The sequence below is a fragment of the Pseudomonas sp. AL03 genome (assembly GCF_029960815.1).
In the GTDB taxonomy this organism is placed as follows: domain Bacteria; phylum Pseudomonadota; class Gammaproteobacteria; order Pseudomonadales; family Pseudomonadaceae; genus Aquipseudomonas.
The window spans coordinates 114,587-171,944 of the sequence record NZ_JASBRE010000010.1 but is presented as its reverse complement, the minus strand read 5'-3'; the positions used below and the strand labels follow the sequence as shown (position 1 = coordinate 171,944).

The 57,358-nt window shown below is 60.4% G+C and carries 53 protein-coding genes and 1 riboswitch (2 of these 54 cut by a window edge); of the genes, 17 read left to right on the top strand and 36 right to left on the bottom strand.

The window, feature by feature from the left end:
• The 6 genes from QK293_RS12615 to mtnA all read right to left on the bottom strand — a co-directional run.
• Positions 1-858, bottom strand: partial view of a bifunctional prephenate dehydrogenase/3-phosphoshikimate 1-carboxyvinyltransferase gene (locus tag QK293_RS12615; RefSeq protein ID WP_282377611.1) — the start only. Its footprint begins 1,350 nt before the window's first position; 858 of the gene's 2,208 nt are visible here — the first part of the coding sequence; the start codon lies at positions 856-858; the stop codon falls past the left edge of the window.
• 28 nt (positions 859-886) lie between these two features.
• Entirely contained in the window at positions 887-1,999 is a 1,113-nt protein-coding gene (hisC, locus tag QK293_RS12610; RefSeq protein ID WP_282377607.1) for a histidinol-phosphate transaminase, read from the bottom strand.
• A 12-nt stretch (positions 2,000-2,011) separates the two neighbouring features.
• Positions 2,012-3,106 (bottom strand): prephenate dehydratase, encoded by a 1,095-nt coding sequence (gene pheA / locus QK293_RS12605; RefSeq protein WP_282377606.1) that lies wholly within the window; start codon positions 3,104-3,106, stop codon positions 2,012-2,014.
• Positions 3,106-4,191, bottom strand: a complete 1,086-nt coding sequence (serC, locus tag QK293_RS12600; protein WP_282377605.1) for a 3-phosphoserine/phosphohydroxythreonine transaminase — start codon at positions 4,189-4,191, stop codon at positions 3,106-3,108. Before serC ends, pheA begins: the two co-directional genes overlap by 1 nt.
• 155 nt (positions 4,192-4,346) lie before the next feature.
• Complete coding sequence (gene gyrA, locus QK293_RS12595; RefSeq protein WP_282377604.1) at positions 4,347-7,007, bottom strand: DNA gyrase subunit A; 2,661 nt, start codon at positions 7,005-7,007, stop codon at positions 4,347-4,349.
• A 424-nt stretch (positions 7,008-7,431) separates the two neighbouring features.
• Positions 7,432-8,508 carry an S-methyl-5-thioribose-1-phosphate isomerase gene (gene mtnA / locus QK293_RS12590; protein WP_282377603.1) on the bottom strand — a complete coding sequence of 359 codons (1,077 nt, stop codon included), beginning with the start codon at positions 8,506-8,508 and terminating at the stop codon, positions 7,432-7,434.
• A 108-nt stretch (positions 8,509-8,616) separates the two neighbouring features.
• On the opposite strand from mtnA, the gene QK293_RS12585 reads away from it, so the two are divergent.
• The 5 genes from QK293_RS12585 to QK293_RS12565 all read left to right on the top strand — a co-directional run bounded on the left by QK293_RS12585 (position 8,617) and on the right by QK293_RS12565 (position 13,556).
• Entirely contained in the window at positions 8,617-9,951 is a 1,335-nt protein-coding gene (locus QK293_RS12585; protein WP_282377602.1) for a TRZ/ATZ family hydrolase, read from the top strand.
• Positions 9,952-10,008: 57 nt separating this feature from the next.
• Positions 10,009-10,707, top strand: coding sequence for a bifunctional 2-polyprenyl-6-hydroxyphenol methylase/3-demethylubiquinol 3-O-methyltransferase UbiG (ubiG, locus tag QK293_RS12580; protein WP_282377601.1), 699 nt, complete (start codon positions 10,009-10,011; stop codon positions 10,705-10,707).
• 4 nt (positions 10,708-10,711) lie between these two features.
• Positions 10,712-11,383: an N-acetylmuramic acid 6-phosphate phosphatase MupP gene (gene mupP, locus QK293_RS12575; protein WP_282377600.1), complete on the top strand. Its 672-nt coding sequence runs from the start codon at positions 10,712-10,714 to the stop codon at positions 11,381-11,383.
• A gap of 274 nt (positions 11,384-11,657) precedes the next feature.
• Entirely contained in the window at positions 11,658-12,398 is a 741-nt protein-coding gene (locus QK293_RS12570) for a YciK family oxidoreductase (RefSeq protein ID WP_282377599.1), read from the top strand.
• Positions 12,399-12,629: 231 nt separating this feature from the next.
• Positions 12,630-13,556: a GGDEF domain-containing protein gene (locus tag QK293_RS12565; protein WP_282377598.1), complete on the top strand. Its 927-nt coding sequence runs from the start codon at positions 12,630-12,632 to the stop codon at positions 13,554-13,556.
• A gap of 49 nt (positions 13,557-13,605) precedes the next feature.
• Here the strand turns inward: QK293_RS12565 and QK293_RS12560 are convergent, their stop codons facing one another.
• The 4 genes from QK293_RS12560 to QK293_RS12545 form a co-directional block, all read right to left on the bottom strand.
• Positions 13,606-15,480 (bottom strand): MFS transporter, encoded by a 1,875-nt coding sequence (locus tag QK293_RS12560; RefSeq protein ID WP_282377597.1) that lies wholly within the window; start codon positions 15,478-15,480, stop codon positions 13,606-13,608.
• A 97-nt stretch (positions 15,481-15,577) separates the two neighbouring features.
• Positions 15,578-16,729 (bottom strand): TDT family transporter, encoded by a 1,152-nt coding sequence (locus QK293_RS12555; RefSeq protein ID WP_282377596.1) that lies wholly within the window; start codon positions 16,727-16,729, stop codon positions 15,578-15,580.
• A 105-nt stretch (positions 16,730-16,834) separates the two neighbouring features.
• On the bottom strand, positions 16,835-17,146 hold the full coding sequence (locus tag QK293_RS12550) for a cupin domain-containing protein (protein WP_282377595.1): 312 nt from the start codon (positions 17,144-17,146) through the stop codon (positions 16,835-16,837).
• A 42-nt stretch (positions 17,147-17,188) separates the two neighbouring features.
• Positions 17,189-18,382 (bottom strand): MFS transporter, encoded by a 1,194-nt coding sequence (locus QK293_RS12545; RefSeq protein WP_282377594.1) that lies wholly within the window; start codon positions 18,380-18,382, stop codon positions 17,189-17,191.
• 91 nt (positions 18,383-18,473) lie between these two features.
• Between QK293_RS12545 and QK293_RS12540 the strand changes: the two genes are divergently transcribed.
• The gene (locus QK293_RS12540; protein ID WP_282377593.1) at positions 18,474-19,013 is read left to right on the top strand and encodes a TetR/AcrR family transcriptional regulator; all 540 of its coding nucleotides are present in this window, start codon (positions 18,474-18,476) and stop codon (positions 19,011-19,013) included.
• 210 nt (positions 19,014-19,223) lie between these two features.
• On the top strand, positions 19,224-22,694 hold the full coding sequence (locus QK293_RS12535; RefSeq protein ID WP_282377592.1) for a PAS domain-containing hybrid sensor histidine kinase/response regulator: 3,471 nt from the start codon (positions 19,224-19,226) through the stop codon (positions 22,692-22,694).
• Between the two features lie 70 nt (positions 22,695-22,764).
• On the opposite strand, the gene rmuC is transcribed toward QK293_RS12535, so the two are convergent.
• Both rmuC and QK293_RS12525 read right to left on the bottom strand, forming a co-directional pair.
• The gene (rmuC, locus tag QK293_RS12530) at positions 22,765-24,129 is read right to left on the bottom strand and encodes a DNA recombination protein RmuC (RefSeq protein ID WP_282377610.1); all 1,365 of its coding nucleotides are present in this window, start codon (positions 24,127-24,129) and stop codon (positions 22,765-22,767) included.
• A gap of 175 nt (positions 24,130-24,304) precedes the next feature.
• Positions 24,305-24,628, bottom strand: coding sequence for a sel1 repeat family protein (locus QK293_RS12525; protein ID WP_282377591.1), 324 nt, complete (start codon positions 24,626-24,628; stop codon positions 24,305-24,307).
• 998 nt (positions 24,629-25,626) lie between these two features.
• On the opposite strand from QK293_RS12525, the gene QK293_RS12520 reads away from it, so the two are divergent.
• The 3 genes from QK293_RS12520 (at position 25,627) to QK293_RS12510 (ending at position 28,025) form a co-directional block, all read left to right on the top strand.
• Entirely contained in the window at positions 25,627-25,851 is a 225-nt protein-coding gene (locus tag QK293_RS12520; protein ID WP_003214941.1) for a hypothetical protein, read from the top strand.
• 277 nt (positions 25,852-26,128) lie between these two features.
• Positions 26,129-26,611 carry a hypothetical protein gene (locus tag QK293_RS12515; RefSeq protein ID WP_282377590.1) on the top strand — a complete coding sequence of 161 codons (483 nt, stop codon included), beginning with the start codon at positions 26,129-26,131 and terminating at the stop codon, positions 26,609-26,611.
• Positions 26,612-26,756: 145 nt separating this feature from the next.
• Positions 26,757-28,025 carry an outer membrane protein transport protein gene (locus tag QK293_RS12510; protein WP_282377589.1) on the top strand — a complete coding sequence of 423 codons (1,269 nt, stop codon included), beginning with the start codon at positions 26,757-26,759 and terminating at the stop codon, positions 28,023-28,025.
• Between the two features lie 89 nt (positions 28,026-28,114).
• Here the strand turns inward: QK293_RS12510 and QK293_RS12505 are convergent, their stop codons facing one another.
• The 14 genes from QK293_RS12505 to cobO form a co-directional block, all read right to left on the bottom strand.
• Complete coding sequence (locus QK293_RS12505) at positions 28,115-28,666, bottom strand: glutathione peroxidase (RefSeq protein ID WP_282377588.1); 552 nt, start codon at positions 28,664-28,666, stop codon at positions 28,115-28,117.
• 55 nt (positions 28,667-28,721) lie between these two features.
• Positions 28,722-28,844: a hypothetical protein gene (locus QK293_RS12500; protein WP_282377587.1), complete on the bottom strand. Its 123-nt coding sequence runs from the start codon at positions 28,842-28,844 to the stop codon at positions 28,722-28,724.
• Entirely contained in the window at positions 28,841-30,049 is a 1,209-nt protein-coding gene (locus QK293_RS12495) for an MFS transporter (protein ID WP_282377586.1), read from the bottom strand. The genes QK293_RS12500 and QK293_RS12495 overlap by 4 nt, the downstream gene beginning before the upstream one ends.
• A 52-nt stretch (positions 30,050-30,101) precedes the next feature.
• Positions 30,102-30,506, bottom strand: a complete 405-nt coding sequence (locus QK293_RS12490; RefSeq protein ID WP_282377585.1) for a MarR family winged helix-turn-helix transcriptional regulator — start codon at positions 30,504-30,506, stop codon at positions 30,102-30,104.
• A gap of 54 nt (positions 30,507-30,560) precedes the next feature.
• A complete protein-coding gene (locus tag QK293_RS12485) occupies positions 30,561-31,292 on the bottom strand; it encodes an adenosylcobinamide-GDP ribazoletransferase (RefSeq protein WP_282377584.1) in 732 nt (243 codons plus the stop codon).
• Between the two features lie 2 nt (positions 31,293-31,294).
• Entirely contained in the window at positions 31,295-31,870 is a 576-nt protein-coding gene (gene cobC / locus QK293_RS12480; protein ID WP_282377583.1) for an alpha-ribazole phosphatase family protein, read from the bottom strand.
• Positions 31,867-32,922, bottom strand: coding sequence for a nicotinate-nucleotide--dimethylbenzimidazole phosphoribosyltransferase (gene cobT, locus QK293_RS12475; RefSeq protein ID WP_282377582.1), 1,056 nt, complete (start codon positions 32,920-32,922; stop codon positions 31,867-31,869). Before cobT ends, cobC begins: the two co-directional genes overlap by 4 nt.
• Positions 32,919-33,440, bottom strand: coding sequence for a bifunctional adenosylcobinamide kinase/adenosylcobinamide-phosphate guanylyltransferase (cobU, locus tag QK293_RS12470; protein WP_282377581.1), 522 nt, complete (start codon positions 33,438-33,440; stop codon positions 32,919-32,921). The genes cobT and cobU overlap by 4 nt, the downstream gene beginning before the upstream one ends.
• A 122-nt stretch (positions 33,441-33,562) precedes the next feature.
• Positions 33,563-35,056: a cobyric acid synthase gene (locus QK293_RS12465; protein ID WP_282377580.1), complete on the bottom strand. Its 1,494-nt coding sequence runs from the start codon at positions 35,054-35,056 to the stop codon at positions 33,563-33,565.
• Entirely contained in the window at positions 35,053-36,045 is a 993-nt protein-coding gene (gene cobD, locus QK293_RS12460; RefSeq protein ID WP_282377579.1) for a threonine-phosphate decarboxylase CobD, read from the bottom strand. The genes QK293_RS12465 and cobD overlap by 4 nt, the downstream gene beginning before the upstream one ends.
• Positions 36,038-36,946, bottom strand: a complete 909-nt coding sequence (gene cbiB, locus QK293_RS12455; protein WP_282377578.1) for an adenosylcobinamide-phosphate synthase CbiB — start codon at positions 36,944-36,946, stop codon at positions 36,038-36,040. Before cbiB ends, cobD begins: the two co-directional genes overlap by 8 nt.
• Positions 36,943-37,593, bottom strand: coding sequence for a 5,6-dimethylbenzimidazole synthase (gene bluB / locus QK293_RS12450; protein WP_282377577.1), 651 nt, complete (start codon positions 37,591-37,593; stop codon positions 36,943-36,945). Before bluB ends, cbiB begins: the two co-directional genes overlap by 4 nt.
• Complete coding sequence (locus QK293_RS12445; protein ID WP_282377576.1) at positions 37,590-38,927, bottom strand: cobyrinate a,c-diamide synthase; 1,338 nt, start codon at positions 38,925-38,927, stop codon at positions 37,590-37,592. Before QK293_RS12445 ends, bluB begins: the two co-directional genes overlap by 4 nt.
• Positions 38,928-38,937: 10 nt before the next feature.
• The gene (cobO, locus tag QK293_RS12440) at positions 38,938-39,549 is read right to left on the bottom strand and encodes a cob(I)yrinic acid a,c-diamide adenosyltransferase (RefSeq protein WP_074874701.1); all 612 of its coding nucleotides are present in this window, start codon (positions 39,547-39,549) and stop codon (positions 38,938-38,940) included.
• Positions 39,550-39,629: 80 nt separating this feature from the next.
• A riboswitch (cobalamin riboswitch) is annotated at positions 39,630-39,865 on the bottom strand.
• A gap of 154 nt (positions 39,866-40,019) precedes the next feature.
• Here cobO and QK293_RS12435 point away from each other — a divergent pair.
• Together QK293_RS12435 and QK293_RS12430 are read left to right on the top strand one after the other, a co-directional pair.
• The gene (locus QK293_RS12435; RefSeq protein ID WP_282377575.1) at positions 40,020-40,604 is read left to right on the top strand and encodes a hypothetical protein; all 585 of its coding nucleotides are present in this window, start codon (positions 40,020-40,022) and stop codon (positions 40,602-40,604) included.
• Between the two features lie 68 nt (positions 40,605-40,672).
• On the top strand, positions 40,673-41,986 hold the full coding sequence (locus QK293_RS12430; protein ID WP_282377574.1) for a sorbosone dehydrogenase family protein: 1,314 nt from the start codon (positions 40,673-40,675) through the stop codon (positions 41,984-41,986).
• A 4-nt stretch (positions 41,987-41,990) separates the two neighbouring features.
• On the opposite strand, the gene QK293_RS12425 is transcribed toward QK293_RS12430, so the two are convergent.
• The 6 genes from QK293_RS12425 to QK293_RS12400 form a co-directional block, all read right to left on the bottom strand.
• Positions 41,991-42,644: a class I SAM-dependent methyltransferase gene (locus QK293_RS12425; RefSeq protein ID WP_282377573.1), complete on the bottom strand. Its 654-nt coding sequence runs from the start codon at positions 42,642-42,644 to the stop codon at positions 41,991-41,993.
• 15 nt (positions 42,645-42,659) lie between these two features.
• Positions 42,660-43,196, bottom strand: a complete 537-nt coding sequence (locus QK293_RS12420; protein ID WP_282377572.1) for a C40 family peptidase — start codon at positions 43,194-43,196, stop codon at positions 42,660-42,662.
• Positions 43,197-43,361: 165 nt separating this feature from the next.
• Positions 43,362-44,012, bottom strand: a complete 651-nt coding sequence (locus QK293_RS12415; RefSeq protein WP_282377571.1) for an NlpC/P60 family protein — start codon at positions 44,010-44,012, stop codon at positions 43,362-43,364.
• A gap of 211 nt (positions 44,013-44,223) precedes the next feature.
• On the bottom strand, positions 44,224-44,928 hold the full coding sequence (hda, locus tag QK293_RS12410; RefSeq protein ID WP_008148645.1) for a DnaA regulatory inactivator Hda: 705 nt from the start codon (positions 44,926-44,928) through the stop codon (positions 44,224-44,226).
• Between the two features lie 477 nt (positions 44,929-45,405).
• On the bottom strand, positions 45,406-46,479 hold the full coding sequence (locus tag QK293_RS12405) for an AI-2E family transporter (RefSeq protein WP_282377570.1): 1,074 nt from the start codon (positions 46,477-46,479) through the stop codon (positions 45,406-45,408).
• 39 nt (positions 46,480-46,518) lie between these two features.
• Entirely contained in the window at positions 46,519-47,577 is a 1,059-nt protein-coding gene (locus tag QK293_RS12400; protein ID WP_282377569.1) for a DUF2066 domain-containing protein, read from the bottom strand.
• Positions 47,578-47,959: 382 nt separating this feature from the next.
• Between QK293_RS12400 and purM the strand changes: the two genes are divergently transcribed.
• Genes purM through QK293_RS12385 form a run of 3 tightly spaced genes read left to right on the top strand, consistent with a single transcriptional unit; the run spans position 47,960 to position 50,402 of the window.
• Positions 47,960-49,018 carry a phosphoribosylformylglycinamidine cyclo-ligase gene (gene purM, locus QK293_RS12395; RefSeq protein WP_282377568.1) on the top strand — a complete coding sequence of 353 codons (1,059 nt, stop codon included), beginning with the start codon at positions 47,960-47,962 and terminating at the stop codon, positions 49,016-49,018.
• A gap of 11 nt (positions 49,019-49,029) precedes the next feature.
• Entirely contained in the window at positions 49,030-49,680 is a 651-nt protein-coding gene (purN, locus tag QK293_RS12390) for a phosphoribosylglycinamide formyltransferase (RefSeq protein ID WP_282377567.1), read from the top strand.
• An 8-nt stretch (positions 49,681-49,688) separates the two neighbouring features.
• Entirely contained in the window at positions 49,689-50,402 is a 714-nt protein-coding gene (locus tag QK293_RS12385) for a DUF3108 domain-containing protein (RefSeq protein WP_282377566.1), read from the top strand.
• A 64-nt stretch (positions 50,403-50,466) separates the two neighbouring features.
• Here QK293_RS12385 and QK293_RS12380 read toward each other — a convergent pair whose 3' ends face one another.
• Positions 50,467-51,645: a cystathionine gamma-synthase gene (locus tag QK293_RS12380; RefSeq protein ID WP_282377565.1), complete on the bottom strand. Its 1,179-nt coding sequence runs from the start codon at positions 51,643-51,645 to the stop codon at positions 50,467-50,469.
• The gene (locus QK293_RS12375; RefSeq protein WP_282377564.1) at positions 51,642-53,018 is read right to left on the bottom strand and encodes a cystathionine beta-synthase; all 1,377 of its coding nucleotides are present in this window, start codon (positions 53,016-53,018) and stop codon (positions 51,642-51,644) included. Before QK293_RS12375 ends, QK293_RS12380 begins: the two co-directional genes overlap by 4 nt.
• Positions 53,019-53,294: 276 nt before the next feature.
• On the opposite strand from QK293_RS12375, the gene QK293_RS12370 reads away from it, so the two are divergent.
• The gene (locus tag QK293_RS12370) at positions 53,295-53,711 is read left to right on the top strand and encodes an OsmC family protein (RefSeq protein WP_282377563.1); all 417 of its coding nucleotides are present in this window, start codon (positions 53,295-53,297) and stop codon (positions 53,709-53,711) included.
• A gap of 61 nt (positions 53,712-53,772) precedes the next feature.
• Positions 53,773-54,660 carry a pirin family protein gene (locus QK293_RS12365; protein ID WP_282377562.1) on the top strand — a complete coding sequence of 296 codons (888 nt, stop codon included), beginning with the start codon at positions 53,773-53,775 and terminating at the stop codon, positions 54,658-54,660.
• 128 nt (positions 54,661-54,788) lie between these two features.
• Here QK293_RS12365 and QK293_RS12360 read toward each other — a convergent pair whose 3' ends face one another.
• Together QK293_RS12360 and htpG are read right to left on the bottom strand one after the other, a co-directional pair.
• Positions 54,789-55,517: a dienelactone hydrolase family protein gene (locus QK293_RS12360; protein ID WP_282377561.1), complete on the bottom strand. Its 729-nt coding sequence runs from the start codon at positions 55,515-55,517 to the stop codon at positions 54,789-54,791.
• Between the two features lie 67 nt (positions 55,518-55,584).
• Positions 55,585-57,358, bottom strand: the 3' portion of a protein-coding gene (gene htpG / locus QK293_RS12355; RefSeq protein WP_282377560.1) for a molecular chaperone HtpG. 131 nt of this gene lie beyond the right edge of the window; only the last 1,774 of its 1,905 coding nucleotides appear in the window; the start codon falls outside the window, past its right edge — the gene reads right to left on this strand; its stop codon occupies positions 55,585-55,587.

Genomic DNA, 57,358 nt, shown 5'->3' with positions numbered 1-57,358 from the left:
GATTTTACTGAAATGTTCGCGGGCAACCCGGGCGCGAGTGAACACGCCCAACAATTGGTGCCCATCCCCTGCATCGACCGCGTCGCGCAAGGCGTCGAGGTCGCTGCGAAATGTATCGAGTGTGCGCAGGACAGCTTCGCGATTGGCGAGGAAGATGTCGTGCCACATGACCGGGTCGCTACCCGCAATTCTTGTGAAATCGCGGAAACCGCCCGCAGCGTAGCGGAAGATCTCAAGGTTTTCATTGCGCTTGGCCAATGAATCGACCAAACCGAACGCTAACAAGTGCGGCAAATGGCTGGTCGCCGCCAACACTTCGTCGTGACGCTCAACCTGCATGTGCTCGACATCGGCGCCCAATTCGCGCCACAAACGGTCGACCACTGCCAGGGCTGCCGGGTCAGTTTGATCCAGCGGCGTCAGAATCACTTTATGGCGACGGAACAGCTCGGCGTTGGAGGCTTCCACCCCGCTCTGCTCGGAGCCGGCAATCGGATGCCCCGGCACGAAAAGCGACGGCATGCCGCCAAACGCCTCGGTTGCCGCACGCACCACGTTGCCCTTGGCGCTGCCGACGTCGGTCAGAATCGCTTGCCCCAGGTCCATGGCGGCCAATCGGCCGAGCATTTTTTCCATGGCAAGGATCGGCACGGCCAGCTGAATCACGTCAGCGCCCTGGCATGCAGCGGCCAGGTCTTCTTCGCAGCGATCTACCACACCCAACTCGACCGCCAGTTTGCGCGACTGCGGATCGAGATCGACCCCGATCACCTCGCGGCACAGACCGCTTTCACGCAAACCCTTGGCAAACGAACCACCGATCAGCCCCAGACCGACCACCACCAGACGACCGATCATAGGTTCAGCAGATGGCAGTGCAGTGACATCAACCACGAGCCAGAACCTTGGTCAGCGCTTCGAGGAAGCGGCTGTTTTCTGCTGGCAGACCGATGGTGATGCGCAAGTGGTTCGGCATGCCATAGTTGGCCACCGGACGCACGATCACGCCTTCGCGCAGCAAGCCTTGGAAGACCGGAGCCGCCACTTGCCCCAGATCGACGCAGATGAAGTTGCCCTTGGACGGAATCCAGCTCAGCCCCAGCTCACGAAAACCCGCTTGCAGTTGCTGCATGCCGGATTCGTTCAGGCGGCGGCTTTCAGCCAGGTACTCGGTGTCTTGCAGCGCAGCGCACGCAGCGGCCAGGGCCAGGCTGTTAACGTTGAACGGCTGACGCACACGGTTCAGCACATCCGCAACCACCGCAGTGGACAAGCCATAACCGACCCGCAACGCCGCCAGACCGTAGGCCTTGGAGAACGTGCGCGAAACCAGCAGGTTCGGATAGGCCGCGAGGTAGTCCAGACCATTAGGCAAGTCGCTGCCTTCGGCGTATTCGATGTAGGCCTCGTCCAGCACCACCAGCACGTGTTCCGGTACGTCCTGCAGGAATTCGTCCAGCGCCTCGGCGTCGAACCAGGTCCCGGTCGGGTTGTTCGGGTTAGCGATGAACACCACACGGGTATTGGCATCGATCGCGGCCAGCATGGCCGACAGATCATGGCCCCAGTCTTTGGCCGGGATCACTTTTGCCTGGGCGCCAACGGCTTGGGTCACGATCGGATAGACCGCAAACGCGTGCTCGCTGAACACGGCATTCAAACCCGGCGCCAGATAGGCACGCGCGACCAGTTCCAGAAGGTCGTTGGAACCGTTGCCCAACGTCACCTGGTTGAGCTCGACGCGGCACTGATCGGCCAGCAGGGTCTTGAGCGCAAAACCGTTGCCGTCCGGATAACGGGTCAGCTCGGCCAATTCTTCGCGAATGGCTGCCAGCGCCTTGGGACTGGCGCCCAACGGGTTTTCGTTGCTGGCCAGTTTGACGATGCTGGCCGGATCAATGTTCAGCTCGCGCGCCAGTTCGTCCACGGGCTTGCCGGGAACGTAAGGCGAAAGTTGTTGCACGCCCGGCTGTGCCAGAGCGAGGAAGTCACCACTCATTTGCTACCGCCCTTAGAGAACTGCTTTCGGGTAGGAACCCAGCACTTTAAGTGCCACTGCTTCCTGACTGATCTTTTCCAGCACACCTTTTATCAGCGGATCGCGGTGGTGGCCGACAAAGTCGATGAAGAACACGTAGGTCCATTTACCGCTGCGCGACGGACGCGTCTCGATGCGTGTCAGGTCGATGCCGTTGTCGTGGAACGGCACTAGCAACTCGTGAAGTGCGCCGGGCTTGTTGCTCATGGAGACGATGATCGAGGTCTTGTCGTCGCCGGTCGGTGGCACTTCCTGGCTGCCGATCATCAGGAATCGCGTGGAGTTGTCCGGGCGATCCTCGATTTTCTCGGCCAGACGGGTCAGCCCGTACAAGCCTGCGGCCATGTCGCCGGCAATCGCCGCCGAGTTCCACTCACCCTTGACCCGCTTGGCCGCTTCGGCGTTGCTGGACACCGCCACGCGCTCGACATTCGGGTAATGGGCGTCCAGCCATTTGCGGCACTGGGCCAGCGACTGGGCGTGGGAATAGATGCGGCTGATGCTGTCGGTCTTGGTGTTTTCACCGACCAACAGGTGGTGGTGAATCCGCAGCTCGACCTCGCCACAGATCACCATGTCGTGCTCGAGGAAGCTGTCGAGGGTGTGGTTGACCGCGCCTTCGGTGGAGTTCTCCACCGGGACCACGCCAAAGTTCACCGCCCCGGCCGCCACTTCGCGGAACACTTCGTCGATGGCCGCCATCGGCTTGCTGATCACCGCGTGGCCGAAGTGCTTCATGGCCGCCGCTTGGGTGAAGGTGCCTTCAGGGCCGAGGTACGCCACTTTCAGCGGCTGCTCGAGGGCCAGGCACGAGGACATGATTTCGCGGAACAAACGCGCCATCTCTTCGTTGCCCAGCGGCCCCTGGTTACGCTCCATCACGCGTTTGAGCACCTGAGCTTCGCGCTCAGGACGATAGAACACCGGCACTTCGCCTTCGGCCAGCGAGGCCATCTTTACTCGCGCAACTTCCTGGGCGCAGCGAGCGCGCTCACTGATCAGCTCCATGACCTTGGTGTCCAGAGCATCAATGCGAATGCGCAGTGCCTTGAGTTCTTGCTCAGACATTAACCGTGTTCCTTCTCGAACTCTGCCATGTACGAAATCAGTGCGTTGACCGCAACGATGTCGACGGCGTTATAGATGGAGGCACGCATGCCGCCCACGGAACGGTGACCCTTGAGGTTCAACAGGCCACGTTCTTCGGCACCGGCCAGGAATGGCTTGTCGAGACGGTCGTCCGCCAGGCGGAACGGCACGTTCATCCACGAGCGATCCGACTTGTTGATCGGGTTGCTGTACAAACCGCTGGCGTCGATGAAGGCGTACAGCGTGCGCTGTTTAACGTCGTTGAGCTTGCCGATGGCTTCAACACCACCCTGCTCCTTCATCCACTCGAATACCAGACCCGAGAGGTACCAGGCCAGGGTTGGCGGGGTGTTGTACATCGAGCCGTTATCGGCCGCGACCTTGTAGTTGAGCATGGTCGGGCACAGGGAACGGGCGTGACCCAGCAGGTCTTCGCGAATGATGTTCACGACGATGCCGCTCGGGCCGATATTTTTCTGGGCACCGGCGTAGATCATGCCGAAGCGCGAGACATCCATCGGACGCGAAAGAATGTCCGAGGACATGTCGGCGACCAGAGGGACATCACCGGTTTCCGGGATCCACTGGAACTCCAGGCCGCCAATGGTTTCGTTCGGCGCGTAGTGAACGTAGGCCGCGTCTTTGGACAGGTTCCATTCGTTCTGGCCGGGAATAGCGAAATAGTCGTAAGGCTTGGCAGTCGCGGCAACGTTGACGTGGCCGTAACGCGAGGCTTCTTCGATGGCTTTCTGCGACCAGATACCGGTGTCGATATAGTCGGCGGTGCCGCTTTCCGGCAACAGGTTCAGAGGGATCTGAGCAAATTGCTGGCTGGCGCCACCTTGCAGAAACAGCACTTTATAGTTCGAGGGGATATTCAGCAGATCACGCAGATCCTGCTCGGCCTTGGTGGCGATGGACACGAACTCATCACTGCGATGGCTCATTTCCATGACCGACAGGCCCTTGCCGTGCCAATCAAGGAGTTCACCCTGAGCGCGCTTCAGGACAGCTTCAGGAAGCGCCGCAGGACCGGCACAGAAGTTATAGGCTCTCTTGCTCACATCCAATCTCGCTCTGATTTGGTGGTATCACGCAATAAATCTATTTGATCTGTTGATCGTTCCCACGCAGAGCGTGGGAACGATCAAACAATTCCACAGTTTCTGGAGGACAAACAACAAGGGGGCGAATTTTCATCCGCCCCCTGCTTGTCCGCTTATTCCTGCGGTTCTTCGTCGGCGGCGGCGTCGAGTTGCTGGTCTTCGGCAACGTCGTCGATCACGACTTCACCGTCGAACACTGCACCCTCTTCCTCTTCACCTTCCAGCTCTTCACCTTCGACTTCCGACGGTTCCTGAACCCGCTCCAGACCTACCAACTTTTCATCGCTGGCCAGTTTGATCAGGGTCACGCCCTGGGTGTTACGACCCAGGCTGGAGACTTCGTCAACACGCGTACGCACCAAGGTACCCTGGTCGGAAATCAGCATGATTTCCTCACCGTCGAGCACCTGGACTGCACCGACCAGTCGGCCGTTACGGTCGTTGCTGACCATGGCGATAACGCCCTGACCGCCACGTTTGTACTCAGGGAACTCGGTGATCGCCGTGCGCTTGCCGTAACCACGCGCCGAAGCGGTGAGGATCTGGCTGCCTTCTTCCGGGATCAGCATGGAAATCAGCTTCTGGCCTTCCGGCAGACGCATGCCGCGGACACCGCGAGCGGTACGGCCCATGGCGCGAACGTCGGTTTCCTTGAAGCGAGTGACCTTGCCGCCATCGGAGAACAGCATGACTTCGCGCTCGCCATCGGTAATGGCGGCAGAAATCAGTACGTCACCTTCATCCAGCTCCAGCGCGATCAGACCGACGCTGCGTTGACGGCTGAAGGATTCCAGCGGGGTCTTCTTCACGGTGCCGTTGGCGGTGGCCATGAAGATGAAGTGACCTTCGGTGTACTCATCGACCGGCAGCATGGTGGTGATGTATTCACCCTCGCCCAGCGGCAGCAGGTTGACCAACGGACGACCACGGGCAGCGCGGGACGCTTCCGGAATTTCGTAGGTTTTCAGCCAGTACACTTTGCCCTTGCTGGAGAACAGCAGCAGCGTGGTGTGGCTGTTGGCGACCAGCAGGTGAGCGATGTAGTCCTCATCCTTGACGCCGGTCGCCGATTTGCCTTTACCGCCACGACGCTGAGCCTGGTACGCAGCCAATGGCTGGGTCTTGGCGTAGCCACCGTGGGAAATGGTCACGACGCGCTCTTCTTCCGGGATCATGTCACCCAGGGTCAGGTCGAGACGGGCATCGAGGATCTCGGTGCGACGCACATCGCCGTATTCGGCGCGGATCACTTCCAGCTCTTCGCGGATCACTTCCATCAGGCGCGTGGCGCTGCTGAGGATGCGGATCAGTTCGCCGATCTGGTTGAGGATCTCTTGATACTCGGCCAGCAGCTTCTCGTGTTCCAGACCGGTCAGACGGTGCAGACGCAGTTCCAGAATGGCTTGCGCCTGTTCCGGCGACAGGAAGTACTTGCCTTCGCGCAGACCGTATTGCGGGTCCAGGGTCTCTGGACGGCACGAATCGGCGCCGGCACGCTCAACCATCGCGACCACGGCGGAAGATTCCCACGCCGTCTTGATCAGCGCTTCCTTGGCTTCCGACGGGGTCGGCGATGCCTTGATCAGGGCGATGACCGGGTCGATGTTCGACAGGGCAACCGCTTGACCTTCCAGAATGTGACCCCGTTCGCGGGCTTTACGCAGTTCGAACACGGTACGACGGGTAACGACTTCGCGACGGTGACGAACGAAGGCTTCCAGCAGGTCCTTGAGGTTCAGGATGCGTGGACGGCCGTCGATCAGCGCGACGATGTTGATACCGAACACCGCTTGCAGCTGGGTCTGGGCGTAGAGGTTATTGAGGATCACCTCAGGCACTTCGCCGCGACGCAGCTCGATCACAACGCGCATACCGTCCTTGTCGGACTCGTCGCGCAGTTCGGTGATGCCTTCGAGCTTCTTCTCTTTTACCAGCTCGGCGATCTTCTCGATCAGACGGGCTTTGTTCAGCTGGTAAGGGAGTTCGGTGATGACGATCTGCTGACGGCCACCGACCTTGTCGATGTCTTCGATCATCGAGCGGGCGCGCATGTAAATGCGGCCACGCCCGGTGCGGTAGGCTTCGATGATGCCGGCGCGACCGTTGATGATCGCGGCGGTCGGGAAGTCCGGACCAGGGATGTATTGCATCAGCTCATCGATGGTCAACTCGGGGTTGTCGATGAGTGCCAGGCAACCGTCGATGACTTCACCGAGGTTGTGCGGCGGAATGTTGGTCGCCATGCCCACGGCGATACCGCTGGAGCCGTTGACCAACAGGTTGGGAATACGGGTCGGCATGACCGCCGGGATCATTTCGGTGCCGTCGTAGTTCGGCACCCAGTCCACGGTTTCTTTGTGCAGGTCAGCCAGCAGTTCGTGCGCCAGCTTGGTCATGCGCACTTCGGTGTATCGCATGGCGGCGGCGTTGTCGCCGTCCACGGAACCGAAGTTGCCTTGACCGTCTACCAGCAGGTAGCGTAGCGAGAATGGCTGCGCCATCCGAACGATGGTGTCGTACACCGCGGTATCACCGTGAGGGTGATACTTACCGATCACGTCACCGACAACACGGGCAGATTTCTTGTACGGCTTGTTGAAGTCGTTGCCCAGCTCGCTCATCGCGAACAGCACACGCCGGTGCACGGGCTTCAAGCCATCGCGCGCATCCGGCAGTGCCCGCCCGACAATTACGCTCATCGCGTAGTCGAGGTAGGACTGCTTCAGCTCGTCTTCGATATTGACCGGGAGGATTTCTTTGGCCAGTTCGCCCATGAGAAGCCTGATTCCTTTTTCTGGTGAAACCTCGTCACATCCATATGGGACGAACGAAGCTCGCCGCTGCAGGCTGAGTGCCATGCACCGACTTACGACAAATCAACGAGTTTTGCCATGGATCTGCGCAGTAAAGGCAGCCACATCGGGCTACCTTGGAAACCGCCGAATGTTATCACAAGAGCCGCCACGCACCTATCCCCCTGATGCGCATGGAGTGTAGTTAGTTGACTGGTGGCAGGCTGATAGGGGACGAGAGAGGCTTAGAGCCTTCACAACACCAGATTCGCAAGCAAAATATGGGGTATCAGGAGCGGTAGACCGAGTCATCGTTCTTCGCGGGCAAGCCTCGCTCCTACAGATCGCGCAATCCTGTAGAAGCGAGGCTTGCCCGCGAAGGCGATTTATCAGGCAAAACAGATCATCAATGCAGGCGCTTGCGGCACATCAACTGCGCCATTTTCGCGGTGTCCGGGCGCTCGACGATGCCTTTTTCGGTGACGATCACATCGATCAAGTCAGCCGGCGTCACGTCGAACACCGGGTTGAACGCATCGACGTCGGCGCCGACCCGCGTGCCGCCGACTTCCAGCAACTCGCGACCGTCGCGCTCTTCAATCGGGATGTCATCACCGCTGGCCAGGTTCATGTCGATGGTCGAACTCGGCGCCACCACCATGAAGCGCACGCCGTGGTGCATGGCGTTCACCGCCAGCTGATAGGTGCCGATCTTGTTGGCCACGTCGCCATTGGCGGTGATCCGGTCAGCGCCGACGATCACCCAGGTAATGCCTTTGGTCTTCATGATGTGCGCAGCGGCGGAGTCGGCATTGACGGTCACGGGAATGCCTTCGTTGGCCAATTCCCATGCGGTCAACCGCGAACCTTGCAGCCAGGGACGGGTTTCGTCGGCGTAAACGCGCTCGACCATGCCCTCGATGAACGCCCCACGAATGACGCCAAGTGCCGTGCCAAAGCCGCCGGTGGCCAGTGCGCCGGTGTTGCAATGCGTCAGGATCGCCTGGGCGTTGCCCTGATGCTTGCGGATCAGGTCCACACCCAGTTGCGCCATGGTCAGGTTGGCTTCGCGATCACTCTCATGAATGGCAATAGCCTCCGCCTCCAGCACCGCCAGCGGCTCGGCGTGATGCTTCAGACGCTCAAGTCGGTCGCGCATACGGCCCAACGCCCAGAACAAATTGACCGCGGTCGGACGGGAGTCGGCGAGCAGCGCGAAATCCTCTTCCAGCGCCGCCTGCCAGTCGCCGCCCTGGGTAAACCGCGCCCGAGCCGCCAGCACAACACCATAGGCGGCACTGATGCCAATCGCCGGCGCGCCGCGCACCACCATCGAACGAATGGCCTCGGCCACGCCAGCGGCGCTGGTGTAGGCGATCCACGCTTCCTCAAACGGCAAAATACGCTGATCCAGCAGGTACAGGGCGCCATCACGCCAATCGATGGCCTTCACCTTCTCCGCAGCCAACAGTCGATCGCGCATCCCTCACCCCGCACTCATGAACAAAAGCCGTCGATTATAGCGATCCCCCTGCGAAGACGCTCGGGTATACTTCGCCATCCTTTACAAAAGCTCTGGAACCGACTCTCGATGCCGAACTCTGCCGCTGCGCTCGACCTGTTATTACTGCCGACCTGGCTGGTACCGGTCGAACCCGCTGGCGTTGTCCTCAAAGAGCACGCCCTCGGCATCCGTGACGGGCGCATTGTCTTTATCGGCCCGCGCGCCGCAGCACTGAAGCTTAACGCAACCGAAGTCCGCGAATTGCCGGACATGTTGCTTTGCCCTGGCTTGATCAATGCCCACGGGCATGCGGCGATGACGCTGTTCCGTGGCCTGGCCGATGATTTGCCGCTGATGACCTGGCTGGAGAACCACATCTGGCCGGCCGAAGCCAAGTGGGTCGATGAAGCGTTTGTACGTGACGGCACTGACCTGGCGATCGCCGAGCAGATCAAAGGTGGCATCACCTGCTTCTCTGACCTGTATTTCTTCCCGAAGGTTGCCAGCGAGCGCGTCCATAACAGCGGCATTCGCGCACAAATCGCGATACCGATCCTCGACTTCCCGATCCCGGGTGCCAGTACAGCGGACGAAGCCATTCGTCAGGGCGTCGAATTGTTCGGCGATCTCAAGCACCACGAGCGCATCAAAGTGACCTTCGGCCCTCACGCCCCCTACACCGTGGGCGACGAGACCCTGGAGAAAATCCGCGTGATCGCCGAAGAACTGGACGCCTCGATCCATATGCACGTGCATGAAACGGCTTATGAAGTGCAGCAGTCCGTCGAGCAGCGCGGCGAACGCCCATTGGCCCGCCTCGGGCGCCTGGGTTTGCTGGGGCCGCGCTTTCAGGCGGTTCACATGACTCAGATCAGCGATGAAGACCTGGTGTTGCTGGTAGAAAGTAATACCAATGTGATTCATTGCCCGGAGTCGAACCTGAAGCTGGCCAGCGGGTTCTGTCCGGTGGAGCGCTTGTGGCAGGCTGGCGTCAATGTGGCGGTCGGCACCGATGGCGCGGCCAGCAACAATGACCTGGACCTGCTCGGCGAAACCCGCACCGCCGCGTTGCTGGCCAAAGCCGTCGCCGGCTCGGCCACCGCGCTGGACGCTCATCGCGCCCTGCGCATGGCCACGCTCAACGGCGCGCGTGCGCTTGGGATCGAGGCTGACGTCGGTTCGCTGGAAGTCGGCAAAGCGGCAGACATCGTCGCGTTCGACCTCTCCGGCCTGGCGCAGCAACCGGTCTACGACCCGGTTTCGCAGCTTATATATGCCACCGGCCGCGACTGCGTGAAACACCTTTGGGTCGCCGGCAAGCAACTGCTCGACGACCGTCGCCTGACTCGCCTGGATGAAAAACAGCTGTGCGCCACCGCCAAGGCCTGGGGCCAGCGCATCAGCGGCCATACCGAATCGTAAGCACCCCGGACCTACCACCGGGGCAACAGGATTTTTCAAGTTTTAGAGGACTTAACCATGAGCAACGTCGACTACGCCGAAATCGCCAAATTCGAAGCCCTGGCCCATCGCTGGTGGGACCGCGAGAGCGAGTTCAAACCGCTGCACGACATCAACCCGCTGCGGGTCAACTGGATTGACGAACGCGTCAGTCTGGCCGGCAAGAAAGTCCTCGACATCGGCTGTGGCGGTGGCATCCTCAGCGAAGCCATGGCCCAGCGCGGCGCTACCGTCATGGGCATCGACATGGGCGAAGCGCCGCTGGCGGTCGCGCAACTGCATCAACTGGAGTCCGGCGTGAGTGTCGAATACCGGCAGATCACCGCCGAAGCGCTGGCCGAAGAAATGCCCGAGCAGTTCGACGTGGTCACCTGCCTCGAAATGCTCGAGCATGTGCCGGACCCCTCCTCGGTGATCCGCGCCTGTTTCCGCATGGTGAAACCCGGCGGCCAGGTGTTCTTCTCCACCATCAACCGCAACCCGAAGGCGTACCTGTTCGCCATCGTCGGCGCGGAATACATCATGAAGCTGCTGCCGCGCGGCACCCACGACTTCAAGAAATTCATCCGCCCTTCCGAGCTCGGTGCCTGGAGCCGCATGGCCGGCCTGACCGTCAAGGACATCATCGGCCTGACCTACAACCCGCTGACCAAGCACTACAAACTGGCCTGCGACGTGGACGTCAACTACATGATCCAGACCCTGCGCGAGGAGTAAGCCGATGCGTATCAGAGCAGTTCTTTTCGACATGGACGGCACCCTGCTCGACACCGCGCCGGACTTCATTGCGATCTGTCAGGCGATGCGTGCCGACCGCGGCCTGCCGCCGATGAACGACCAGCACATTCGCGACGAGATCTCCGGCGGCGCCAAGGCGATGGTCGCCGTGACCTTCTCCATGGACCCGGAATCACCGGGTTTCGAGGCGTTGCGCCTGGAGTTCCTGGAGCGCTACCTCGCCGGTTGCGCGGTTCACAGCAAACTCTTCGACGGCATGGGCGAACTGCTGGCCGACATCGAGAAGGCCAACCTGATCTGGGGCGTGGTCACCAACAAGCCACTGCGGTTTGCCGAGCCGATCATGCAGCAGCTTGGATTGGCCGAGCGCTCGGCGCTGTTGATCTGCCCGGACCATGTGAAGAACAGCAAACCGGACCCCGAGCCGTTGATCCTGGCGTGCAAGATGCTCGACCTGGACCCGGCCTGCGTGCTGTTTGTGGGTGATGACTTGCGCGATATCGAGTCCGGTCGCGATGCCGGCACCAAAACGGCCGCCGTGACCTATGGCTACATTCATCCGGACGATAACCCGCGGCATTGGGGCGCGGATGTGGTGGTCGATCATCCGCTGGAGTTGCGCAAGGTGCTGGATAGCGCTTTGTGTGGTTGCTGAAAATCGATTCTGCCAGCCAGTCAGTAATATTGGCAGCTATGCATTCCTTGTAGCAGCTGCCGAAGGCTGCGTTCGGTTCGGGCCGCGTTCGGACGAAGCAGTCGCAAACACTGAACATACGGATAAAACTGAAACACCGCGTCGCCTGGTTTCACGACTGCTTCGCAGCCGAACGCAGGCTTCGCCAGCTGCTACGGACCGCATTTCGGCCTAAACGGACTTGCTCGCGAACGATCGTGTTGCGGTCTGTTTTCTGTTTTTGTAGAGGTTTTTTATGTTTGATTATTCCGCCCGCCCAAATTTGCTCAAGGACCGGGTCATCCTGGTCACCGGCGCTGGCCGTGGCATCGGCGCTGCCGCCGCGAAAACCTTCGCCGCGCACGGCGCCACCGTGCTGTTGCTGGGCAAGACCGAAGCCAACCTGACTCAGGTCTACGACGAAATCGAAGCCGCTGGCCATCCACAACCGGCCGTGATCCCGTTCAACCTGGAAACCGCCCTGCCCCATCAATACGATGAGCTGGCAGCGATGATCGAAACCGAATTCGGCCACCTCGACGGTTTGCTGCACAACGCGTCGATCATTGGCCCGCGTACGCCGATCGAGCAGCTGTCGGGCGAAAACTTCATGCGCGTCATGCATGTCAACGTCAACGCCATGTTCATGCTCACCAGCACCCTGCTGCCGCTGCTCAAGCTGTCCCAGGACGCCTCGGTGGTGTTCACTTCCAGCAGCGTCGGTCGCAAGGGTCGCGCGTATTGGGGCGCTTACGGCGTCTCCAAGTTCGCCACCGAAGGCTTGATGCAAACCCTGGCGGACGAAGTCGACACCGTGGCACCGGTGCGCTCCAACAGCATCAACCCGGGCGCCACGCGCACCAGCATGCGCGCCCAGGCTTATCCGGGTGAAAATCCGATGAACAATCCGACGCCCGAGGAGATCATGCCGGTCTACCTCTACCTGATGGGTCCGGAGAGCACCGGCGTCAACGGCCAGGCGCTCAACGCTCAGTAACGCCCGCGCATTGCTTTTGTGCTGCGACGGCTTCCCGTCGCGGCACTCAAAGTGCGCCGCAACCACACACCAATAGCAAGTCAAACAACTGCCACCTCATTCGGAATAAATTTTAAAACAGTCACCAAACTATTGATTTATAACGTATTTTATTTGACGGAACTGAATGGCACGACTTTCGCTCTAAATTTGCTCAGACACGCAGTGTGAAAGCAAACGGGCGGACGCCACATGAAATCACCTTCCCAGACCAACGCAATTGACTTCGATGTTGCCAAATTGCAACGCCTGGGCCTTGGTCAACAGTCTCCCCTGCGGGAGCGGCCTGTCAGCCTTGCGCAACTGCGCCAGAAGCTGAGCCTGCAGCTGCAAACCAGTCTTGAGCCGCAACGCATTCTCGGGCTTTTCTTTCGTGAAATTCAGCGACTTGTACCGCTCGACACCTTGATCTATCAGCACAAGGCCAGCGACTTGCGCCTGGAGTTCGGCCTGCGCGGCCATCACTCGATCAGCTACAGCCTCAGCCATGAAGGCGAGCACCTGGGTGAACTGGTATTCCGCCGCAATCAGCGCTTCAGTGAACAGGAACAGGGCCACCTTGAGTCGCTGCTGTCCGCATTGATGTATCCGATGCGCAATGCCCTGCTCTACCGCGCCGCGACCCAAAGTGCCTTGCGCGATCCGCTCACGGACACCGGCAACCGCATCGCCATGGATCAGACCCTGCAACGGGAAATCGAGATGGCCCGTCGGCATATGCAACCCTTGTCGCTGCTGATGCTGGACATCGATCACTTCAAACACATCAACGACAACCACGGACACAGCGCCGGCGATCACGTGCTCAAGGCCGTCGCAGCGTCGATCAAAAGCCAGTTACGTAACGTGGACATGGTTTTCCGGTTTGGTGGCGAGGAGTTCCTGATCCTGCTTTCCAACACCAACCGGGAAGCGGCAGCCCTGGTCGGCGAGCGACTGCGGCTTGCCGCGCAGACTGAAGATTATGCCGCCGACGGCCATTTGATCGAGCTGACGGTCAGCCTTGGCTGCTCAACCCTATTGCCCGGCGAGTCTGCCGATAGCCTGTTGCGACGGGCCGACAGTGCGTTGTATGTGGCCAAGCGCGAGGGGCGCAACCGATTGGCGATGGCGGGCTGAATATCCGCCAGAGCGGGCTCGCTGGTGCAGCGGCCCGCATGGACAGGTATTAGCGAACAGTACCGCGCAAATCCCCCACCAACCCTTGCAACCGGGAGGGTTCTGCCGCTTCAACCGACACCGCAGGCCCTGCCACCAGCGTCACCCGCGACCACAACCGGCGAAACACACCCTTTTGCGGGTCGCGGCTGAAGAAACTCCCCCACAAACCCTGCAGTGCCAATGGAATCACCGGCACCGGCGTCTGTTCGAGAATCCGCCTCAGCCCGCCCTTGAACTCGTTGATCTCGCCATCGGCGGTCAATTTGCCCTCAGGGAAGATGCACACCAACTCGCCGTCCTTCAGATACTGAGCAATGCGCGTGAACGCTTTTTCGTAGATCTGAATGTCTTCCTGACGCCCCGCGATCGGAATGGTCCCGGCCGTGCGGAAGATAAAATTGAGCACCGGCAAGTTGTAGATCTTGTAATACATCACAAAGCGAATCGGCCGACGCACCGCGCCGCCAATCAGCAAGGCATCGACGAAGGACACGTGATTGCACACCAGCAACGCCGCGCCTTCATCGGGAATCAGCTGCAGATTGCGATGCTCCACGCGGTACATGGAATGGCTGAGCAGCCAGATCATGAAGCGCATGCTGAACTCAGGGACAATGCTGAAGATGTAGGCGTTGACGCCGATGTTCAGCAGCGACACCACCAGGAACAACTGCGGAATCGACAGCTTGACCATGCTCAGCAAGACGATCGAGACAATCGCCGAGATCACCATGAACAGCGCGTTGAGAATATTGTTGGCGGCAATCACCCGCGCCCGCTCGTTCTCGGGGGTACGTGACTGAATCAGCGCGTACAGCGGCACGATGTAGAATCCGCCGAACACGCCAAGCCCCAGAATGTCGATCAACACCAGCCAGGCGTGGCCAAAACCCAGGACTTCGATCCAGCCATGGCCGGTAACGCTGTCCGGAATTCCACCGGAATGCCACCACAGCAGCAAACCAAACACGGTCAGACCGAATGAGCCGAACGGCACCAGTCCGATCTCGACTTTGCGTCCGGACAGTTTTTCGCAGAGCATCGAACCGAGTGCGATACCGACCGAGAACACGGTAAGAATCAGCGTCACCACGGTTTCGTCGCCGTGCATCCACTCCTTGGCATAGGCCGGGATCTGCGTCAGATAAACCGCCCCGACAAACCAGAACCACGAGTTGCCGACAATCGAACGCGACACCGCTGGGGTCTGCCCCAAGCCCAGTTTCAACGTGGCCCAGGACTGGCTGAAAATGTTCCAGTTCAGACGCATTTCAGGTGAGGCGGCCGCCGCCCGTGGAATGCTGCGACTGGCCAGATAACCGAGCACCGCAATACCGATGATCGCGGTGGAGACGATTGGCGCGTAATAACTGGACGACATCATGATCCCGGCGCCGATGGTCCCGGCGAGGATCGCCAGGAAGGTGCCCATTTCCACAAGGCCGTTGCCACCCACAAGCTCTTCGTCACGCAAGGCCTGCGGCAGGATCGAGTATTTCACCGGCCCGAACAGCGCTGAGTGAGTGCCCATGGCAAACAGCGCCACCAGCATCAGCGACAGGTGATCGAACATGAAACCGACTGCGCCGACCGCCATGATGGCGATTTCCCCGAGCTTGATCAGACGGATCAACGCGTCCTTGGCGAACTTTTCACCGAACTGCCCGGCCAGCGCCGAGAACAGAAAAAACGGCAGGATGAACAGCAGCGCACACAGGTTGACCCAAATCGAGCGATCACCCTCGATAGTCAGCTTGTACAAAATGGCGAGGATCAGCGACTGCTTGAAGATGTTGTCGTTGAACGCCCCGAGCGACTGCGTGACGAAAAATGGCAGGAAGCGCCGGGTGCGAAGCAAGGTGAACTGTGAGGGGTGACTCATCTTCCATGTGTCCCTGATGTTGGGTAGAGAGTGGCGTGGATACCGTTATTGGAATATCGAACGACGATCCAGGCCACACATTACCTATCTTCGCCGGTTATTTCTTCAATCCGGCTATGCACGGCGAGACAAATAGCTCGCCCCGCCACGCGCCCTGCACCGTCCGTTTGGCGACGATCAGCCACATCACTGCCAGCAACACCACCAGCACACAGCCGAAGACACTGAAAAACGTCAGGTTCAAGGTGCTGGCCAGTTTCAACGTCGCCAGAGAATAAACACCCAATGGGAAGGTGAAGCCCCACCAGCCGAGATTGAAAGGAATACCGACGCGCAGGTAACGCAGGGTGATGAGCATCGCGATCAGCATCCACCACAGACCAAAACCCCACAGGGTGATCCCGGCCACCAACCCCAGCCCTGCGGCGATTTCACCGATGCCCGGCAGACCGTTGGCCGCAAAGATTGCTGGTGCGTCGGCACCCAGCAACAACATGCCCAACGCTCCAGTGCCGATCGGGCCCAGCGCCAGCCAGCTGGAGGCGGCCATGTTTTCGTGGGGCAATTTATGCAGCGCCATGCGCAGCAACAGAATGGTCAGAATGCTGAACGCCACCGGTAAGGAAAATGCCCAAAGCACGTAGCTCGTCACCAGCACCACCCGTTGCGAATGGGCATCCGCCAGGTGCGGCGCCAACAAACCACCGCTGGCGGCCGCCACTTCCGCCGCCACCACTGGCAACAGCCAGACGGCAGTCATCTGGTCGATGCTGTGTTCCTGACGGGTGAACATCAGGTAGGGAATCAGCACGCCGCACGCCAGCGACATCGCCACATCCAGCCACCACAGCACCTCGGCGACATGAATCACGCCCTCGCCCCAACGCGGCAAACCGAACAACAGAAAGCCATTGATGATGGTCGCCAGGCCCATAGGGATGGTGCCAAAAAACATCGACACCGTGGAGTGGCCGAAAATCCGCCGCGCCTCATCAAAAAACAGCACCCAACGCGCCGCGTATACCGCCGTAAACAAAACGAACAGCACGATATTAAACAGCCAAAGAGCTTCGGCAATCGCGTGCAAACCGGGATTGGCAGTAGGCAGCTGCGCCAGCGCCAACGCCAGCACGCCGGTGCCCATGGTGGCGGCGAACCAGTTCGGCGTGAACTGGCGGATGACTTCGCGCGGGTGCTGCAAATGACTGAAAGGTTTGAAACCGGCTGGGGCGGTGTTGGGGCATGTCATGGGGAACTCCTATCCTCTGTTGAGGTGGAGCCCATGGTAGATCTGAATCGAATATCGATATAACGGGTAATATCTCTAACTGTTATCTGTTTTGCAGATATAGCGTCAGACGCTGCCTTCAGTCTCGATCACCAGGATTCTCGCCACGCCCTGCGGATGGGCAACGTGTTCGGTGCCGACGTCGGCATAAAAGATATCGCCTACGCCCAATACCACCTGTTTTTCCTGACCGTCTTCGCGATAACGCATCTGCACGACGCCATCCAGCACCACGAACACTTCTTGCCCATCATTGACGTGCCATTTATAGGGTTGATCGGTCCAGTGCAAACGCGTGGTGATGCCGTTCATGTTGGCGATATCCAAAGCGCCCCAGGCACGGTCAGCGGTGAAGGCGTTGCTGCGGATGATTTTCATGCGTCGGTCCGTCGAATTGAATGGCGGCGCCAAGGCTAGCGGTCATCGCACATCGACGCCACAGACTTTCATGGACCGCTGACGCATCAACGCGAGCTGAGCGCCGACCGAGAGAATAATCAGCACCGCACCGTAACCATCGGTGGTGGCCACCAGTCCAAAGGTCCGGGTCAAGTTCCCGGCCAACAACGACGGCAAGCAGAACGCCAGATAACTGAGCACATAGAAAGCCGACATCAACCCTGCCCGTTCATGGGGCAAGGCCAGCGGCACGACACTGCGCAACGCACCGAGGAAACCAGCGCCGAAACCGCAGCCGGCGACCAGCGTCCCGACGAAAAACAGCGTCAGGCTGGCGCTGTGCACCGCTATCAGAATCAGCGCGATGCCGACAGGCAGCAGACTGCCGCCCAATCGCAAGACCTTGTCGGCCGGCTGATTGCGCAGGGCGTAGATCATCAACGCGCCGGTTACTGTCAACACGGCCACCGTCGCACCGCCAATCAGATTTGAGGTCGATCCGGTGGCCGTGCGCACCAGAGACGGTGCCAAAGAAGCGTAAAAACCACCGAGCGCCCACACCGCGATGTTGATCGGCAGCACCAGCCACAACACGCGCCGCGCCTGGATCGGCACATGCAATGTCGGGCGCAGCGAGGCCCAGGCTCCCGGTTGCCGACTGACGCTTTCCGGCAAGCGCCAGACGTACAGTGCCTGCATCACAAACAGTGCGAACAACACCCAATAGGTCAACTGCAACGGCAGCGGTGCAAACTCGGCCAACAAGCCGCACCCCATGGCACCCGCCGCCATGCCCAGCAACGGCGCAACACTGTTGACCAGCGGCCCTTGCTGGCGATCGGTGTCCAGCAGCGCCGCACTCAATACGGCAGTGGCCATCCCCGTGGCAAAACCCTGAAGCACTCGTGCACTGATCAACCAGGCGACACTGTCTGCCTTGATAAACAGCAGCATCGCCAGCATGTTCAACATCACAGCGGTAAAAATCACCGGTTTGCGTCCCAGATAATCCGAGAGCGAACCGACCGTGAGCAATGCCACCAGCAAGCTAATGGCGTACACGCCGAAAATCAGAGTCAGGGTCGCTGCCGAAAACTGCAGGTGTTCCTGGTACAAGTGATACAACGGCGTCGGCGCCGTGGACGCGGCGAGAAAACTGAGTAAGGTGAACGCCAGGAACCACAGGCTTGAACGATTGGAAGTTGAACTGATCATGGGCATACTCCGCAAAAGCTAACTTTTTGCTTTTGCGGAGTGTGCGACTGGCCAGCGCTTAAAGCAAATTCTTTGTGTTAAGGTCCGATGCATGGCTATTAAAGAAGGATTACGCCCGGGCGGTAGAAGCGCCCGGGTGCAAGAGTCGGTTCATTCTGCGGTCCGCGATCTTCTCGAAGAACAGGACCGTGCCACCGTGACCGTCCCGCAAATCGCCGCGCGCGCCGGCGTCACGCCGTCGACCATCTACCGGCGCTGGGGCGATCTGTCGGTGTTGTTGGCGGATGTTGCCCTCGCCCGCATGCGCCCCGAGAGCGAGCCGGCCGATACCGGCAGCCTGCGCGGTGACGTGCGCGCCTGGGCGGAGCAGTATCTGGACGAGATGACTTCCGAGCCCGGCCGCAACATGTTGCGCGACGTGCAATGCAGCACCACACCGGTCTATTGCGCGACGATCATTGGCGGGCAGTTGCAGACGATACTGGATCGTTACCCCGGACAGCCAAAGCCCAACGTTGATCGGCTGATTAACATGGTGGCGGCGCCGACGGTGTTTCGTATCCTGTTTTCGGCGGCGCCGCTGGAGGTTGAGGAGTTGCATCGGCTGATCGCGATTGCGTTGAATCAGTGAGGCCGCCTTCGCGGGCAAGCCACGCTCCTACAGGGTACGGCGCTCTTGTAGGAGCGAGGCTTGCCCGCGAAAGCGTCCGCACAAACGACCTATAGCTCACCTGCGACACCCAGCCGCGCCGCGACCTTGGTCGACACTGACTAACCCCTGCCATCGTGCGAGACTGTCTGTCCGGGCGGGAGTCCCGGGTGTCTTTTGTCTGGAGTTCCCATGTCGCTGTCCAGCGGGCTGATCGCCGCCGTCGCCCTGGCCTATATGGCCATCTTGTTCGCCATCGCCTTCTACGGCGATCGTCGCAGCACGCCGTTGCCGCCGCGGGTGCGCGCCTGGGTGTACAGCCTGTCGCTGGCCGTCTATTGCACCAGTTGGACCTTCTTTGGCGCCGTGGGCCAGGCCGCCGAACAGCTCTGGTCCTTCCTGCCGATCTACCTCGGGCCGATTCTGCTGCTGGTGTGCGCGCCATGGGTCCTGCAAAAAATGGTGATGATCAGCAAGCAGGAGAACATCACCTCCATTGCCGACTTCATCGCCGCCCGCTATGGCAAATCCCAGTCGCTGGCGGTGGTGGTGGCGCTGATCTGCCTGGTCGGCGTGTTGCCCTACATCGCGTTGCAACTCAAGGGCATCGTGCTCGGGGTGAACTTGCTGATCGGCGCCGGTGCCGACGCCATGGGCACTCGCGCCCAGGACACGGCGTTGATCGTGTCGCTGGTGCTGGCGCTGTTCACCATCGTCTTCGGTACCCGCAACCTCGACGCCACTGAACACCACCGCGGCATGGTGCTGGCGATTGCGTTCGAATCGCTGGTCAAGCTGTTCGCTTTTCTCGCCGTCGGCGCGTTTGTGACCTACGGCCTGTACGACGGTTTCGACGACCTGTTCAACCAGGCCATGCTCGCACCGCGTCTGGAGGAATACTGGAAAGAAACCATTAATTGGCCGTCGATGGTGGTGCAGACCGGCGTGGCGATGATGGCCATCATCTGCTTGCCCCGGCAGTTTCACGTGACCGTGGTGGAAAACATCGACCCTCAGGATCTGCGCTTGGCCAAATGGGTGTTTCCAGCCTATCTGGCGCTGGCGGCGCTGTTCGTCGTTCCCATCGCCCTCGCCGGCCAGATGCTGCTGCCGAGCTCGGTATTGCCGGATTCTTTTGTCATTAGCCTGCCGCTGGCTCAATCCCACCCTGCCCTGGCGATGCTGGCGTTTATCGGCGGTGCCTCGGCGGCGACCGGCATGGTGATTGTCGCCAGCGTGGCGCTGTCGACCATGGTCTCCAACGACATGCTGTTGCCATGGTTGCTGCGGCGCAACAACGCCGAGCGACCGTTCGAAGTGTTCCGCCAGTGGATGCTCTCGGTGCGCCGAGTGAGCATCGTGGTGATTCTGCTGCTGGCCTACGTCAGTTATCGCCTGCTCGGCTCGACGGCGAGCCTGGCCACCATCGGCCAGATCGCCTTCGCCGCCGTGACCCAACTGGCCCCGGCCATGCTCGGCGCGCTGTACTGGAAACAGGCCAATCGTCGCGGTGTATTCGCCGGCCTCGCCGCCGGGACATTCCTCTGGTTCTACACACTGATTCTGCCGATCGCAGCCCACAGCCTCGGCTTATCCCTGAGCAGTTTCCCAGGGCTGGCCTGGTTGCACAGCAACCCGCTGAAACTGCCACTCACCCCGCTGACACAAGGCGTGGTGTTGTCGCTTGCGGCCAACTTCACGCTGTTCGCCTGGGTATCGGTGCTGTCACGTACCAGGGTTTCGGAACACTGGCAGGCGGGTCGCTTCATCGGTCAGGAAATCAGTGCCCGCCCCAGCGCCCGTTCGATGCTGTCGGTGCAGATCGACGATTTGTTGCAGCTGGCGGCGCGCTTCGTCGGCGAAGAACGCGCCCGTCAGAGTTTTATCCGCTTCGCCTACCGCCAAGGCAAAGGCTTCAACCCGAACCAGAACGCCGACGGTGAATGGATCGCCCATACCGAACGCTTGCTGGCCGGTGTGCTCGGCGCTTCTTCGACCCGGGCGGTGGTAAAAGCCGCCATCGAAGGTCGGGAGATGCAACTTGAGGACGTCGTTCGTATCGCCGATGAAGCCTCGGAGGTGTTGCAATTCAACCGCGCGCTGCTGCAAGGCGCGATCGAGAACATCACCCAGGGCATCAGCGTGGTCGACCAGTCGCTGAAACTGGTGGCCTGGAACCGGCGCTATCTGGAGTTGTTCAATTACCCTGATGGGCTGATCAGGCTTGGCCGACCGATTGCCGACATCATTCGCTACAACGCCGAGCGCGGCCTGTGCGGCCCCGGCGAAGCCGAAGTGCACGTCGCCCGCCGCTTGCACTGGATGCGTCAGGGCCGCGCCCATACCTCTGAAAGACTTTTCCCCAATGGCCGTGTGATCGAGCTGATCGGCAACCCGATGCCGGGCGGCGGTTTCGTCATGAGTTTCACCGACATCACCGCGTTCCGCGAGTCGGAGCAGGCGCTGACCGAGGCCAACGAAGGTCTGGAGCGACGGGTTACCGAGCGGACCCACGAATTGTCGCAACTCAACGTGGCCCTGACCGACGCCAAAGGCACCGCGGAGTCGGCCAACCAGTCGAAAACCCGTTTCCTCGCGGCGGTCAGCCATGACTTGATGCAACCGTTGAACGCCGCGCGACTGTTCTCCGCCGCCCTTTCCCACCAAGACGACGGCTTATCCGGCGAGGCGCAGAAACTGGTCCATCACCTGGACAGTTCACTGCGCTCGGCCGAGGACCTGATCAGCGACTTGCTGGACATTTCCCGGCTGGAAAACGGCATGATCAACCCTGATCCCAAGCCTTTTGTGCTCAACGAACTGTTCGACATCCTCGGTGCCGAGTTCAAGGCGCTGGCCAGAGGCCAGGGGCTGAAATTCCGTGTCAGGGGCAGTACGTTGCGAATCGACAGCGACATCAAACTGTTGCGACGAATCTTGCAGAATTTCCTGACCAATGCCTTCCGCTACGCCAAAGGCCCGGTGCTGCTGGGCGTTCGCCGACGCAAGGGCGAGCTGTGCCTGGAGGTCTGGGACCGTGGTCCGGGCATTCCAGAGGATAAGCAGCGGGTCATTTTCGAAGAATTCAAACGCCTCGACAGCCACCAGACCCGTGCTGAAAAAGGCCTGGGGCTGGGGCTGGCCATTGCTGACGGACTGTGTCGCGTACTGGGTCATACCTTGCGCGTACGCTCCTGGCCGGGGCGCGGCAGCGTGTTCAGTGTCAGTGTGCCGTTGGCTAGCGCTCAAACCGCCCTGCCGACCAAAACCGCCGAACTCAACGGCAAATTGCCGAGCGGCGCGCAGGTGCTGTGCATCGATAACGAAGACAGCATCCTGATCGGCATGAACAGCCTGCTCACCCGCTGGGGTTGTCAGGTCTGGACCGCCCGTAACCGCGATGAATGCGCGGCGCTGCTCAGTGACGGAGTGCGGCCGCAATTGGCGCTGGTGGATTACCACCTGGACCATGGCGAGACCGGAACCGAGTTGATGGCATGGTTGCGCACCCAACTGGGTGAGCCGGTGCCTGGGGTAGTAATCAGCGCCGATGGGCGACCGGAGATGGTGGCCCAGGTGCATGCGGCGGGGCTGGATTACCTGGCAAAACCGGTGAAACCGGCGGCGTTGCGGGCGTTGCTGAGTCGGCATTTGCCGTTGTAGCGCGGCAGGTTTGAGGCTCGTGGTGGCGCGACTGACGCCATCGCGAGCTTGCTCCGACGATGCTTTTCGGTTACTCCGGCAACTCGGCCAAGCCATCCACATCGGTCATCGCCCGCTCCAGCAAGTCTGCCGGCAGGCTCTTGCTCGCCCGCGCGCCCAGCAACTTGAGCTGCTCGCTACGGCTGACCAGATTGCCGCGGCCTTCCGTCAGCTTATTGCGCGCAGAGCTGTAGGCCTTATCCAGTTGCTGTAAGCGATTGCCGACTTCATCCAGATCCTGGATGAACAACACGAACTTGTCGTACAGCCACCCGGCCCGCTCGGCGATTTCCCGGGCGTTCTGGCTTTGGCGCTCCTGCTTCCACAGGCTGTCGATGACGCGCAGGGTTGCCAGCAAAGTGGTCGGGCTGACAATCACGATGTTGCGGTCGAAGGCCTCCTGAAACAGCGTTGGCTCAGCCTGCAGTGCGGCGGAAAACGCCGCTTCGATCGGTACGAAGAGCAGGACGAAATCCAGGCTGTGCAAGCCATCGAGACGCTTGTAATCCTTGCCGGCCAGCCCTTTGACGTGATTACGCAGGGACAGCACATGCTGCTTGATCGCGATCTCGCCAATGGCATCGTCTTCGGCCGCGACGTATTGCTGATAGGCCGTGAGGCTGACTTTGGAGTCGACCACCACCTGCTTGTCGCCCGGCAGATAAATGATCACGTCCGGCTGGAAACGCTCACCGTCAGGGCCTTTGAGGTTGACCTGGGTCTGATACTCGCGCCCCTTTTCCAGGCCCGCGTGTTCAAGCACCCGCTCAAGAATCAGCTCACCCCAGTTGCCTTGGGTTTTCTGGCCTTTCAAGGCGCGGGTCAGGTTGGTGGCTTCGTCGCTCAGGCGCAAGTTCAGCTGTTGCAGCCGCTCCAGTTCCTTGGCCAGGGAAAAACGTTCGCGGGCTTCAGCCTGATAGCTTTCCTCGACGCGCTTTTCGAAGGACTGGATGCGTTCCTTCAACGGATCGAGCAACTGTCCGAGACGTTGCTGACTGGTTTCGGCAAAGCGCTGCTCGCGCTCGTCGAAGATCTTGCCGGCCAGTTCCGCGAACTGTGCTCGCAGTTCGTCTCGCGAGCCCTGCAGGTCGTTGAGGCGCTGCTGATGGCTTTCTTGCTGCTCACGCAGTTCGGCGTTGAGCGAGGCGGCCTGAGCGTCCAGACGGCGCAACTCGGCCTCTTTGCCGGCGCGCTCCAGATTCCAGGCGTGGGCGGCATCGCGGGCATCGTCACGTTCGATCTGCAGCAGTTCGACTTCACGGCGCACGGCGGCCAGGTCTGCTTGTTTGGCGGCATTGGCCTGGCCCAGATCACCGATTTCATCGCGACAGGCTTCGAGTTGGGCGTTCAATCCGTTCTGGGCCAGATGGGCCGTGGCCAGACGCTCTTCCAGCAGCGCAACCTCTGACTGCGTGGCGCTCGCTCGGCGTTGAAGTTGCCAGGCCAGTACCAATAACGGCAGCGCAGCGCCCGCCAGACCGAGCAATGCGCTGGTCAAGTCCATAGCCATAGCCACTCCTGCCAATTAAATAAAGCTTGAAGGTTAACCAAGGCGTCAGGTCTTGGACAGCTCAGTCTTCGATCAGACCAAGCGCCTGCTGGGCACGCCGATCCCCTCCCCGCGCGGCCTGACGCAAAAGGTCCTGGCCGATACGGCGATCCCGGGCATTCCCGCATTCACGACACATCAATTGACCGAGACGGCTTTGAGCGGACACGACCCCTTCACGGGCCGGTTGCTTTAGCAAACGTCCGGCGAAATGTTTGACGTGGGCGTTTTCGCCCAGACGCGGGCTGTCCAGCAACCACTCAGCCACACGCATCGAAAATCGTATGGGCGGAGTAACGCTGGGAGGTGTCGAGGCGGCAGCAACTGATACTGAACGAAACTTCATAAAGCACTGTGGGGCATGTCGGAAGGCGCGCCACTCTACTCTTTTTTTCTTACAGGTAAAGCCTAAAAAACCCTGCACGCCCGTCCTAGAGCAAGCGCTCGGGACAATCCACAGAAGCTGTGGATAACTCAGTGGACAACCGCCTTTGAACTCTCGCAAAGCCCTATGGAATGGGGCTCGCAGTCAAACTGACGATTTTTTCACCAGCAAAAAAAAGCGATGTTTTTCATTGACTTAAATTTCGGTTACAGGCACCCACTGCGTTTGAAGGGAAGATGACAGCGTCGTGACAACGTGTGTGACTTATGTGCACAAGTACCTTCGAGGCAGTTATATCGATGCGCTTTTTCGGCGCATTGGGTCGTTAGCCGTGGGGACAAACCTTGGCAAACCCGCGGTCCGGGCTGATGCCGACCCAATGAATCTCGACTACCAACGGTCGGAACTTGTGCTATTACAGGGCGCGTCTGCGGGTAATGACCTTTCCGAGCGCCAAGCCGGACGTTGAATGAGGGGCGTCAAAATAACTTTTTTCGCTAATTCACTTCCCTTCAGCTTTTCAATCCGTTAGTATCCGCGGCGTTAGTACCAAGCTGAAAGTCAATTCTGGTCGAACAAATCCTCCCGGTCAGCCTTCCCCTAGGAAGCCTCCACCGACAAAGCGGGATCGACCACCTCGATGGTTTCCAGGTAAACCTTGCGTCAACACAGCCTTTGAATCGAAAGCAAAGGGTGTTGCGAAGCTCACTTACTCTGACCGAACCAACCTGCAAATTGATCAGGATCTTCACCCCGGGCCCAGAACCTTTGCCCTTGATGTGTTGCCTGCCCTCCTAAGTACCTACCTGCCAGCCCAAGCGCGCCAATTTATCAGCGCTTCAAACTGGCTGCTTTGTTCCAGTCGGGTTCTTCGTTCGACCAATGGTGGTCGTCGTCACTGGAACGTTTTAACTTTGCACGGTTCTTATCCGTGTCGCTTGTAGGAACACCCAATGACTATGTCTACTCAAATCCACACCCAGGATGCCATCCGCACCCTGACCAACGCTTTTGCACCAATGAACTGCCTGATCATGGCGGCTCGCAAAGGCTGCTTCAGCTTCACCCTGGTCAACGAACACGGCATCGCTCGTCACAGCGAACGCCTGTACCCCGATCAATACTCCAGCGCCGAGCCGCTGCAGGCCGTGATCGATCGTACCCGTCAGGCACTGGTTGCCTGACACGTCAGAAAGGCTGAAAACCTCAAAAGCCCTGCTCAAAAAGCGGGGCTTTTTATTGCCCGAAATTTCTCTTTTCGCTGTCACCGCTTAAGCACTAACCGATATAAGGGTTATAACTCGAAGCCGGAAATATTGTAAAAACAGGCCTTTACGGCGCGAATATGACACTACACTTCAACTCAAGCGGATTGATCCGCTTCCGGCGAGCCTGAGTCGATTCACCCGCTGCCAACGCTCCTTTCAGGTCTCGCCGACCCTTTCATGTTTCGAGGGCTTTATGGGTATCGCTGCCAGCGAACTGTGCCGTTATGTGATCCGCCCGACGTTGATTTACCTCGGGCGTCATAGCGCAACTGCCGAATCCCTGCTGCTGGGCATCGCCGCCAGCCAGTCAGCCCTGGGTACTGCCCTGCATGACCGCCGTGGGCACGGCCTGTACCGAATCGCCGAACCCCGCCACCAGGCACTTTGGGACCACTACCTGGCACTGGACCCGGAACGCGCAAGCCTGGTTCGCGGTTTGGCCAGCCAACATGCTTTCCTGAGTGGTCCGCACCTCGAATTGACCGTCAACCTGCGTTATGCCACTGCCATCGCTTGGCTGCTGGTAGAAGAACAGAACACCCCGCTCCCCGAAGCAGGCGACCTGCTGGGAATGGCCCGCATCTGGCGCCAGACCTTCCAGCCTCAAGGACGCCTGAGAGACTTCACCTGCGCCTGGCAAACCTGTGTTTCACCGATGAATCAGGTCGCCTGCTGATCCGCTATTTCCACAAGATCGCGCAAATGCCGCGAACTTGGTCGGATTGTCCTACAAAACCGCTCTAAATCAAGCCATACAGCCTATAGCGCTGGGACGAAAATGTTGGTAATTTTCGCCCCGGTGATCACCAGGAGTTCTAATAATGAAAAAAGTCATGCTCAAAACCGCCCTTAGCGTCGCCGTTACCCTGGCATCCACCCAGATCTTTGCAAGTGGCTTCGCCATCAACGAACAAAGCATCAGCGGGATGGGTACAGGTTTTGCCGGGCGATCTTCATCTGCCGACGACGCAAGCACTATTTTTGGCAACCCTGCCGGCATGTCGCGTCTCAAGCGCGAACAAGTGACCGGCGGCGCTGCATTCCTCGACGCACACACCGATATCAGTGATGCCAGCTCCCGTCCGAACGGTGGCACCAACGACGGCGACATGGTTCCATTCATCGCCGTGCCGATGGGCTACTACGTCAAGCCAATCGACGAGCATTGGGCATTCGGTGTGGGCATGTACGCGCCATTCGGTCTGGTGACCGATTACGAGAACGGCTTTGCCGGCCGTTATTTTGGTAGCAAGAGCGAAGTCAAAATCGTCACCCTGCAACCAACCGTCAGCTACGCCTTCAACGACACGGTGTCTATCGGTTTCGGTCCGACCATCAACCGCATTGACGGCAAGCTGGAATCGAACGTGTCGCTGAACCCGCTTGCTGCGGACGGCACCGTCAAGATCAAGGGTGACGACACCGCACTGGGTTATAACGTCGGTATCCTGGTTCAAGCCACCGACAGCACTCGCGTCGGCCTGACCTACCACTCGAAAGTGAAGTACAAGCTCGAAGGTGACACCAAGGTCAACTACAACCTCCTCGGCGCCCTGGGTCAGAACCCAAGCCAGAAGTACGACGCGTCGCTGGACATCACCACGCCTGAGTCGGTCGACTTCTCGGTTACTCACCAGCTGGACGACCAATGGACTCTCTACGCAGGCAGCACCTGGACTCGCTGGAGCCGCCTGAAAGAAATCAGCGTTGAGAACAGTGGCGTTCCTGCTGCACTGAACAGCCGGTTTGGTACCATCACCGAAGAGCAGAACTGGCACGACACCTGGGCTCACGCCATTGGTGCTTCGTATAAGGTGAACAAGCAATGGGTCCTGCGTACCGGTTTGTCGGTTGACCAGGCTCCGACCAATAACGAAAACCGTTCCCCACGCATCCCGACTGGCGATCGCAAGATTTTCAGCCTGGGCGCTGGCTGGAGCCCGACCGACGACCTGACCATCGACGTTGCGTACTCGTACCTGGTCGAAGAGTCGGTCAAGGTCAACAACAGCAACGGCCGCCAGACCTACAGCGCCAAGTATGAAAACTCGGCGAACGGTTTCGGTGTCGGTGCGACCTACCGCTTCTGATGATTCCCGGCGAGCCTGAACCACTCGCCGCCTGAATAAAAAAAGCCCCGCTCTCTTGTACAGAGGCGGGGCTTTTTTACGGGTGTGGATCAGGGTTGCGAGGCCAGGGCTTTCTCCACCGCCTCGATGAACTCGGGATCGTCAGGCGTGGTCAGGCTGGAGAAATTGGCGATCACCTTACCCTTGCGATCGACCACATATTTGTAGAAGTTCCACTTCGGCGCAGTGCTCTGCTTGGCGATGATCTTGAACAAGTGAGTCGCGTCATCACCGCGGACTTTCTGCGGTTCAGTCATGGTGAACGTCACGCCGTAGTTCACGTAGCAGACCTTGGCAGTCTCTTCGCCATCCTTGGACTCTTGCTTGAAGTCGTTGGACGGAACGCCGATCACCTCCAGCCCCTGATCCTTGTAACGCTGATTCAGCGCCTCAAGGCTTTTGAACTGCGGGGCAAAACCACAGAAGCTTGCGGTATTGACCACCACCAGCGGTTTGCCGGCGAAGCGCTGGCACAGGTCGATGGATTCCTTGGCGCGCAGCTTGGGCAACGAGCCTTGCAAAAGGTCCGGGCACTCTGCCGCTTGAGCCCATCCACTAAACGCTACCAGTAACGCGGGTACTGCGAGCCAGCGCATTAGCATGTCGGTGCATCCTTGAGAAATCGTCAACAACGAAGTTACTCGCCCTCACCGCCTGCTAGCAAGCACCCATGCCCAGTTGCATCAACGCCAGCCCGCCCTGATGCCAGCCCCACCACGACAGGGCCAGCAGCAAGGCGCAGACAGCGACGACAGCGATCTGCGGCCAGAGGCTGTTCATAGCGCACTCATCTGTGTTTGCAGACGCGCCACCGGCCGCTCACGCACCGGCCAGTTCAGCGCTGCGGCGAACAGGCTCAAGAGAATCGCTACTTGCCAGATCAAGTCATAGCTCCCGGTTCGGTCGTACACCACCCCGCCCAACCAGCCGCCGAGGAACGATCCGAGCTGGTGAAACAGGAAAACAATCCCACCGAGCATGGACAGATTTCGCACGCCGAACAAGGTCGCGACGGTGCCGTTGGTCAAGGGCACGGTCGACAGCCACAGGAAACCCATTGCCATGCCGAACAGGTACGCGGTGGTCGTCGTGACTGGCGCCCACAGGAACAACCCAATCACCACTGCCCGCAGCAGGTACAGGCCGGTGAGCAAACGCGGCTTGGACATCCGCCCGCCGAGCCAGCCCGCCGTGTAGGTACCGAAAATATTGAACAGCCCGATCAACGCCAGCACCGTAGTGCCGACAGTCGCCGGGAGGTGCTGATCCACCAGATAAGCTGGTAAGTGCACGCCGATGAATACCACCTGGAAACCGCAGACAAAGAAGCCGAACGCCAGCAGCCAGAACCCCGAATGGGAACAGGCTTCGCGCAATGCTTCGGACAGCGTTTGTTCATGGCCGAACACCGGTAGCGGCTTGTCCTTGAGCATGCTCACCAGCGGCACGATCAGCGCCACCAACAGACCCAACACCAGTAACGCAGCGGACCAGCCGAGCCAGCCGATCAACCCCAGCGTACCGGGCAACATGGCGAACTGGCCGAAAGAACCGGCGGCGCTGGCAATGCCCATGCCCATGCTGCGTTTCTCTGGCGGCACCGCGCGGCCGACCACGCCAAGGATCACTGAGAACGAAGTGCCCGACAGGCCAATACCGATCAACAAGCCGGCACTCAGGGACAAAGTCACGGCCGAATCCGACAGGCCCATGAACACCAGACCCAACGCATACAGGACACCGCCGACCAGCACCACTTTCGCGGCGCCAAAGCGGTCGGCCAGCGCGCCAGTGAAGGGCTGCGCCAGGCCCCAGATCAGGTTTTGCAAGGCAATGGCGAAGGCAAACGTCTCACGCCCCCAGCCGAACTCGGCACTCATCGGCGCCAGAAACAGCCCGAAGCCGTGCCGTACGCCCAAGGACAACGCGAGAATCAGCGCACTCCCCAACAGAACCCAACCGCACGTACGCCACATCGATGTCATTCTTATTCTCCGGTAGCGGGTATATACCCGCTTAAGATCGGAAAAACCAGCATCACGCCAGTTCGTCCAGCAGTCGTAGCAAGGTTTCACGTTTCTCGGCACCCAAGCGATCAATCAACCGCTGTTGCGCCGCTTCCCAGGCCGGCAAGGCCGCTGCCAGCCGTTCAACACCGGCCTCGGTGAGCATGACGATGCGGTTACGCATGTCTTCGCCCTCAACCAGCATCAGCAGGCCTTCGCCTTCCAGCACCCGTAGATTGCGCCCCAAGGTGCTGCGATCCAGCCCCATGGCCTCGGCCAACGTGGAAATACTCGGCTTATCCAGACGCTGCAAATTACACAGCAGAGAATACTGGGCAACGTTGATCCCGAAGCCGTCGAGAGCGCCGTCGTAGTGCCTGCTGACGCCACGGGCGGCGCGACGCAGGTTGATGCATAAACATTGGGAGTCGAGCATGGTGCGTGTATATACCCGCGGTTGAGTTAAATCAAGTGACATGATGTGGGAAGTTCAGCAGATCGCCAATCCCACCAGCACCGCGACTTCGAGAATTTCCAGCAACGCCCCCGCCGTATCGCCCGTCGTGCCGCCCAATCGGCGCAGCATCACCTGTCGCAACCAGACAAACACCAACGCCGCCAACGCCACTGCCAACACGCCGCTGAGCCCGGCGATCAAAACACACGCCAACGCACTGACCGCCAACACCTGCTTGCCCGCCAAACGTGGCAGATGATCGGCCAGCGCTTGCCCCAACCCGCCGGCACGCACATAAGGCGTGGTCAGGAATAACCCCAGCATCGCGCTGCGCCCGATCATCGGAACGATAATCAGGACAACGGCGTGTTGCTGCTCGATCAATGCCAGCAACGCGGCGAACTTGAGCAGCAACACCAGCACCAGCGTCACGACTGCAATCGGGCCGCTGCGCGGGTCCTTCATGATCGTCAACGTGCGTTCGCGATCACCGAACCCACCGAGCCACGCATCGGCGCTATCGGCCAGGCCGTCGAGGTGCAAGGCACCACTGAGCAACACCCAAACGCTCAGCAACAGCGCTGCATGGAGCAACAACGGGGTGTCGAGTAACAGCCAGTTGAGCGCCCACAAAATCCCGCCAAACAACAGGCCGATCAGCGGATAAAACAGCAGCGACCGTCCCGATTCCTGTGGCGTCGGCATGCTCGGCAGACGAACCGGCAAACTGCTCAAAAATTGCAGGGCGATCCAGAACGGCAACATGGTCAGGTCGCTTCCCTTAACAACACGCCGGATTCGACCGACAGCGAAAACAACGCACCATGCCCGACTTCGACGTTGAGTAACTGCTCACGAGGCAAACCCCGCGCCTGCGCCAGCAACAAACGCATGACCCCGCCGTGACTGATCAGCAACACCCGCTCGCCGGCGTAGGCGGCATGCAAACGCTCAACGGCCGCCAACACCCGCGTCGAAAAATCCACGACCCGCTCACCTTGAGGTGGCGTAAACGCATAAGGGTCGGCCCAGAACACTCCCAACGCCTCGGCATCGGTGTCCATCAGCGCCGCGGCGCTCTGCCCTTCCCAGGCGCCGAAGTGCAGCTCCTGCACGTCTTTATCCAACTGCACTGGCAAACCCAGTTGCGCGCCGAGTTCTTGTGCAAATCGCGCACAACGCTGCAACGGCGAGCTGACCAAACGATCCCATGGCCCCTGCTCGATCACCGCTGCGCGCATCTGCGCCCAGCCCTTGTCGGTCAGCGCATCGTCGAGGCTGCCGCGCAAGCCGCCGCCGAGTTCGGTTTCGCCGTGGCGCAACAGGTCCAGGCGCAAGGTCATGCCGGACGGTCCGCCACGGCGGCCTCGGCGAAGGTCGCCATCTGCCCGTGAAGGTCGCACGCCAGACGCAGCAACGGCACGGCCAACGCAGCGCCACTGCCCTCGCCCAGACGCAGGCCGAGGTCCAGCAGCGGTTCGGCATTCAGGGTTTCCAGTACATGACGATGACCCGGCTCGGCGCCGCGATGACCAAACAACAGCCACTGACGGCATTCAGGATTCAATCGCACCGCCACCAATGCCGCGACGCTGCAAATGAAACCGTCCACCAGCACCGCGACGCCTTCCTGGGCACACGCCAGATACGCGCCGACCAGCGCAGCGATTTCAAAACCGCCGAGGTTGAACAGGGTTCGCAGCGCATCGCCACGCTGAGCGCTGTGCAGTGCCAAAGCGCGCTCGATAACCTGGACTTTATGACTGACACCCGCCGCGTTCAAACCCGTGCCCGGCCCGGCCAGATGCACCACCGGGCAATCGAGCAAGGCACAGGCCAACGCGCTGGCCGCAGTGGTATTGCCGATGCCCATCTCGCCACCGATAAACAACTGCGCACCCGCCGCGATGGCACGCTGCACGCTGTCGCGGCCAGCCTGCAAAGCGAGTTCGCCTTGAGCCGGCGTCATGGCCGACCCTTCGACGAAATTCGCTGTGCCCGGGCCGATGTTCAAGTGACGCACACCCGGCAAATTCAACGACGGCGTAATCGTGCCGAGGTCGACCACTTCCAGGGAGGCCCCGAGTTGCCGCGCCAACACGCTGATCGCCGCCCCACCGCTGACAAAGTTGTGCAGCATCTGCCCGGTGACTTCCTGAGGAAATGCCGACACCCCTTCCGCGACCACGCCGTGGTCACCGGCAAAAATCGCGATCCACAGCTGATCCAGTCTCGGCTTGACCTGCCCCTGTAACCCGGCCAATTGCACGGTCACCGACTCAAGCCGACCGAGGGAGCCGGCAGGCTTGGTCAGTTGCTGTTGACGGGCCTGCGCCTGCTCGACCGCTTGAACATCGATCGGCTTGCAGGGGTTCAGCCACCAGGATTGAGTCATAACGCAGTTCCTTTCAAAGTCAGGGGCAGGCCGGCGACGGTCAGGACAACTCGCTCACAGCGCTCGGCCAACGCTTGATGCAGCCAACCGGCTTCATCGACATAGCGGCGGGTCAATTCGCCCAGCGGCACGACACCCATGCCGGTCTCGTTGCTGACAAAAATGATTTCACCCGGCAGCGACGCCAGGCAGTCCAGCAACGCATCACGTTCGGCCGACAGACGCTCGGTGTCGTCGAGCATCAGCAGATTGGTCATCCACAACGTCAGGCAATCCACCAGCAGGCACCGATCGGCGCTCGCGGTTTCGCGCAGGACGCGGGCGAGCGCCACGGGCTCTTCGATCAACGCCCATTCGGCCGGACGACGGGCGCGGTGATGGGCGACCCGCTCGTTCATTTCACCGTCGAGCGGTTGACTGGTGGCGATGTAAGTCACGGCCAGAGCGCTGTCGGAGGCGAGTTTTTCGGCCAGGCGACTTTTGCCGGAACGGGCGCCGCCGAGGATCAGTTGCAGCATGGTTCATTCCTTCAAATTGGCGGTGTGGCGACGGGCCTCATCGCGGGCAAGCCTCGCTCCTACAAGGACCCCACCGTACCTGTAGAAGCGAGGCTTGCCCGCGAAGGCGTCCTCAAAACACCTCAAAACCCACAGAGCTGACGCAGCAGCGAGGTATCCAGATGCTTCTCCACCAGATCCGCCAGCCGCTCGATATCGCGCTCACGCAACGCGTGATAATCCACGTCCTGCACCGCCTGCAAACCTGCCCAGCGCAACAGCGCACTGCACGCTGCAGGCGATTCAAACAGCCCATGCAGATAGGTGCCGAAAATCTGCCCGTCCTCGCTTTGCGCACCGTCGCAGCGACCGTCGTCCAGTTGCACCGCGGCGTTTTCCAACGCCGGCCCGGTGGTCACGCCGGCATGAATTTCATAGCCGCTGACCGGCGCGTCTTCCAGCACCAGACGCCCGCGCACATTGCGCAGTTGCTTCTCTTCTTCTAGCTGGGTTTCGAACGCCAGCAAACCCAGACCGGCGCTGGAACCCGGTGCGCCTTCGAGGCCCAGCGGATCGTGTACCTGTTCACCGAGCATTTGCAGACCACCGCAAATGCCCAGCACTTTGCCGCCATAACGCAGATGACGACTGATCGCCGTGTCCCAGCCATTGGCCCGCAGATACGCGAGGTCGCTGCGCACGCTTTTAGAGCCAGGGAGAATCATCAGGTCGGCCGGTGGAATCGCCTGGCCGGGGCCGATGAATTGCAGATCCACCTGCGGGTGCAAGCGCAGCGGATCAAAGTCGGTGTGGTTGCTGATGCGCGGCAGTACCGGCACCAGCACTTTCAGCACCTGGTCGGCCTTGTCGGTCTGGCGCTGGTCGATGCCGTCCTCGGCTTCCAGGTGCAGGTCCATCACGTAAGGCAGCACGCCGATCACCGGTTTGCCGGTGCGCGCTTCCAGCCAGTCGAGACCCGGTTGCAGCAACGCAATGTCGCCGCGAAAACGGTTGATGATGAAACCTTTGACCCGCGCCTGCTCGCTGGGCGACAACAGTTCCAGGGTGCCCACCAGATGGGCGAAAACCCCGCCGCGATTGATGTCGGCGATCAGCACCACCGGGCAATCCACCGCCTCGGCAAAGCCCATGTTGGCGATGTCGCCCGCGCGCAGATTGATCTCGGCCGGCGAGCCCGCGCCTTCGACCATGACCACCGGATACGCCGCGCTCAGCCGTTCATGGGAGGCCAGCACCGCTTGCATGGCGATGGTTTTGTAGTCGTGATAGGCAACGGCGTTCATTGTCGTGACCGCACGACCATGGATGATCACTTGGGCGCCGGTATCGCTGTTGGGTTTGAGCAGCACCGGATTCATGTCGGTGTGCGGCTCAAGGTTGGCCGCCTGAGCCTGCACCGCTTGCGCGCGACCGATCTCGCCACCGTCGGCGGTCACGGCACTGTTGAGCGCCATGTTCTGCGGTTTGAATGGCACCACGCTCACGCCCTGACGCGTGACCCAGCGGCACAACGCCGTCACCAGCGTGCTTTTACCGGCGTCGGACGTGGTGCCTTGCACCATTAATGTGGCGCCTTGCACCATTAATGTGGCGCCTTGCACCTTCAACGTAGTCATTGGGTTTCCCTAGCGTAGGCTTCGAACGCTTGCGCGAGACGTGTCCAGTCGGCTTCATCGGCGGGCAAACCGAAACGCAGGCTGCTGTTGTGCGTGAACAACCGCAGCAGAATGCCGCGCCGGGCCATGAACTCATGCAGTGCTTCGGCGCGGGCGGTGATCAGCCATTGAAACAAGGCGCAGCCGCCCTGGGGTTTGAAGCCGTGGTGTTCAAGCAGCAGCGCCAGACGCTCACTGGCCTCTTCAGCACGAACCCGTTGCCGGGCATGCCCTTCGGTATCCAGCAGACAGGCTTGACCCAGCACCCGCGTCGGCCCGCTGACCGCCCACGGTCCCACTTGCTCGGCCAGCAATTTGAGCAACTTGCGCTCCGCCAGCACGAAACCCAGGCGCACACCGGCCAGACCGAAAAACTTGCCGAAGGAACGCAACACGATCAACCCGACCTGATGGGCAAAAGGTGCCAGGCTCAGCGGCGGCGTGTTGTCCATGAACGCCTCGTCCACCACCAGCCAGCCACCGCGCTGGGCCAGCCGCGAGTGCCAGTCCAGCAGCCGACTCGGTGTCAGGCTCAGGCCCGTAGGATTGTTCGGATTGACCACCACCAGCACGTCGAGGCTGTCGAGGTAGAAGTCGACTTCCTGCTCCAGCACTTCACGCACGATGTAGCCATTGCGTCGCCACGCTTCGGCGTGTTCGGCGTAACACGGCGAGAGCACGCCAACCTTGCCCGCCCGGCGTAAACGCGGCAGCAACTGGATCGCCATTTGCGAACCGGCCACGGGCAACACCTGAGCGGCACCGTAATAATCACAGGCCGCCTGCTCCAGACCGTCATCGGTTTCCGGCAAACGTGCCCAGGCCCGCAACGGGATCTGCGGCACCGGAAACGGCCAGGGCGCCAGGCCGCTGGACAGGTCGAGCCAATCGGCTTCGGCGATGCCGTAGTCGAGCGCCGCCTTGCGTAACCGACCACCGTGCTCAAGCATAGAATTCAGCCCCCACGCAGAGGATCAGCAACCATAACCATACCCCGCGCTGGACCAATTGCCAGCCACGGTCGATGGAGTCGGCGTCCGCCGGCACGCCTTCGCCCAGTTGTGGACGCTGATGCAATTCACCGTGATAAATCGCCGCCCCGCCCAACTCGACGCCGAGCGCACCGGCACCGGCCGCCATCACCGGGCCAGCATTCGGGCTGTCCCAGGTCGGGCCTTGGGTGCGCCAGCATCTCAACGCCAGTCGGGTTTTGCCCAGCAGCGCGTAGGTCAGCGCCACCAGGCGTGCAGGAATGTAGTTGAGGACGTCGTCGATCTTTGCCGCCGCCCAGCCGAAACGTTCGAAGCGTTCGTTGCGGTAACCCCACATCGCATCGAGGGTGTTGCTCAAACGGTAGAGCACCACACCGGGCGCGCCGGCCACGGCAAACCAGAACAACGCGGCAAACACCGCGTCGCTGCCGTTCTCCAGCACCGATTCGGTGGCGGCGCGGGCGACTTCGGTTTTATCCAGTTCGCGGGTCTGGCGACTCACCAGATAACCCACGCGCTTGCGCGCCTCGTCCAGATCATCGCTGCGCAGGGCCTTGGCCACCGGCTCGACGTGTTCACCGAGGCTGCGCAGGCCGAGGGCGCAGTACAGCGCCAGAATCTCGACCAGCCAACCGACATAAGGCGCCCAGGAAAACGCCGTGGCCAGCAACGTCAGCGGCAACACCGCGATCACCCAGGCAGTGACGCCATGACTGCGCCAGCCGCGACCGCCGGAGTTGAAACGTTGCTCGATGCGATCGGCAAAACGGCCGAACGCCACCAGCGGATGCCAGCGTTTGGGTTCACCCAGCAGCGCATCCAGCGCAACCGCGGCGACACTCAACAACGCCACACTCATTGACTCACTCCCCAATAGTTTTCATACAGCATCTCACTGAGCGGACGCGCCTGCGCCCAGCCTTCGAGTACCAGCATCGGCGCTGGATAGAACGCCTTGACCGGCCCCAGGCAAAGCACGGCCAAGGGCTTGGCGCCGGCCGGCAAACCCAGCAGGTCCGCCAGGGCTTGCGGCTCGAACAGCGACACCCAGCCCATGCCCAGCCCTTCGGCGCGGGAGGCCAGCCAGAGGTTCTGGATCGCGCAGGACAACGAGGCCATGTCCATTTCCGGCAAAGTGCGACGGCCGAAAATATGGCGCTCACGATCGTCCATCAGCGCGGCGACCAGCACCTCGGCGCAGTCGTTGATGCCTTCGACTTTCAGCTTCATGAATTCGTCGGTGCGCTCGCCAAGGGCTTCGGCGGTGCGGATGCGTTCTTCTTCCACCAGTAACTGGATCTTGCCGCGCAGGGCTCGATCGCTGATGCGGATGAACCGCCAGGGCTGCATCAGGCCGACACTCGGTGCCTGATGCGCAGCTTCGAGCAGGCGCCGCAGTAACGCGGGCTCGACCGTGCCGCCGCTGAAATGGCGCATGTCGCGGCGTTCGCCGATGGCTCGGTAGACCGCTGCGCGTTCGGCTTCGGAGAAGGCGTTGTCAGTCATGGCCGCTTCGCGGGCAAGCCCGCTCCCACAGGGTTTTGGTCAGGCGCAAATAGCGCGGCAACCGCCGATGGATTGGACGGGAAATAGAAGTGCACATAAGAGGCGGTCATCCGCCCCTGACGATAAACCGCCTCCGCCCCGCGCCCGCCGTTAGGGCTCAAGCCCCGGGCAATCGGCTCCAACTCGGTGCTGGTCAACGAGTGGTGATAGGTGTGGCCGCGTAATAAGCCTTCGGGCAACTCGACCGCCTGCAACGCCAACGCAGCCAGACGCTTTTGCATCACCGCGTCCCCTGCCAGCAGGCCGACTAATTCCGCGCGAGTGCCCTCGACATCGGTCAACGAATCAAGCAAATAAAGCATGCCGCCACATTCGGCCAACAACGGTTTACCCGCCGCATGGTGAGCTCGGATTGCGCTCAGCATTGTGGTGTTCTGTGACAGCGCCACATGGTGCAATTCGGGATAACCGCCAGGCAGATAGAGGCTGTCCGCTTCCGGCAATTGCGCGTCACGGATCGGCGAGAAAAACAGCAATTCGGCGCCCATGGCGCGCAGCAGATCCAGGCTTGCGCCGTAGGTGAAGGCAAACGCTTCATCTCGGGCCACGGCAATTCGCACACCGGCCAGCAACGGCTCGGCAGCGATCACATCAGGGGCTGCGAATTCCACCGCCGGTGGCAGCTCGACCTCGCAACTGCTGGCCAGTGCATCGGCCGCTGCATCGAGGCGCAGATCGAGATCGTTCAACTCACTGGCCTGAACCAGCCCGAGGTGTCGACTCGGCAATTCGATCCCGGTTTCCCGGGACAAGGCGCCGTACCAGCGCAAGCCTTCGGTCAGGCTGCCTTCGAGCAATTGCGCATGACGCAAGGTGCCGACGCGGTTGGCGAGCACACCGGCAAACGGCAAATCCGGCTGATAACGCGCCAGCCCCAACGCCAGTGCGCCAAAGGTCTGGGCCATGGCGGTGCCGTCGATCACACCCAGCACCGGCACACCGAAATGCCGCGCCAGATCAGCGCTGGACGGCGTACCGTCAAACAGCCCCATGACGCCTTCGATGAGGATCAGGTCGGCTTCGCCGGCGGCTTCCCACAACAGACGACGACTTTCCTGCTCGCCGACCATCCACATGTCCAGTTGATACACCGGCGCACCGCTGGCGCGCTCGAGAATCATCGGGTCGAGAAAGTCCGGGCCGCACTTGAACACGCGAACCTTGCGCCCCTGATTGCGATGCAAACGGGCCAGCGCGGCGGTGACGGTGGTCTTGCCCTGACCGGAGGCCGGCGCGGCAATCAGCACCGCCGGGCAGTGACGACTGATTTTCATAAAGTAGTATTCACAGCTCGACGCCTTTTTGCGCTTTGATCCCGGCCTGGAACGCATGTTTGATCACGCCCATTTCGGTGACCGTGTCGGCCAGTTCGATCATCTCCGGCTTGGCGCCGCGACCGGTGACCACCACATGCTGCATCGGCGGACGCGCCTGCAAATCGCTGAGCACCTGATCCAGATCGAGGTAACCGTGCTTGAGCGCAATGTTCAACTCATCCAGCACCACCAGGCCAATCGACGGATCACGCAGCAATTCGCGGGACACCGCCCAGGCGGCTTCAGCAGCGGCGATATCACGCTGGCGATCCTGGGTTTCCCAGGTGAAGCCCTCGCCCATCACATGAAAACGCACCTGTTCCGGGAAGCGCCGGAAAAACAGTTCTTCGCCGGTGCTGTTGCGCCCCTTGATGAACTGCACCACGCCACACTGCATGCCGTGGCCCATGGACCGGGCGAGCATGCCGAAGGCCGAACTGCTTTTGCCTTTGCCGTTGCCGGTCAGCACCAGCAGCAGGCCGCATTCATTCGGGGAGTTGGCGATGCGTTCGTCGATCACGGCTTTTTTGCGCAGCATGCGCGCCAGATGACGTTCGTCACGATCGGGGGTATCAGTCATGGGGGAGCTCTCCGTTGAGGCTGGATAACGGCGGGCAGGCACAAGAATAGACGGCAAAAAGCCTGGCATCGCCCACCGTGATGCCGCTGGATGGATCAGGCCGGTCTCCGGGCTCATGAGCGGCGATTCGCCTGACTGCGCGCCTTCCCATGTCGACAGTCGACACAGTGGCTCAAGGCGCAGCCTTCACTTATTTACCGTTGCGGGGGCAGCGCCGGGATCGTGATCATTCTTCACTTGAAGAGATTCACTCACCGGCTTCCCTGTTTCACTCTGTCGACCGCAGTCACAGAGCACCTGAAACAAGCCGCGAAGGTTAGAGGGTTGGGGATGGAGCGTCAATTGAAGACGGGTGGCCTGCGAGCGAATAACTGCCGTCGATCAATTATCTGACGCCAATCTTGTGCCACACTTCCAGCAGTGATATCAAAGAGCCACACTCTCACAACACAATAACAAAGGTGAGCCACATGCAAGGCATGATCATCAGCAATCCGAAGCTGGAATTCCTGCGCCCGGTGCTGGAACGCTGGTTTGACTGTATCGACCGCTACAACGCCGTGCGCGGCGATAACGACACGCCTTACTGGTTCGACGAAAAAGCCAACCTGAGCCTGCTGTCCGCCGCTGCGTGGATGGCGGAAATGGTGACGCTGCAGCAAACACCGACCCGTAAACAGACCGAAGAAGGCGAACGCAATGGCCGCGCCGATCTGTTTATCGCGACCCGCGAAGAACGCGCTTACCTTCAGGCGACCCAGCGCTGGCCACGCGTGAACAGCCTGAACCTGACTCAAGCATTGCAGGACATCACCAGCGACGCCAAGCGCATCAGCTACGCCAGCGACCTGAAACTCGGCTGCCTGTTCGTTGCGCCACAAAAGGCCCAACAAAGCGCTACCCCGGAAGAACTCCAGGACATGGTCGACGACCTGCAAAAGGAACACACCTGCGCGGTGGCCTGGTATTTCCCCTACGCCTATCGCAAGTTGCGCAACGAAACCGGCAACTATCACCCCGGCATTGCCGTGCTGCTCAAGGAAGCCCGCGGCTGAACGGTTGAACCATCGCGCACCTGCGCTTCTCTATTGATTAGGTCAATGCATTCATAGGGAAGATCAGCATGCGCAAGCCTCAGCTCGCTCTCGTCATCGTGCTCGCCGGAGGGCTTGCCGCCTGTGGTGAAACCTCCAGGCTGCAAATCTCCGACGGCACCGGCCCCTCGCCCAAGCTGCCAGAACCAAACAAAACCCTGATCCCGACGGTGAACATCGCCCCGGCGATCGGCTGGCCGGTCGGCGCGAAACCCATCGCCGCGACAGGAACTCAAGTGGCAGCCTTTGCTGAAGGTCTCGATCACCCGCGCTGGCTCTACGTGTTGCCCAACGGCGACGTGCTGGTCGCCGAAACCAATGCACCGCCCAAACCCGATGACGGCAAAGGCATTCGTGGCTGGGTCATGGGCAAAGTCATGGGCCGTGCGGGCGCCAAAGTACCGAGCCCGAACCGCATCACGCTGCTGCGGGACAAGGATCACGACGGCATTGCCGAAACCCGCACTGTGTTTTTGGAAAAGCTCAACTCGCCCTTCGGCATGACCCTGGTCGGCAATGACCTGTACGTCGCCGATACGGACCGCTTGCTGCGCTTCCACTATGAAAACGGCGAGACGGCGATCAAGTCACAGCCGATGAAGGTGATCGACCTGCCAGGCGGTACGCTCAATCACCACTGGACCAAAAACGTCATCGCCAGCAAGGACGGCAGCAAGTTGTACGTCACGGTGGGCTCCAACAGCAACGTCGCCGAAAACGGCATGGACAAGGAAGAAGGTCGCGCGGCGATCTGGGAAGTGGATCGCACCACCGGCAACCATCGGATCTTCGCCTCGGGAATTCGTAATCCAAACGGCCTGGCCTGGGAACCTCGGAGCGGCGCACTGTGGACGGCGGTCAACGAGCGCGACGAAATCGGCAGCGACCTGGTGCCGGACTACATCACTTCAGTGAAAGACGGCGGGTTCTACGGCTGGCCTTACAGTTATTACGGCCAGCACGTCGACATTCGCGTCGAGCCGCAAAACCCCGACCTCGTGGCCAAGGCCATTGCTCCGGACTACGCGGTCGGCCCGCATACCGCATCGCTGGGCCTGACGTTCGCTGAAGGCAACACGCTGCCGGCGCAATTCAAGGAAGGCGCATTCGTCGGCCAGCATGGCTCGTGGAATCGTAAACCGCACAGTGGCTACAAAGTGATTTTCGTACCGTTCAGCGCAGGGAAACCGGTCGGGCAGCCGGTTGATGTGCTCACCGGCTTCCTCAATGACGAGGAAAAAGCCATGGGCCGTCCGGTAGGCGTGGTGATTGATCAGCAGGGTGATTTGTTGGTGGCGGATGACGTGGGGAACAAGGTGTGGCGCGTGTCGGCGGCCAAGTAAGCGCTTAGCGCTTGCGGCACAGGGTCAATCCATCGCCCAACGGCAACAATGACAGATCCACACGCGAGTCATCTTTCAAGGCGCGATTGAGTGCCTGGATGGCTCGGGTGTCTTCGCTCTCGGGATTGTCCTCAAGCACCCGTCCGCTCCACAGCGTGTTATCAAACACCGCCAGACCGCCGACACGCAGCAGACGCAGGGCGTGCTCCAGATAGCGTGGATAGTTGGCTTTGTCGGCATCAATGAAGATCAGGTCGAACGGCTCTTGTTGATCCAGCTGAGCCAGGGTTTCCAGCGCAGGTGCCAAGCGTAGGTCTATTCGTCCGGTTAACCCCGCCTCCTGCCAGTAACGGCGTGCGGTGGCATTGTAGTCGCCAGGAATGTCGCAGCAGATCAGCGAGCCGTCATCCGGTAATGCAGCCGCCATGCACAAGGCGCTGTAACCGGTGAAGGTGCCGACCTCCAGCAGACGCTTGGCGCCGGTGAGTTTCACCAGTAGCGCAAGAAACTGACCCTGCTCCGGCGCCACTTGCCAGCGCGCCATGGACAGCGCCTGGGTTTCGTCACGCAGACGCTTGAGCAGCGCCGTTTCGCGCAGGGAAACATCGAGCAGGTATCGATACAGGGAATCGTCGAGATTGAGTGTGCGAGCGGTCATGACAACCTCTGCCATTTAGGGGTTGCGTGCCAAGTGCTCCGGTTGCAAGACGCGCTTGGCACTCAGATAGGCTTTCTGCCAGTAAGCTTTGGACAAGCTGTCGAGCTTCACCGTGCCGCCGGTGGCGGGCGCATGGACGAAGCGACCTTCGCCGACGTAGATCCCGGCGTGGCTGACCTGGGAGCCGCCATTGGTGGCGAAGAAGATCAGGTCACCAGTTTGCAGACCTTCCTTGCCCACACTGGCCGCCTGCATGCTGATCATCTCGCGGGTGGTACGCGGCAGGGAAATGCCGGCGACGTCATGGTAGACGTAACCGATCAGCCCGCTGCAATCGAAACCCGAAGCCGGCGTGTTGCCACCCCAACGGTACGGGGTGCCCACCAGGCCGAGCGCGCGGAACAACACGTCTTCTGCCTCAGGGGAGAATGCTTGGGAGGAACCGAAAACAATGGGCGCGCGAACCACCGGCGCAGGAGGCGGTGTACGGCTGGCGCAGGCGCTGAGCAGCGCTGCGAAGAACATGATTGCGAGGCGGGCCGACGTCGACATAGGCAGAACATCCTGATCTGGCTGCGGCTTTTTCTGCCGGGAGGACAGAAAAGAAAACCGCCTGCGCAGGACGCAGGCGGTTTGCCATCAATAATAGATCAGGATTCTAGCGGCTACGCGGCAAACTTCAAGTAAGACTTTAAGTTCACCTTACAAAAAGTCCGCTTACTTGCGAGCCGTGACGATACTCGGGGCTGCAGTTGGCGCCATCGCCAGTGCGCGCTTGGCTTCGATGAAGGTCTTGCTCCAGTAGCTGTCGCCCAGGCTATCGATCCGGACACCACCGCTGCGACGGCTGCTGGAATGGATGAACTGGTTGTCACCCAGGTAGATCCCGGCGTGACTGACGCGGCCGCGACGGCCATTGGTGGCGAAAAACAGCAAGTCGCCAGGCTTCAGTTTGCTGCGCGAAACCAACGGAGCGTCCACGTTGATCATTTCGCGAGTGGAGCGTGGCAAGTTCAGGCCGGCTTCTTCACGAAACAGGTAACCGATGAAGCCACTGCAATCAAAGCCGGCTTCGGAGGTGCCGCCGAAACGGTAACGGGTACCGATCAGGGACATGCCGCGTTCGAGGATGCTGTCGGCCAGAACCGGAAGCTGGTAAGACTTGCCGCCAGAGAAGTCTGCCAATTCTTTTTCGGTGGCCGCCTCTTCCTGCTCAAGCGCTTGCTGATAAAGAACGGAAGATTGAGCGGTACCAGAATTTTTAGCCTGCTGTTGCTGCGCTTGCTGGGACACTGGAGAGTGAGCAGCGCAACCGAACAACAGGGTGACGAGTGCGAGGGGCACGAGGGGTGCAAAGCGACTTAGCATGGGCACGACCGTGTCTGATTCTAAAGAAGGCGAGACTATGCCCACTATCAATCTCATTTGCAAATTCAATCGATCTTGATGTGACTTATCGGTTTCTCGTTTACATCTAAGCGCTTAAGCCCGTTTTAGACGTTCGCGCAGCCTGCAACCCTGTAGGAATGCGGAATTCTTGACGCCTGAAATATGCCGCAACCCGCGACAGGCTTGGGTTTTACCAGCCTAACGTTTCTTTCAGAAAGGGGATCGTCAGCTTGCGCTGAGCTTGAAGGGAGGCCTGATCGAGGCGTTCAAGCAGCTCGAAAAGCGCGCTCATGCTGCGGGTACCGCGGGTCAAAATGAAATGCCCGACTTCATCGGTCAAATGCAGACCGCGACGCGATGCGCGCAGTTGCAAGGCACGCAATTTGTCTTCGTCGGAGAGCGGACGCATTTGAAAGATCAACGCCAACGTCAGACGGGATTTGAGGTCCGCCAGCTTCACCGGCAGTTCGCGCGGGGATGTCGAAGCGGCGATCAGCAGGCGTCGACCGCTGTCACGCAGACGATTGAACAGATGGAACAGCGCCTCCTCCCAATCCGCTCGACCGGCTACCGCCTGCAAATCATCCAGGCAGACCAGCTCGTACTGTTCGAGGTTGTCGAGGATGGCAATGCCACGATCAAGCAGCTCGGCCAACGGCAAATACACCGCCGGCTCCCCCAGTTGTTCGAAGCGCAGGCAGGCCGCCTGCAACAAGTGCGTACGCCCTACCCCGTCCTTGCCCCAGAGATAAATCAGGCTTTCGGTCCAGCCGGCGTCGGCTTCGCATAGCCGCTCGACATAGCCAAGTGCAGCGGCATTGGCGCCTGGATAGTAATTGATAAAGGTAGCGTCATCACGCAGACGCACACCTAGGGGCAGCTGAATCGGTTTCATGCTGACTGAACAGTTCCAAAGGAACCGTTAGTGGCCTCTGTGTAAAGTTTGCGAAGTTTATACCCGTGAAGCTGGCCGCACAATGCGACAGACCACAAGCAAAATCAAAGGTTTGCGTTAACACACTGGTTTTATGACAGTTTCTTTGCCGGCGCATGTGACAGCCGCGCGAGGGATTCGGGTCAACCTGGCGATGAACCAGGCTGGCCGCGACGGGTGATCAGAGCCCCTTAAAGCTTATGCTGTTCACTTAAGGTTGGGGTACATATCCGTTTCTGCGGTCACGGCGGCTTATGGTTCCGCTTTTACAGCGGGTCACTTGGAAAAGCGGAACCATAGGCGGTCGTGACCGCAGCAACGGATATGTACACGATCAACAAAAGCCAGGTCGGCCGCCTCGCTTTTGCGCTTGATCCACCGCCCCCTCGCTACGCATGTGTGTGCCTGGAAACATCGAGCTTAAGAACAGCATTACCCTTAAAGCTCGGGCTCATCAACACCGCTGTACATACCAGAATCTTTATACAAATCATGCACGTGGCGCACCAACACCATGATCACCGCCGCCACCGGCAGCGCCAGCAGCACACCGGTAAAACCGAACAGCTCACCCCCTGCCAGAATCGCAAAGATCACCGCCACCGGGTGCAGACCAATCCGGTCTCCCACCAGTAATGGCGTCAGCACCATGCCTTCCAACGCCTGCCCGACCATGAACACCGCGACGATACCGATCATGGGATACAGATCCCCACCGAACTGGAACAACCCGGCTATCAAGGCCGCGCCAATTCCGATGACAAACCCCATGTACGGCACGATTGCCGCCAGACCGGCAATCAACCCGATCAACAGCCCCAATTCCAGCCCCACCAGCATCAGGCCCGCCGCGTAGATGACGCCCAACGCCACCATCACCAGCAACTGACCGCGCACGAACGCACCCAGCACTTCATGGCATTCACCCGCCAGGATCACAACGCGCTCTTCGCGATCACGGGGCAGCAGGCTGCGGACCTTGGCCATCATCAGGTCCCAGTCCCGCAGAAGATAGAAGGCCACCACCGGGATCAGCACCAGATTCGCCAGCAAGCCAATCAATACAAGGCCGGAAGCCGTTGCCTGACTCAGCACCACACCGACAATGTCGGTGGTCTGGCCCATGTGCTCGCTGATCGCAGCCTTGAGCTTGTCGAATTTCCAGAAGCCATCCGACAACCCGAACTTCGATTGCGCCCACGGCAGCGCGGTGTTCTGCAACCAATCGAGCATCTGCGGCGCCAGTTCGTACAAGCGAAACAGCTGCTTGGCGAGCATCGGCACCAACACCAGCAGCAACGTCGTGAAGATCAAGGTAATCAGCGCAAACACCGCTACCACGCCCCAGGTGCGAGACAGCCCGGCCTTCTCCAGCCGATCCACCAATGGATCGAACAGATAAGCCAACAGCAGCGCCACCAGGAACGGCGTCAGGATCGGATGCAACAGCCAGACAAACGCGCAGAGCAGGATTATCCCGCCCAACCAGAACCAACGCCGCGTATCGGCCATGTACAACTCCCTATGCATCTATATAAAGAAAGAAAACCGTTACCAACGGAATCGCAACTGCGGCACAGGTGCCGGAGTGGGCGCTACTACTGGCGCCGAACCCTCGGCCGGCTGAACCGGTGCGGCTGGCGCCGGCGCTTCACCGGCCGGAACCTCCTGCAACTTCGCCAGTGACAATTGCGCCTTCAACTGTTCGGCGCTGCCATTGACCCGATAGAGAATCCGGTCGCCGTCGACACTTTGCAGACGCGCACCAAACGGCTCCAGCAAGCGCCCAAGCGCCGCGTAACGCTCCAGATTCATGCCCTGCACTTCGAGCAATTGTTCGCCCGAAGCACCTGGCTTAACCACAAACCGAGGCGCCAGCCGTTGACTGACCGCCAGCATCACCGCATCAGCCACAGCAGCCTGATCCGCGCCCTGAACACTGCCCGCCTCCTTCTTGTCGCCCAGCCACAACTGCCACTTGGCCTGCCACTGGCCGCCCTCTTCACGGGCATGTACCGCGAGCAACGCGTCAGCGTTGTAACGCTCCGATGCCCCGCGCAGTGGCGTCGCGTCCGCACCTTCCAGATTCGGTGCAGTGGCGACAATTTGTTCATTCAGATCGGCCAGCGGCAGGCGCAGCGGCAGACCACGGTGTTGCGCCGCTCGACGCAGCGGTGCAGCGCTGGCCTGGCCATCGCCCACCAGACTCGAACCCTCAGCGGAATCGTTCAACCACCAGCTGAGGATCGATGGCCGGTTCGCCCCCCACAGAGACAGCCCGGCACGGCGCAACGCTTGCTCGGTGCTGGCCGGGTCGAAATCGACCTTCAGCACTTCCGGTGGACCAGCGTCAAAGCCGTACTGACTGATGATCTGCTGCGGGTCCTTGCGCAGTGCCGCCAACCCCGGGCTTTGCGCAGCCTTGGGATCACCGGTCAGACGCAACACCAACGTATCCAACGCTTGCTGGGTCGCCTGATCGCGCACCTCTGGGCTTTGACTACTGACAGGCTGACGCACCTGATACAGATTTTTGACGGTCTCGGCATGACTCGCCAGGCTGACCAAAGACAAACAGCCCGCAAACAAATATTCAGAAAAAAAACGCATGGAGGATTCCTGACGACAAGAGCGGCTGGAACAGGCCGCGTGAACCAGATTGAGCAAGGCTGTGACCACGCCCCCAAGCAAAACATTCACCCGACCCCGGTAAGTTTTTGCACTGTCATAACGATAGACGGTTAATAGCGATACCTTATACAGCCATGAAGGAGGTGACCAACACGGGCAATAGAGGTTTTTTTAAGCCGATATGCCCCTGCCGTCGGCGTGAGGATGGCCGCTGCCCCTCAAGCCTGATAAAATCGCGCGCCTTCGCAGACCGGCAACAGCCGGGCACCCTGAAATTCGCGAATGGCAATCGCATTCGTCAGTTTCGGTGGTCCCACTGGACTCGGTCGTTACCCCTGAATCCCCCCTAAAGGCATGGATCATGAGCAAGCAACCCTCCCTGAGCTACAAGGACGCCGGTGTAGACATCGACGCCGGTGAAGCATTGGTCGAACGCATCAAGAGCGTCGCCAAGCGTACTGCGCGCCCGGAAGTCATGGGCGGCCTGGGCGGTTTCGGCGCCCTCTGCGAAATCCCGGCCGGCTACAAGCAGCCCGTGCTGGTTTCCGGCACCGACGGCGTCGGCACCAAGCTGCGTCTGGCGCTGAACCTGAACAAGCACGACACCATCGGCATCGACCTGGTTGCCATGTGCGTGAACGACCTGGTGGTCTGCGGCGCCGAGCCGCTGTTCTTCCTCGACTACTACGCTACCGGCAAGCTCAACGTCGAAACCGCGACCCAGGTCGTGACCGGCATTGGCGCTGGCTGCGAACTGTCCGGTTGCTCCCTGGTCGGCGGCGAAACCGCTGAAATGCCGGGCATGTACGAAGGCGAAGACTACGACCTGGCCGGCTTCTGCGTCGGCGTCGTGGAAAAATCCGAAATCATCGACGGTTCGAAAGTCGCTGCCGGCGATGCCCTGCTCGCCCTGCCGTCTTCGGGCCCGCACTCCAACGGCTACTCGCTGATCCGCAAAATCATCGAAGTGTCCGGTGCCGACATCGAAAACATCCAGCTCGACGGCCAACCACTGACCGATCTGCTGATGGCCCCGACCCGTATCTACGTGAAGCCGCTGCTCAAGCTGATCAAGGAAACCGGCGCCGTCAAAGCCATGGCCCACATCACCGGTGGTGGCCTGCTGGACAACATCCCGCGCGTTCTGCCAAAAGGCGCTCAAGCCGTGGTTGACGTCGCGAGCTGGACCCGTCCTGCCGTGTTCGACTGGCTGCAAGAGAAAGGCAACGTTGACGAAAACGAAATGCACCGCGTGCTGAACTGCGGCGTCGGCATGGTCATCTGCGTCGCTCAAGAGCACGTTGAAACTGCCCTGAACGTCCTGCGTGAAGCCGGCGAGCAGCCTTGGGTCATCGGTCAGATTTCCACCGCTGCCGAAGGCGCGGCTCAGGTTGAACTGAAGAACCTCAAGGCACACTGATGCAAGAGCGGATGTCCCAGACCTGTGATGTGGTGGTGCTGTTGTCCGGCACCGGCAGTAACTTGCAGGCCTTGATCGACAGCACGCGGACCGGTGACAGCCCGGCCCGCATCGCTGCGGTGATTTCCAACCGCGCCGACGCCTACGGCCTGCAACGCGCCAGGGACGCGGGTATCGACACCCGCACCCTGGATCACAAGGCTTTCGAAGGCCGCGAGGCCTTCGATGCCGCGATGATCGAATTGATCGACGCTTTCAACCCCAAACTCGTGGTATTGGCCGGCTTCATGCGCATTCTCAGCGCTGATTTCGTGCGCCACTACCAAGGTCGCCTGCTCAACATCCATCCCTCGCTGCTACCCAAATACAAAGGGTTACACACTCATCAGCGCGCGCTGGAAGCCGGCGACACGGACCACGGCTGCTCCGTGCACTTCGTCACCGAGGAACTCGATGGCGGACCACTGGTCGTACAGGCAGTAATACCGGTAGAGTTGCACGATTCGCCGCAGAGTCTGGCGCAGCGGGTCCACGCTCAGGAACACCTGATCTACCCGCTGGCCGTACGCTGGTTTGCCGAAGGTCGTTTATCACTCGGCGAGCAAGGTGCTTTACTGGATGGAAAGTTACTCGCGGCCAGCGGCCACTTGATTCGAACCTAGGAGATTTTATGCGTCGCGCCCTGCTCTTCGCTTGCGCTCTGCTCGCACTGCCTTTTGCGCAGGCGGCAGAACTTCAACCTTTCTCCGCCAGCTACACCGCTGACTGGAAGCAGTTGCCCATGAGTGGCACCGCTGAACGCAGCCTGACCAAGCAAGCCAATGGCGCCTGGAAGCTTAGCTTCAAGGCCTCAATGATGATCGCCAGCCTGACCGAAGAAAGCATTCTGACCCTGGACAAGGACACGCTGCTGCCGCAGTCCTACCACTTCGAACGTGGCGGTCTGGGCAAAGCCAAGAAAGCTGACCTGGATTTCGACTGGACCAACAAAATGGTCACCGGCACCGATCGCGGTGATGCGGTCAAGATCCCGCTCAACCGAGGCATGGTCGACAAATCCACTTATCAGTTGGCCCTGCAGCACGACGTGGCCGCCGGCAAGAAAAGCATGAGCTATCAGGTCGTCGACGATGGCGAAGTCGATACCTATGACTTCCGCGTGCTGGGTTCGGAAAAAGTCGACACCAAGGCTGGCCAGATCGAAGCGATCAAAGTCGAGCGCGTGCGCGACCCGACACAAAGCAAGCGCATCACCGTTCTGTGGTTCGCCAAGGACTGGGATTACCTGCTGGTTCGTCTGCAACAGGTTGAAACCGACGGCAAGGAGTACAACATCATGCTCCTGGACGGTACGGTCAACGGCAAGGCTGTCAAAGGCAGCTAATCCGGAGCGACACGAAAATCCGGAATCCGATGAGGATTCCGGATTTTTTTATGCCCGCTGTCATTCAAATCCGCGCCAGCGCCTGGGCCAAATCGGCGCGCAGGTCTTCGACGTCCTCGACCCCCACTGACAAACGCACCAGCGCATCGCCAATGCCGAGCTGCGCGCGAGTGTCTGCGGGGATGCTGGCGTGGGTCATGATCGCCGGGTGCTCGATCAGGCTTTCCACCCCACCCAGGCTTTCGGCCAGGGCGAAGATCCTTACACTCTCGAGGAAACGCGTGGCGCCCGCCAGGTCGCTGTTCAGATCGAGGGAAATCATCCCGCCGAAACCGCGCATCTGCCGCTGCGCCAGTTCGTGCTGTGGGTGCGACGGCAGGCCCGGATAATAGACGCGCGCCACCTGCGGCTGACGCTCCAGCCATTGCGCCAGATCCAGCGCGTTATTGCAGTGGCGCTCCATGCGCAGCGCCAGGGTCTTCACGCCGCGCAGGGTGAGGAACGCGTCGAACGGCCCGGCGATAGCGCCTACTGAGTTCTGCAGGAAGCCCAGACGCTCCGCCAGGTCTGCGTTTTTGCCGACGACCGCGATACCGCCGATCACATCGGAGTGGCCGTTCAGGTACTTGGTGGTCGAGTGCAGCACGATGTCGAAGCCAAGCTCCAGCGGGCGCTGTATCCAGGGGCTGGCAAACGTGTTGTCGGCCACACAGATGATGCCTCGCTCGCGACAGAGGCGCGCGACAGCGGCGAGGTCCGTCAGGCTCAGCAAGGGATTGCTTGGCGTCTCGACCCAAACCATCTTCGTGTCGGGCTGCAGTGAGGCTTCGAATCCCGCCAGGTCAGTCAGATCGACAAAGCTGAAGCGATGCCCGGCGCTGCGTTTGCGCACCTTGTCGAACAGTCGAAAGGTGCCGCCGTACAAATCATTGCCGGAGACGATGTGCGAGCCCGCGTCGAGCAGCTCGAGCACCGTGGAGATCGCCGCCAGCCCGGAGGCGAACGCGAAGGCCTGGGTGCCGCTTTCGAGGTCCGCGACGCAACGCTCCAGCGCAAAGCGCGTCGGGTTGTGCGAGCGCCCGTAATCGAAGCCCTTGTGCACGCCGGGGCTCTGCTGCAAATAGGTGGAGTTGGCGTAAATCGGCGGCATCAGCGCCCCGGTTGAAGGGTCGGGCGTCTGCCCGGCATGGATCACACGGGTGGCGAAGGCACGTGGCACAGCGGTTTCATCGTATTGACTCATGCAAGGGATCTCCGTAAGTGAATGAGCATGTCGACTCGAGTAATCAAGCCGTGGAAGCCCGAGGCGTCGGCGATGATCGCCACCAGCCCACGGTCGAGCTCCGCCCGCAGCTCAGCCAGACTGGCGCCGGGAGGCAGGGTTTGAAGCTTATCGGTCATCGCGCTGGACACACTCGTGCGAAAGTGCGAGGCATCTTCTTGCATGCCAAGCAGAATATCGGACTCGTCGATCACACCGACCAACCGCTGTCCGCCCTCCAGTACCGGCAGTTGCGAGACATCAGCCAGGCGCATGCGCTGGAAAGCGGTGAGCAGCGTATCGTCCGGGCCTACGCTGATCACCCGGCCATCCTCGAAGCGCCGTGAGATCAGGTCGCGCAGATCACCGTAATGTTTGTACTGCAGCAGGCCCTGATCGTTCATCCACTGGTCGTTGTAGACCTTCGACAAGTAGCGGGTGCCGGTGTCGCAGACGAAGCTGACGACCCGCTTCGGCTCGGTTTGCTCGCGGCAGTAGCGCAATGCTGCCGCCAGTAAAGTGCCGGTCGAGGAACCGCCGAGAATGCCTTCCGCACGCAGCAGTTGGCGGGCATGATCGAAGCTTTCCTCGTCGCTGATCGAATAGGCGTGGCGCACGCTGGACAGGTCGGCAATCGACGGAATGAAGTCCTCGCCGATGCCCTCCACCGCCCACGAACCGGGTGTGCCGAGGGTGCCGCTGCGGCTGTATTCGGCCATCACCGAGCCGACCGGATCGGCGAGCACCATGGCCAGGTTCGGTTGCACGCGGCGAAAGAAGCGGGTCAATCCGGTCAGCGTGCCGGCCGATCCGACGCCGACGACGATGGCGTCCAGATCATGCTGAGTCTGCGCCCAGATCTCCGGCGCAGTGCTGCATTCGTGGGCCAGCGGGTTGGCCGGGTTGTTGAACTGATCGGCGAAGAAGGCATCGGGAATGTCCTGCGCCAGCCGCGCAGCAACGTCCTGGTAATAATCGGGATGCCCCTTGCCGACGTCGGAGCGAGTGATGTGCACCTCGGCGCCCATCGCCTTGAGGTGCAGGACCTTCTCGGTGGACATCTTGTCCGGCACCACCAACACCACCCGGTAACCCTTGGCACGGCCGACCAGCGCCAGGCCGAGGCCGGTGTTGCCGGCGGTGGCCTCGACGATGGTGCCACCGGGTCGCAGGCGGCCATCGCGCTCGGCGGCGTCAATCATCGCCAGGCCGATGCGATCCTTGATCGAACCGCCGGGGTTCTGCGATTCGAGCTTGAGGAACAGCGTGCACGGGCCAGTATCGAAACGGCTGACGCGCACCAGCGGCGTATTGCCAATCAGTTCGAGTACGGCGGGACGGGAGTCAGTGGGCATGTCGTCACCTCGCTACGCAAATTAGCACTGGATGGACAGCAACCGGCGGCGAATGATCGCGCGCCAGTCACAGGCAAAGTCTCGCTTGGACCATAGGCCGGGATGGCGCCACCCGCAACTTGCACAGCCAGCCGGTCGTGTCGCCGAAACGACAAAGCCCACAGCCGCAACCGGGTTCAGTCTGTAAGAAAGTGGAACCTGCATCAGTAGGAATGCTCTATAACTTCAAGGTCTTTTTTGATCGAATGACTTTTCCTGTTGCCTACGAGGTTTCCCATGACTGTCACCGTCAACACCGTCTCCGCCGAAGGTTTTCGTCACAGCGTCCAGATCGATGACCACGAATTCTTTGCCGACGTACCGACATCCGCCGGCGGCGAAGGCTCGGCGCCCGAGCCACACGATTACTTCGACGCAGCGTTGGGTGCCTGCAAGGCCGTGACCCTGAAGATGTACGCGAAGAAGAAAGACATCCCGCTGACCGGTGTCACGGTCGAAGTCAAACGTGACAACAGCGAAGAGCAGAAGGGTAAATATGCCCTGCACGTCAAACTGACACTCAAGGGTGTGCTCACCGACGCCCAGCGCGATGAGCTGCACCGCGTGGCCGACCGTTGCCCGGTCCACAAGCTGATGACCACCACCGAGATCAGCATCGAAACCCATCTGTCCGAAGGCGCTTTCAGTCAATAGCGGCAAGGGCTGTGCCGGCGGGTTATGCTCCACGCGTCACCCGCTTAGCCTGGAATGCACCATGAACACTGCGCTCGTGATCCGCCCCCGCACCGAAGATGTCGAAGGCCAACCGATTCTTCGCCCGCTGCCGTCAGCCAAATGCCGCAGCGTCGGGCCTTTCGTGTTTTTTGACCACATGCTGCAAACCCGTTATCCGGCGGGTAAAGGCATGAACATCCGACAGCATCCGCACATTGGTCTGTCCACCCTCACCTACTTGTTCGAAGGGCAAATCCAGCACAAGGACAGCCTCGGCTCCGATCAAGTGGTGGACGCCGGTGATGTCAGCTGGATGACTGCAGGCAGCGCGATTGCCCACGTCGAGCGCACGCCTGAGGCGTTGAAGGACAAGGGCTTCACGATGCATGGTTTACAGATTTGGCTGGCCTCACCGAAAGATAAAGAGCACGGTCCCGGACACTACAGTCACCATCCGGCGGCCACGCTGCCGGTCAGCCATAACCTTGGGGTGAAGATCCGGATGATTGCCGGGTCAGGCTTTTGCCTGGAATCACCGGTCCCGGTGCTTTCTCCGACGCTGTATGCCGAATTGAACCTGCAAACGGCGACGACGCTGCTGATTCCTACCGAGCATGTAGAGCGGGCGTTGTACGTGCTGGACGGCGAGGTGCAACTGGAGGGCGAGCTGATAGAACCGCATTCGCTGGTGGTGTTGCCGGTCGGGGAAGAGATGACGCTGTTCGCCGAGAGCGACTGTCATGCCGTGCTGTTTGGTGGGGCGCCGCTGGATGGGCCACGGCGGATCAACTGGAATTTTGTGGCGAGTGATCCGGCGTTGATCGATGAGGCTCGTCGGCGTTGGGCGGCCGGGGATTGGCCGACGGTGCCGGGGGAAACCGAGCGGATAGAACTGCCGAAACATCGAAGCCAGCCGACTCCCCTGTAACTGATCGTTAACTGATCGTTCCCACGCTCCGCGTGGGAATGCAGCCCGTGACGCTCCGCGTCACTGGACGCGGAGCGTCCCTAGAGGCATTCCCACGCGGAGCGTGGGAACGATCACGTAAGCAGCTATCAGCCCTTGAACACTTCATCCAGCAAATTATGCATCGACGTAAACGCACGCTCCGCCGTCTTCGCGTCATACATCATCATGCCCGGCACATTGGCATGCGGATCGGTGAAGGAATGCACCGCACCGCCGTAGTTCAGCAGTTGCCAATCCACGCCCGCCGCATTCATTTCCTCTTCAAACGCCGGCAGTTGCTCTTTCGGCACCAATGGGTCGGATGCACCGTGCAGCACCAACACCGAGCCTTCGATGTTTTTGGCATCAGCCGGGGTCGGCGAATCCAGCGTTCCGTGGAACGACACCGCGGCTTTCACTGGCGCGCCGGTGCGCGCCAGATCCAGGGCGCAACAACCGCCGAAGCAGAAACCAAAGGTTGCCAGTTTCGAGGCATCGACCGCCGCTTCGTCCTGGATTTGCAACTGATCGAACGCCGCTTGCATGCGTTTACGCAACAACGGGCGGTCATGCTTGAGCGGCATCATTGCTGCACCCGCCTCGTCGCCGTTCTGCGGACGGACCGACTGGCCGTAGAGGTCCGCGATCAGCACCACATAACCCTTGGACGCCACGGACTTGGCGATCTCCTCGGCACCGGCGCTGACACCCATCCAGTTCGGCGCCATTAACAACCCCGGGCGCGGGCCTTTATGGTCAGCGTCGAAGGCGAGACGGCCTTCATACGACTGGCCATCCATCTGATAAGCGACGGAACGAACAGTCATTTGGCTCATGACTCACTCCCAGCAAAAGACACCAGAATAAAAAAAACCCGCCGAAGCGGGTTTTTGTACAACGCAGTTAAACCGACAGTTCAACCAACAGCTTGTTGAGCCGGCGCACGTACGCAGCCGGGTCTTTCAAGCTGTCACCGGCTGCCAGGGCCGCCTGATCGAAGAGAATGTGCGACAGATCGCCGAAGCGCTCGTCGCTCTGCTCATTGTCGAGCTTCTCGATCAGCGGGTGAGCCGGGTTGAATTCGAAGATCGGCTTCGATTCCGGAACCTTCTGACCGCTGGCTTCCAGGATCTGACGCATCTGCATGCCCAGGTCCTGCTCACCGATGGCCAGAATCGCCGGGGAATCGGTCAGACGGTGCGAAACCCGCACTTCAGCAACGGAGTCGCCCAGTGCAGTTTTCAGACGCTCAACCAGACCTTCTTTGGACTTGGCAACTTCTTGCGCCGCTTTCTTGTCCTCTTCCGAGTCCAGATTGCCCAAGTCCAGGTCACCGCGAGCCACGTCGACAAAGCTCTTGCCGTCGAAGTCGCTGAGGTAGCTCATCAGCCACTCGTCGATGCGGTCGGTCAGCAGCAGCACTTCGATGCCTTTCTTGCGGAAGACTTCCAGGTGCGGGCTGTTTTTGACTTGCGCGTAGGTTTCGCCGGTCAGGTAGTAGATCTTGTCCTGACCTTCCTTGGCGCGAGCCAGGTATTCGGCCAGACCCACCACTTGCTCGCCTTCATCACCGTTGGTCGATGCGAAACGCAGCAGGCCAGCGATTTTTTCTTTGTTGGCGAAGTCTTCTGCCGGGCCTTCTTTCATGACCTGGCCAAAGTTTTTCCAGAAGCTTTTGTATTGCTCAGGCTCGTTCTTCGCCAGCTTTTCCAGCATGTCGAGAACGCGCTTGGTCAGCGCCGACTTCATGGAATCGATGATCGGGTCTTTCTGCAGGATTTCCCGCGACACGTTCAGAGACAGGTCGTTGGAATCGACCACGCCTTTGATGAAGCGCAGGTACAGCGGCAGGAACGACTCGGCCTGATCCATCACGAACACGCGCTGCACATACAGCTTCAGGCCTTTGGGCGCCTCACGCTGGTACAGATCGAACGGAGCACGGGCCGGCACGTAGAGCAGCGAGCTGTATTCGAGCTTGCCTTCGACCTTGTTGTGGCTCCAGCTCAGCGGGTTCTCGAAGTCGTGAGCGACGTGTTTGTAGAACTCCTGGTATTCCTCGTCCTTGACCTCGGTACGCGGACGGGTCCAGAGGGCGCTGGCGCGGTTGACGGTTTCCCATTCAACGGCCGGTTGCTCTTCGCCTTCGACGGCTGCCACTTCTTTCGGCAACTCGATCGGCAGAGCGATGTGGTCGGAGTACTTCTTGATGATGTTGCGCAGACGCCAGCCATCGGCGAATTCGTCTTCACCGGACTTCAGGTGCAGGACGATGCGGGTGCCGCGCTCGGCTTTCTCAACAGTGGCGACCTCAAAATCGCCTTCACCCTTGGACGACCAGTGCACGCCTTCGCTGGCAGCATCGCCGGCACGACGGCTGAACACGTCAACTTTGTCGGCGACGATGAATGCAGAGTAGAAACCCACACCGAATTGACCGATCAGGTGCGAGTCTTTTTTCTGATCGCCGGAGAGATGTTTCATGAAATCGGCAGTGCCGGATTTGGCGATGGTCCCCAGGTGGGTGATCGCCTCTTCTCGGCTCATGCCGATGCCGTTGTCTTCGAGGGTGACGGTTTTAGCGTCCTTGTCGAAGCTCACACGGATTTTCAGCTCGGCGCCACCTTCCAGCAATTCAGGCTTGGACAGGGCTTCGAAACGTAATTTGTCGACAGCG

Bases quoted from the DNA above. Each gene is read 5' to 3' on its own strand.
- hisC (WP_282377607.1), bottom strand. From the start codon at position 1,999: ATGAGTGGTGACTTCCTCGCTCTGGCACAGCCGGGCGTGCAACAACTT.
- pheA (WP_282377606.1), bottom strand. From the start codon at position 3,106: ATGTCTGAGCAAGAACTCAAGGCACTGCGCATTCGCATTGATGCTCTG.
- gyrA (WP_282377604.1), bottom strand. From the start codon at position 7,007: ATGGGCGAACTGGCCAAAGAAATCCTCCCGGTCAATATCGAAGACGAG.
- mtnA (WP_282377603.1), bottom strand. From the start codon at position 8,508: ATGCGCGATCGACTGTTGGCTGCGGAGAAGGTGAAGGCCATCGATTGG.
- QK293_RS12585 (WP_282377602.1), top strand. From the start codon at position 8,617: ATGCCGAACTCTGCCGCTGCGCTCGACCTGTTATTACTGCCGACCTGG.
- ubiG (WP_282377601.1), top strand. From the start codon at position 10,009: ATGAGCAACGTCGACTACGCCGAAATCGCCAAATTCGAAGCCCTGGCC.
- mupP (WP_282377600.1), top strand. From the start codon at position 10,712: ATGCGTATCAGAGCAGTTCTTTTCGACATGGACGGCACCCTGCTCGAC.
- QK293_RS12570 (WP_282377599.1), top strand. From the start codon at position 11,658: ATGTTTGATTATTCCGCCCGCCCAAATTTGCTCAAGGACCGGGTCATC.
- QK293_RS12565 (WP_282377598.1), top strand. From the start codon at position 12,630: ATGAAATCACCTTCCCAGACCAACGCAATTGACTTCGATGTTGCCAAA.
- QK293_RS12560 (WP_282377597.1), bottom strand. From the start codon at position 15,480: ATGAGTCACCCCTCACAGTTCACCTTGCTTCGCACCCGGCGCTTCCTG.
- QK293_RS12555 (WP_282377596.1), bottom strand. From the start codon at position 16,729: ATGACATGCCCCAACACCGCCCCAGCCGGTTTCAAACCTTTCAGTCAT.
- QK293_RS12550 (WP_282377595.1), bottom strand. From the start codon at position 17,146: ATGAAAATCATCCGCAGCAACGCCTTCACCGCTGACCGTGCCTGGGGC.
- QK293_RS12545 (WP_282377594.1), bottom strand. From the start codon at position 18,382: ATGATCAGTTCAACTTCCAATCGTTCAAGCCTGTGGTTCCTGGCGTTC.
- QK293_RS12540 (WP_282377593.1), top strand. From the start codon at position 18,474: ATGGCTATTAAAGAAGGATTACGCCCGGGCGGTAGAAGCGCCCGGGTG.
- QK293_RS12535 (WP_282377592.1), top strand. From the start codon at position 19,224: ATGTCGCTGTCCAGCGGGCTGATCGCCGCCGTCGCCCTGGCCTATATG.
- QK293_RS12525 (WP_282377591.1), bottom strand. From the start codon at position 24,628: ATGAAGTTTCGTTCAGTATCAGTTGCTGCCGCCTCGACACCTCCCAGC.
- QK293_RS12520 (WP_003214941.1), top strand. From the start codon at position 25,627: ATGTCTACTCAAATCCACACCCAGGATGCCATCCGCACCCTGACCAAC.
- QK293_RS12515 (WP_282377590.1), top strand. From the start codon at position 26,129: ATGGGTATCGCTGCCAGCGAACTGTGCCGTTATGTGATCCGCCCGACG.
- QK293_RS12510 (WP_282377589.1), top strand. From the start codon at position 26,757: ATGAAAAAAGTCATGCTCAAAACCGCCCTTAGCGTCGCCGTTACCCTG.
- QK293_RS12505 (WP_282377588.1), bottom strand. From the start codon at position 28,666: ATGCTAATGCGCTGGCTCGCAGTACCCGCGTTACTGGTAGCGTTTAGT.
- QK293_RS12500 (WP_282377587.1), bottom strand. From the start codon at position 28,844: ATGAACAGCCTCTGGCCGCAGATCGCTGTCGTCGCTGTCTGCGCCTTG.
- QK293_RS12495 (WP_282377586.1), bottom strand. From the start codon at position 30,049: ATGACATCGATGTGGCGTACGTGCGGTTGGGTTCTGTTGGGGAGTGCG.
- QK293_RS12490 (WP_282377585.1), bottom strand. From the start codon at position 30,506: ATGCTCGACTCCCAATGTTTATGCATCAACCTGCGTCGCGCCGCCCGT.
- QK293_RS12485 (WP_282377584.1), bottom strand. From the start codon at position 31,292: ATGTTGCCGTTCTGGATCGCCCTGCAATTTTTGAGCAGTTTGCCGGTT.
- cobC (WP_282377583.1), bottom strand. From the start codon at position 31,870: ATGACCTTGCGCCTGGACCTGTTGCGCCACGGCGAAACCGAACTCGGC.
- cobT (WP_282377582.1), bottom strand. From the start codon at position 32,922: ATGACTCAATCCTGGTGGCTGAACCCCTGCAAGCCGATCGATGTTCAA.
- cobU (WP_282377581.1), bottom strand. From the start codon at position 33,440: ATGCTGCAACTGATCCTCGGCGGCGCCCGTTCCGGCAAAAGTCGCCTG.
- QK293_RS12465 (WP_282377580.1), bottom strand. From the start codon at position 35,056: ATGACTACGTTGAAGGTGCAAGGCGCCACATTAATGGTGCAAGGCGCC.
- cobD (WP_282377579.1), bottom strand. From the start codon at position 36,045: ATGCTTGAGCACGGTGGTCGGTTACGCAAGGCGGCGCTCGACTACGGC.
- cbiB (WP_282377578.1), bottom strand. From the start codon at position 36,946: ATGAGTGTGGCGTTGTTGAGTGTCGCCGCGGTTGCGCTGGATGCGCTG.
- bluB (WP_282377577.1), bottom strand. From the start codon at position 37,593: ATGACTGACAACGCCTTCTCCGAAGCCGAACGCGCAGCGGTCTACCGA.
- QK293_RS12445 (WP_282377576.1), bottom strand. From the start codon at position 38,927: ATGAAAATCAGTCGTCACTGCCCGGCGGTGCTGATTGCCGCGCCGGCC.
- cobO (WP_074874701.1), bottom strand. From the start codon at position 39,549: ATGACTGATACCCCCGATCGTGACGAACGTCATCTGGCGCGCATGCTG.
- QK293_RS12435 (WP_282377575.1), top strand. From the start codon at position 40,020: ATGCAAGGCATGATCATCAGCAATCCGAAGCTGGAATTCCTGCGCCCG.
- QK293_RS12430 (WP_282377574.1), top strand. From the start codon at position 40,673: ATGCGCAAGCCTCAGCTCGCTCTCGTCATCGTGCTCGCCGGAGGGCTT.
- QK293_RS12425 (WP_282377573.1), bottom strand. From the start codon at position 42,644: ATGACCGCTCGCACACTCAATCTCGACGATTCCCTGTATCGATACCTG.
- QK293_RS12420 (WP_282377572.1), bottom strand. From the start codon at position 43,196: ATGTCGACGTCGGCCCGCCTCGCAATCATGTTCTTCGCAGCGCTGCTC.
- QK293_RS12415 (WP_282377571.1), bottom strand. From the start codon at position 44,012: ATGCTAAGTCGCTTTGCACCCCTCGTGCCCCTCGCACTCGTCACCCTG.
- hda (WP_008148645.1), bottom strand. From the start codon at position 44,928: ATGAAACCGATTCAGCTGCCCCTAGGTGTGCGTCTGCGTGATGACGCT.
- QK293_RS12405 (WP_282377570.1), bottom strand. From the start codon at position 46,479: ATGGCCGATACGCGGCGTTGGTTCTGGTTGGGCGGGATAATCCTGCTC.
- QK293_RS12400 (WP_282377569.1), bottom strand. From the start codon at position 47,577: ATGCGTTTTTTTTCTGAATATTTGTTTGCGGGCTGTTTGTCTTTGGTC.
- purM (WP_282377568.1), top strand. From the start codon at position 47,960: ATGAGCAAGCAACCCTCCCTGAGCTACAAGGACGCCGGTGTAGACATC.
- purN (WP_282377567.1), top strand. From the start codon at position 49,030: ATGTCCCAGACCTGTGATGTGGTGGTGCTGTTGTCCGGCACCGGCAGT.
- QK293_RS12385 (WP_282377566.1), top strand. From the start codon at position 49,689: ATGCGTCGCGCCCTGCTCTTCGCTTGCGCTCTGCTCGCACTGCCTTTT.
- QK293_RS12380 (WP_282377565.1), bottom strand. From the start codon at position 51,645: ATGAGTCAATACGATGAAACCGCTGTGCCACGTGCCTTCGCCACCCGT.
- QK293_RS12375 (WP_282377564.1), bottom strand. From the start codon at position 53,018: ATGCCCACTGACTCCCGTCCCGCCGTACTCGAACTGATTGGCAATACG.
- QK293_RS12370 (WP_282377563.1), top strand. From the start codon at position 53,295: ATGACTGTCACCGTCAACACCGTCTCCGCCGAAGGTTTTCGTCACAGC.
- QK293_RS12365 (WP_282377562.1), top strand. From the start codon at position 53,773: ATGAACACTGCGCTCGTGATCCGCCCCCGCACCGAAGATGTCGAAGGC.
- QK293_RS12360 (WP_282377561.1), bottom strand. From the start codon at position 55,517: ATGAGCCAAATGACTGTTCGTTCCGTCGCTTATCAGATGGATGGCCAG.